The 54783-nt window shown below is 63.7% G+C and carries 57 protein-coding genes and 4 tRNA genes (2 of these 61 cut by a window edge); 37 read left to right on the top strand and 24 right to left on the bottom strand.

Features of this window, described 5'->3' with window-relative positions:
* Positions 1-507: the beginning of a mechanosensitive ion channel family protein gene (locus MXB53_RS08025; RefSeq protein WP_248896857.1), read on the bottom strand. Its footprint begins 510 nt before the window's first position; only the first 507 of its 1017 coding nucleotides appear in the window; it begins with the start codon at positions 505-507; its stop codon lies beyond the left edge, outside the window.
* A 161-nt stretch (positions 508-668) separates the two neighbouring features.
* On the opposite strand from MXB53_RS08025, the gene priS reads away from it, so the two are divergent.
* The 3 genes from priS to MXB53_RS08010 all read left to right on the top strand — a co-directional run bounded on the left by priS (position 669) and on the right by MXB53_RS08010 (position 4315).
* The gene (gene priS, locus MXB53_RS08020) at positions 669-1829 is read left to right on the top strand and encodes a DNA primase small subunit PriS (protein WP_248896856.1); all 1161 of its coding nucleotides are present in this window, start codon (positions 669-671) and stop codon (positions 1827-1829) included.
* Positions 1826-2680, top strand: coding sequence for a hypothetical protein (locus MXB53_RS08015; protein WP_248896855.1), 855 nt, complete (start codon positions 1826-1828; stop codon positions 2678-2680). Before priS ends, MXB53_RS08015 begins: the two co-directional genes overlap by 4 nt.
* Before the next feature lie 84 nt (positions 2681-2764).
* Positions 2765-4315: a M61 metallopeptidase family protein gene (locus MXB53_RS08010; RefSeq protein ID WP_248896854.1), complete on the top strand. Its 1551-nt coding sequence runs from the start codon at positions 2765-2767 to the stop codon at positions 4313-4315.
* A gap of 82 nt (positions 4316-4397) precedes the next feature.
* Here the strand turns inward: MXB53_RS08010 and MXB53_RS08005 are convergent, their stop codons facing one another.
* Together MXB53_RS08005 and MXB53_RS08000 are read right to left on the bottom strand one after the other, a co-directional pair.
* Positions 4398-5828, bottom strand: a complete 1431-nt coding sequence (locus MXB53_RS08005; RefSeq protein WP_248896853.1) for a class II fumarate hydratase — start codon at positions 5826-5828, stop codon at positions 4398-4400.
* 37 nt (positions 5829-5865) lie between these two features.
* On the bottom strand, positions 5866-6135 hold the full coding sequence (locus MXB53_RS08000; RefSeq protein ID WP_248896852.1) for a BolA family protein: 270 nt from the start codon (positions 6133-6135) through the stop codon (positions 5866-5868).
* Positions 6136-6224: 89 nt separating this feature from the next.
* Between MXB53_RS08000 and MXB53_RS07995 the strand changes: the two genes are divergently transcribed.
* A complete protein-coding gene (locus tag MXB53_RS07995; protein WP_248896851.1) occupies positions 6225-6878 on the top strand; it encodes an ArsR family transcriptional regulator in 654 nt (217 codons plus the stop codon).
* Here the strand turns inward: MXB53_RS07995 and MXB53_RS07990 are convergent, their stop codons facing one another.
* A complete protein-coding gene (locus MXB53_RS07990) occupies positions 6879-7250 on the bottom strand; it encodes a hypothetical protein (protein WP_248896850.1) in 372 nt (123 codons plus the stop codon).
* Between the two features lie 83 nt (positions 7251-7333).
* Between MXB53_RS07990 and gatD the strand changes: the two genes are divergently transcribed.
* Positions 7334-8578, top strand: a complete 1245-nt coding sequence (gene gatD, locus MXB53_RS07985) for a Glu-tRNA(Gln) amidotransferase subunit GatD (RefSeq protein WP_248896849.1) — start codon at positions 7334-7336, stop codon at positions 8576-8578.
* A gap of 86 nt (positions 8579-8664) precedes the next feature.
* On the opposite strand, the gene MXB53_RS07980 is transcribed toward gatD, so the two are convergent.
* Positions 8665-9267, bottom strand: coding sequence for a DUF4352 domain-containing protein (locus MXB53_RS07980; protein WP_248896848.1), 603 nt, complete (start codon positions 9265-9267; stop codon positions 8665-8667).
* 114 nt (positions 9268-9381) lie between these two features.
* On the opposite strand from MXB53_RS07980, the gene MXB53_RS07975 reads away from it, so the two are divergent.
* The gene (locus MXB53_RS07975) at positions 9382-10692 is read left to right on the top strand and encodes an NAD(P)/FAD-dependent oxidoreductase (protein ID WP_248896847.1); all 1311 of its coding nucleotides are present in this window, start codon (positions 9382-9384) and stop codon (positions 10690-10692) included.
* Between the two features lie 3 nt (positions 10693-10695).
* Here the strand turns inward: MXB53_RS07975 and MXB53_RS07970 are convergent, their stop codons facing one another.
* Complete coding sequence (locus MXB53_RS07970; protein WP_248896846.1) at positions 10696-11271, bottom strand: DUF6149 family protein; 576 nt, start codon at positions 11269-11271, stop codon at positions 10696-10698.
* Positions 11272-11381: 110 nt separating this feature from the next.
* Between MXB53_RS07970 and MXB53_RS07965 the strand changes: the two genes are divergently transcribed.
* The 7 genes from MXB53_RS07965 (at position 11382) to mptA (ending at position 17547) form a co-directional block, all read left to right on the top strand.
* On the top strand, positions 11382-12620 hold the full coding sequence (locus MXB53_RS07965) for an NAD(P)/FAD-dependent oxidoreductase (RefSeq protein ID WP_248896845.1): 1239 nt from the start codon (positions 11382-11384) through the stop codon (positions 12618-12620).
* Between the two features lie 249 nt (positions 12621-12869).
* Entirely contained in the window at positions 12870-14048 is a 1179-nt protein-coding gene (locus MXB53_RS07960) for a Re/Si-specific NAD(P)(+) transhydrogenase subunit alpha (protein WP_248896844.1), read from the top strand.
* Positions 14049-14054: 6 nt separating this feature from the next.
* Positions 14055-14336, top strand: coding sequence for an NAD(P) transhydrogenase subunit alpha part 2 (locus tag MXB53_RS07955; protein ID WP_248896843.1), 282 nt, complete (start codon positions 14055-14057; stop codon positions 14334-14336).
* Position 14337: 1 nt separating this feature from the next.
* On the top strand, positions 14338-15777 hold the full coding sequence (locus MXB53_RS07950) for an NAD(P)(+) transhydrogenase (Re/Si-specific) subunit beta (protein ID WP_248896842.1): 1440 nt from the start codon (positions 14338-14340) through the stop codon (positions 15775-15777).
* Positions 15778-15893: 116 nt separating this feature from the next.
* Complete coding sequence (locus tag MXB53_RS07945; protein ID WP_248896841.1) at positions 15894-16106, top strand: DUF7979 domain-containing protein; 213 nt, start codon at positions 15894-15896, stop codon at positions 16104-16106.
* A 56-nt stretch (positions 16107-16162) separates the two neighbouring features.
* On the top strand, positions 16163-16570 hold the full coding sequence (locus tag MXB53_RS07940; protein WP_248896840.1) for a DUF7124 domain-containing protein: 408 nt from the start codon (positions 16163-16165) through the stop codon (positions 16568-16570).
* Between the two features lie 44 nt (positions 16571-16614).
* Complete coding sequence (gene mptA, locus MXB53_RS07935) at positions 16615-17547, top strand: GTP cyclohydrolase MptA (protein ID WP_248896839.1); 933 nt, start codon at positions 16615-16617, stop codon at positions 17545-17547.
* Here mptA and MXB53_RS07930 read toward each other — a convergent pair.
* Both MXB53_RS07930 and MXB53_RS07925 read right to left on the bottom strand, forming a co-directional pair.
* Positions 17544-18350 (bottom strand): TrmB family transcriptional regulator, encoded by an 807-nt coding sequence (locus tag MXB53_RS07930; RefSeq protein ID WP_248896838.1) that lies wholly within the window; start codon positions 18348-18350, stop codon positions 17544-17546. The two genes, mptA and MXB53_RS07930, sit on opposite strands and share 4 nt — an antisense overlap.
* A gap of 41 nt (positions 18351-18391) precedes the next feature.
* Entirely contained in the window at positions 18392-19990 is a 1599-nt protein-coding gene (locus MXB53_RS07925) for a DUF255 domain-containing protein (RefSeq protein ID WP_248896837.1), read from the bottom strand.
* A 128-nt stretch (positions 19991-20118) separates the two neighbouring features.
* Here MXB53_RS07925 and MXB53_RS07920 point away from each other — a divergent pair, with 128 nt between their 5' ends.
* From MXB53_RS07920 to MXB53_RS07895, 6 genes are all read left to right on the top strand, one after another.
* The gene (locus tag MXB53_RS07920) at positions 20119-20604 is read left to right on the top strand and encodes an FxsA family protein (RefSeq protein ID WP_248896836.1); all 486 of its coding nucleotides are present in this window, start codon (positions 20119-20121) and stop codon (positions 20602-20604) included.
* Between the two features lie 57 nt (positions 20605-20661).
* Positions 20662-20735: transfer RNA gene (locus tag MXB53_RS07915), tRNA-Ile, on the top strand.
* 703 nt (positions 20736-21438) lie between these two features.
* Positions 21439-24936 (top strand): Eco57I restriction-modification methylase domain-containing protein, encoded by a 3498-nt coding sequence (locus MXB53_RS07910; RefSeq protein ID WP_248896835.1) that lies wholly within the window; start codon positions 21439-21441, stop codon positions 24934-24936.
* 10 nt (positions 24937-24946) lie between these two features.
* A complete protein-coding gene (locus MXB53_RS07905; RefSeq protein WP_248896834.1) occupies positions 24947-25480 on the top strand; it encodes a TATA-box-binding protein in 534 nt (177 codons plus the stop codon).
* 366 nt (positions 25481-25846) lie between these two features.
* Complete coding sequence (locus MXB53_RS07900; RefSeq protein WP_248896833.1) at positions 25847-26608, top strand: hypothetical protein; 762 nt, start codon at positions 25847-25849, stop codon at positions 26606-26608.
* Positions 26609-26642: 34 nt separating this feature from the next.
* A complete protein-coding gene (locus MXB53_RS07895; protein WP_248896832.1) occupies positions 26643-26786 on the top strand; it encodes a hypothetical protein in 144 nt (47 codons plus the stop codon).
* A gap of 29 nt (positions 26787-26815) precedes the next feature.
* Here the strand turns inward: MXB53_RS07895 and MXB53_RS07890 are convergent, their stop codons facing one another.
* The 3 genes from MXB53_RS07890 to MXB53_RS07880 form a co-directional block, all read right to left on the bottom strand.
* Positions 26816-27511 carry a type 1 glutamine amidotransferase domain-containing protein gene (locus tag MXB53_RS07890; RefSeq protein ID WP_248896831.1) on the bottom strand — a complete coding sequence of 232 codons (696 nt, stop codon included), beginning with the start codon at positions 27509-27511 and terminating at the stop codon, positions 26816-26818.
* A gap of 68 nt (positions 27512-27579) precedes the next feature.
* A tRNA-Met gene (locus MXB53_RS07885) sits at positions 27580-27654 on the bottom strand.
* A gap of 53 nt (positions 27655-27707) precedes the next feature.
* Positions 27708-29600, bottom strand: coding sequence for an ABC transporter ATP-binding protein (locus MXB53_RS07880; protein ID WP_248896830.1), 1893 nt, complete (start codon positions 29598-29600; stop codon positions 27708-27710).
* 84 nt (positions 29601-29684) lie between these two features.
* Between MXB53_RS07880 and MXB53_RS07875 the strand changes: the two genes are divergently transcribed.
* Positions 29685-29864 (top strand): DUF7836 family putative zinc-binding protein, encoded by a 180-nt coding sequence (locus MXB53_RS07875; protein ID WP_248896829.1) that lies wholly within the window; start codon positions 29685-29687, stop codon positions 29862-29864.
* Between the two features lie 154 nt (positions 29865-30018).
* Here MXB53_RS07875 and MXB53_RS15805 read toward each other — a convergent pair whose 3' ends face one another.
* Complete coding sequence (locus MXB53_RS15805; protein ID WP_345779699.1) at positions 30019-30174, bottom strand: rubrerythrin-like domain-containing protein; 156 nt, start codon at positions 30172-30174, stop codon at positions 30019-30021.
* Between the two features lie 124 nt (positions 30175-30298).
* On the opposite strand from MXB53_RS15805, the gene MXB53_RS07870 reads away from it, so the two are divergent.
* From MXB53_RS07870 to MXB53_RS07855, 4 genes are all read left to right on the top strand, one after another.
* A complete protein-coding gene (locus MXB53_RS07870) occupies positions 30299-31174 on the top strand; it encodes a universal stress protein (RefSeq protein ID WP_248896828.1) in 876 nt (291 codons plus the stop codon).
* Between the two features lie 77 nt (positions 31175-31251).
* Complete coding sequence (locus MXB53_RS07865) at positions 31252-32079, top strand: ZIP family metal transporter (RefSeq protein WP_248896827.1); 828 nt, start codon at positions 31252-31254, stop codon at positions 32077-32079.
* 70 nt (positions 32080-32149) lie between these two features.
* A complete protein-coding gene (locus MXB53_RS07860; protein WP_248896826.1) occupies positions 32150-32314 on the top strand; it encodes a DUF7560 family zinc ribbon protein in 165 nt (54 codons plus the stop codon).
* Between the two features lie 125 nt (positions 32315-32439).
* Positions 32440-32886: a pyridoxamine 5'-phosphate oxidase family protein gene (locus tag MXB53_RS07855; RefSeq protein ID WP_248896825.1), complete on the top strand. Its 447-nt coding sequence runs from the start codon at positions 32440-32442 to the stop codon at positions 32884-32886.
* A gap of 57 nt (positions 32887-32943) precedes the next feature.
* On the opposite strand, the gene MXB53_RS07850 is transcribed toward MXB53_RS07855, so the two are convergent.
* On the bottom strand, positions 32944-33600 hold the full coding sequence (locus MXB53_RS07850) for a helix-turn-helix domain-containing protein (protein ID WP_248896824.1): 657 nt from the start codon (positions 33598-33600) through the stop codon (positions 32944-32946).
* A 137-nt stretch (positions 33601-33737) separates the two neighbouring features.
* On the opposite strand from MXB53_RS07850, the gene MXB53_RS07845 reads away from it, so the two are divergent.
* Positions 33738-34139, top strand: a complete 402-nt coding sequence (locus MXB53_RS07845) for a winged helix-turn-helix domain-containing protein (protein WP_248896823.1) — start codon at positions 33738-33740, stop codon at positions 34137-34139.
* A gap of 63 nt (positions 34140-34202) precedes the next feature.
* Here MXB53_RS07845 and MXB53_RS07840 read toward each other — a convergent pair whose 3' ends face one another.
* Positions 34203-34391: a DUF6199 family natural product biosynthesis protein gene (locus MXB53_RS07840; protein ID WP_248896822.1), complete on the bottom strand. Its 189-nt coding sequence runs from the start codon at positions 34389-34391 to the stop codon at positions 34203-34205.
* Between the two features lie 61 nt (positions 34392-34452).
* A complete protein-coding gene (locus MXB53_RS07835; protein WP_248896821.1) occupies positions 34453-34890 on the bottom strand; it encodes a universal stress protein in 438 nt (145 codons plus the stop codon).
* 251 nt (positions 34891-35141) lie between these two features.
* Between MXB53_RS07835 and MXB53_RS07830 the strand changes: the two genes are divergently transcribed.
* Positions 35142-35519: a universal stress protein gene (locus MXB53_RS07830; RefSeq protein WP_248896820.1), complete on the top strand. Its 378-nt coding sequence runs from the start codon at positions 35142-35144 to the stop codon at positions 35517-35519.
* Between the two features lie 102 nt (positions 35520-35621).
* Here MXB53_RS07830 and MXB53_RS07825 read toward each other — a convergent pair whose 3' ends face one another.
* On the bottom strand, positions 35622-36017 hold the full coding sequence (locus tag MXB53_RS07825) for a high-potential iron-sulfur protein (RefSeq protein ID WP_248896819.1): 396 nt from the start codon (positions 36015-36017) through the stop codon (positions 35622-35624).
* Between the two features lie 100 nt (positions 36018-36117).
* On the opposite strand from MXB53_RS07825, the gene MXB53_RS07820 reads away from it, so the two are divergent.
* From MXB53_RS07820 to MXB53_RS07790, 7 genes are all read left to right on the top strand, one after another.
* Positions 36118-36190 (top strand) — tRNA-Arg (locus MXB53_RS07820).
* A gap of 273 nt (positions 36191-36463) precedes the next feature.
* Positions 36464-36634: a hypothetical protein gene (locus tag MXB53_RS07815; protein ID WP_248896818.1), complete on the top strand. Its 171-nt coding sequence runs from the start codon at positions 36464-36466 to the stop codon at positions 36632-36634.
* A 4-nt stretch (positions 36635-36638) separates the two neighbouring features.
* Positions 36639-40862, top strand: coding sequence for a BREX-5 system adenine-specific DNA-methyltransferase PglX (pglX, locus tag MXB53_RS07810; RefSeq protein ID WP_248896817.1), 4224 nt, complete (start codon positions 36639-36641; stop codon positions 40860-40862).
* 159 nt (positions 40863-41021) lie between these two features.
* Positions 41022-41093, top strand: a tRNA-Arg gene (locus MXB53_RS07805).
* A 552-nt stretch (positions 41094-41645) separates the two neighbouring features.
* Positions 41646-43544 (top strand): arginine--tRNA ligase, encoded by a 1899-nt coding sequence (locus tag MXB53_RS07800; RefSeq protein WP_248896816.1) that lies wholly within the window; start codon positions 41646-41648, stop codon positions 43542-43544.
* Between the two features lie 42 nt (positions 43545-43586).
* Positions 43587-44150, top strand: coding sequence for a thermonuclease family protein (locus MXB53_RS15800; RefSeq protein ID WP_248896815.1), 564 nt, complete (start codon positions 43587-43589; stop codon positions 44148-44150).
* A 137-nt stretch (positions 44151-44287) separates the two neighbouring features.
* Positions 44288-44917 (top strand): METTL5 family protein, encoded by a 630-nt coding sequence (locus MXB53_RS07790; RefSeq protein ID WP_248896814.1) that lies wholly within the window; start codon positions 44288-44290, stop codon positions 44915-44917.
* On the opposite strand, the gene MXB53_RS07785 is transcribed toward MXB53_RS07790, so the two are convergent.
* The 6 genes from MXB53_RS07785 to MXB53_RS07760 form a co-directional block, all read right to left on the bottom strand.
* Complete coding sequence (locus MXB53_RS07785) at positions 44908-46572, bottom strand: rhomboid family intramembrane serine protease (protein WP_248896813.1); 1665 nt, start codon at positions 46570-46572, stop codon at positions 44908-44910. The genes MXB53_RS07790 and MXB53_RS07785 overlap by 10 nt on opposite strands.
* A 192-nt stretch (positions 46573-46764) precedes the next feature.
* Entirely contained in the window at positions 46765-47121 is a 357-nt protein-coding gene (locus MXB53_RS07780; protein WP_248896812.1) for an RNA polymerase Rpb4 family protein, read from the bottom strand.
* A gap of 7 nt (positions 47122-47128) precedes the next feature.
* On the bottom strand, positions 47129-47419 hold the full coding sequence (locus MXB53_RS07775; RefSeq protein ID WP_248896811.1) for a 50S ribosomal protein L21e: 291 nt from the start codon (positions 47417-47419) through the stop codon (positions 47129-47131).
* Between the two features lie 53 nt (positions 47420-47472).
* Positions 47473-47739 carry an elongation factor 1-beta gene (locus tag MXB53_RS07770; protein ID WP_248896810.1) on the bottom strand — a complete coding sequence of 89 codons (267 nt, stop codon included), beginning with the start codon at positions 47737-47739 and terminating at the stop codon, positions 47473-47475.
* A 1-nt stretch (position 47740) separates the two neighbouring features.
* Positions 47741-47920, bottom strand: a complete 180-nt coding sequence (locus MXB53_RS07765) for an HVO_2753 family zinc finger protein (protein WP_157687919.1) — start codon at positions 47918-47920, stop codon at positions 47741-47743.
* A 68-nt stretch (positions 47921-47988) separates the two neighbouring features.
* Positions 47989-49131, bottom strand: coding sequence for a tripartite tricarboxylate transporter permease (locus MXB53_RS07760; RefSeq protein ID WP_248896809.1), 1143 nt, complete (start codon positions 49129-49131; stop codon positions 47989-47991).
* Positions 49132-49209: 78 nt separating this feature from the next.
* Between MXB53_RS07760 and MXB53_RS07755 the strand changes: the two genes are divergently transcribed.
* Positions 49210-50259, top strand: a complete 1050-nt coding sequence (locus tag MXB53_RS07755; protein WP_248896808.1) for a tyrosine-type recombinase/integrase — start codon at positions 49210-49212, stop codon at positions 50257-50259.
* A 208-nt stretch (positions 50260-50467) separates the two neighbouring features.
* On the opposite strand, the gene MXB53_RS07750 is transcribed toward MXB53_RS07755, so the two are convergent.
* Together MXB53_RS07750 and MXB53_RS07745 are read right to left on the bottom strand one after the other, a co-directional pair.
* Complete coding sequence (locus tag MXB53_RS07750) at positions 50468-51385, bottom strand: hypothetical protein (protein WP_248896807.1); 918 nt, start codon at positions 51383-51385, stop codon at positions 50468-50470.
* 354 nt (positions 51386-51739) lie between these two features.
* Positions 51740-52099 (bottom strand): hypothetical protein, encoded by a 360-nt coding sequence (locus MXB53_RS07745; protein WP_248896806.1) that lies wholly within the window; start codon positions 52097-52099, stop codon positions 51740-51742.
* A 710-nt stretch (positions 52100-52809) separates the two neighbouring features.
* Here MXB53_RS07745 and MXB53_RS07740 point away from each other — a divergent pair.
* The 3 genes from MXB53_RS07740 to MXB53_RS07730 form a co-directional block, all read left to right on the top strand.
* Positions 52810-53244: a hypothetical protein gene (locus MXB53_RS07740; RefSeq protein WP_248896805.1), complete on the top strand. Its 435-nt coding sequence runs from the start codon at positions 52810-52812 to the stop codon at positions 53242-53244.
* Positions 53244-53501 carry a hypothetical protein gene (locus MXB53_RS07735; RefSeq protein ID WP_248896804.1) on the top strand — a complete coding sequence of 86 codons (258 nt, stop codon included), beginning with the start codon at positions 53244-53246 and terminating at the stop codon, positions 53499-53501. Before MXB53_RS07740 ends, MXB53_RS07735 begins: the two co-directional genes overlap by 1 nt.
* A gap of 517 nt (positions 53502-54018) precedes the next feature.
* Positions 54019-54783, top strand: partial view of a hypothetical protein gene (locus MXB53_RS07730; protein WP_248896803.1) — the 5' portion only. The gene runs 531 nt beyond the window's last position; the window shows 765 of its 1296 coding nt (coding positions 1-765); its start codon is at positions 54019-54021; its stop codon lies beyond the right edge, outside the window.

Below are 54783 nucleotides of genomic sequence, written 5' to 3'. Positions count from 1 at the left end.
GTTGGGGATGACCAGGAAGGTGTTTTCGAGCGTGAAGATCTTCGTATAGCGGAGCGTGATGTCGTCGACGAAGCCCCGGCGACCGTCCTCCAGTTCGATCATGTCACCGATCTCGTAGGGGTTGTCGGCGAGGACGAACACGCCGTTGATGACGCTGCCGACGATAGGTGCGAGAACGAGACCGAGGACGGCAGAGAAGACCGTCACCGAGAGGACGATGTCGCCCAAGCCGAGGCCGACCATGCTCCCGCCGATGAGCGTGGCGATGACGACCGTGGAGACGCGAAGCAGACCGAGGACGGTCTGGGCGACGCTCTGGCGCTCGAATCGCCGAGCGACGGGGCGGCCGAGCAACCGGACGAGGAACTTCGAGAGGACGATGCCGAGGCCGACGATGCCCAAGGCCACGATGATGCGGACGGCGGTGAACGTCCAGAGCCACTGGAGTAACTCGGGCGTTCCCGCCGGTGGTGCCGGCGTCGTCTGCGCGGCCGCCCCGATGTCCATAGGTGTGTCTCTCCACCTCCGGAAAAAAGGGTTTCCACGCGAGCTTTGGGGTTCGTCCCTGTCGAGAGATCGTCGCCGGACTGTGCCGGCGAGGACCCCTGCAGCCTTCCGATACTCCGTATCACAAGCTACTATAGCGTCGCCGCCGACGGCGTAGACGAATGGACCGACGGACGCGCGAGTATCTCACGGGGCGGTTCGGCGACTACTACCGGAGCGCGGACCCGTCGCTCCCCCCTGCCGCATCGGCGCGGGAGTGGGGGCACATTCCGTGGACGAGCGGCGAGGCGACCACGATGGTCCGCCACCAGTCCATCTACGATCTCGGCGACGTGGGCGACTTCCTCCAGCGCGAGGCGCCCAGACACGTCTACTTCTCCGCGGCGCAGTACGACGATCCGGGTGCGGCGTCGATGGACGACAAGGGGTGGCAGGGCGCCGACCTCGTGTTCGATCTGGACGCCGATCACCTCCCGGCTATCGACCCCGAGACGGCCACGTACGCGGAAATGCTCGCGGCGTGTAAGGACGCCCTCCGTCGGTTGCTGGATCTCCTCGAGACCGACTTCGGCTTCGACGACGTGACCGTGGTGTTCTCCGGGGGCCGCGGCTACCACGTCCACGTCCGCGACGAGGGGGTGGCCGACCTGGATTCGGCGGCCCGCCGCGAAATCGTCGACTACGTCCGCGCGGTCGACCTCGACGTCGAGGGACTGGTGCGGACCCGCGCGGTCGGCGGGACGACGCGGCGCGAACTCCGCACGCGCGGTGGGTGGGGACGACGCACCCACCGTCGCCTGCAGACGTTCGTCGACGACCTGCAGTCGCTGGACGAGGCGGCGGCGAAAGAACGGCTCATGGCGTTCGATGGCATCGGCGAGGGGCGGGCGGACACCCTGCTCGGCGCCTTCGTCGAGAACCCCGACGCGGTCGACCGGGGCAACGTCGAGGTCGGCGGTCCGGGCGCGCGCACCCTCGTCGAAGCGCTCGCCGAAGAGACGGTGGCGGCGGAGACGGCGCCCATCGACGAACCGGTGACGACGGACACGCATCGGCTGATCCGCCTGCCGGGGAGTCTCCACGGCGGGAGCGGGCTCGTCGTCCGCCGCCTCGACCGCGACGAGATCGACGACTTCGACCCGCTGGTCGACGCCGTCCCCGAACGGTTCACGCGACAGTCCGTTCGGATCGAGGTGACCGATCCCGGGACGGTCGCACTCGACGGCGACAGTTTTACACTGGACGCCGGTGAGCACTCAGTACCGGAGTGCGTCGGCGTCTTCCTGATGACGCGCGACCGGGCCCGAAAAGTCAAAGAATGAACGTCGAGGAACTGCGCTCCGTCCAGCGCACCGAACGGCAGAAAGACAGCCTCCAGCACCTGCGGGACTCGTTCTACCAGGACGTGGCTGAGTATATCGCCGAGCGCAAGGCGGAACGCGAACAGGCTGCCAAAGAGGCGGACGATCCCTTCTCCTCGCCGGAAGTCACGCGGCTCACGGACGAGATCGAGACGGCCGAGGGCGTCGTCGAGAGCATCTACGAGCGCCGGGTGGGAAAAATCGTCAAGCGTGCGACGTTCGCCGCCGCGGGCATGGCTACCGAAGACGAGGGCCTCACCGACGAGGAGCGCGAACTGTTCGAGGATCTGGTCGCCCGCATCGAGGACAACCGCGAGATGGTGATCGGTTCTCTCGTCGGCGATGCCGACGCCGATTCGGCCGCGACGGACGACGCGGGCGACGACGCGACACCCGATGCCGACCCGGACCCCGCGTCGACCGACCCGTCCCCGGAACCATCGGACGAGCCGTCGCCGCCGGATCCGGACGACCTCCTCGCGGAGGCGATGGGCGGCGGCACGGAGACGTCTGCCGAGGCCGGTCCCACAACCACGACCCCTTCGAGCGAGGACGATACGGCCCCCACCGGGCACGGCGACGCGGACTCTTCGCCTGCCTCGGTCGACGGCGGCGGATCGCCCACGCCCGACGGGGGCGACACCCCGGACGCCGACCGCACGACTCTCCGCATCACTCGCGACGTGGGCGAGATCTTCGGCGTCGACGAGCGCGAGTACGACCTCGCGAGCGAGGACGTGGTGACGCTGCCGACGCCGAACGCCGAACCGCTGCTGGCTCGCGACGCCGCCGAGCGACTCGACGCGGAGTAGGATCGGTGTTTTTCGCGCCCCGAGCGACGCCGCGTACTGCGCGAGGGGCCACAGATACTTGCCACCCCACTCCCAAGGCGGGCCATGCTCGACCGTCGGGTGGGAACGCTGGTTCTCGTGGTACTGCTCGTCGCCGCTGGGTCGGCGCCAGCCGTCGCCGGCGGAACTGAGACGGCGGCCGAGGCGACGGCGACGTGGACGCCGGCCGTCGACGCGGCGGCGATGCCGATCGCTCCACAGCAGGACCGGCCGGTCATCCACCAGCGCGCCATCGCCTCGCGGAATCCGGAACCGGGGAGCGTGACGATCACGTTCGACTACCGGATCCCGCCGTCGGTGACGGGACTCCGGGTCGGCATACCGAGCACGTCGGCCGACGGCGTCTCGGTCGCATCGACCGACGGGTTCGAGCGCTCGAGTGGGTGGTTCCGCTGGGACGGTGAGACCGAACGCCCGAGCGTCTCGGTGCGACTCGCGGTCGGCGAGTCGCTCGCCGACGGCGTACGCGGCGTCGAGCGCGAAGATTGGGGGCTGGTCTCGGAGCCGAACACCCGGGTCCAGGCCCGGACTGACCAGCGACCGGTCAGAACCACCGCCTTCGGCGTCGCGAGCGATGAACCCGGGTACGCGGCCAGCCACCTGGCGTATCTCGGGGCGCACGACCGCCGGAACGTGACGGTCGCCGACGAGCGAGCGACGTTCGTCCTCGGGGGCGAGGACGTCGACACGTCGCGGGCAGCAGACTTCCTCCGCACCGCGAACGAACACTTTGACTTCGGCGTCCAGCGGGACGCAGTGACCGTATTCGTTCTCCCGTTGAACGCCTCGGAGACCGAGGGCATCGAGGCAGCGACCGTCGACGACGCGTTCTGGGTGAGCGAGGCGGCGCTCCAGTTCGCCGACACGGGGACCGTCTTCGCCCACGAATACGTCCACACGCGCCTCGGACCGGTCGGGGCCGGGGATGCGGCGTGGCTGACGGAGGCGGCGGCGGAGTATTACGGCCGCGTCTTCGCGCTCAACGACGGCGTCGGCACCTACGACGAGTTCCTCGACGGACTCCGCGCGCCCGAGTACGCTCCCGACCGGCAGTCGGTGATCCTCTCGCAACCGTGGACCTGGCGGGGGACGACCGCCCATTACGACAAGGGCGCACACGTCCTCGCGGCGCTCGACGCACGGATCCAGCGCCGGACCGGCGGTGAGCGGGACCTCCGTGATGTCTTCGAGGGGCGATCCGAGTCGTTCCGGGACTACCGCGCCTTCCGCGCGGCGGTGATCGGCGTGACCGGCGACGAGTCGATCGGATCGTGGCTGGACCGCTACGTCGTCGGCGACGCCCTGCCGCCGCTCCCCGAGAACCCCCGATATTACGTCGCCGCGGAGTCGCTCGATCCGGACGGCGACGGGGCGGCGAGCGGGGCCGAACTGGACCGCGGCGACCACCCGTTCGTCGAGGGAGCGGACGGCGGCGTCGATCCGATGCCGGCGGCGGAGGGCGCCACGGCGACAGCCGGCGGCGAGACGACGGGGACGACCCCCGCAGCGACCGGAACCAGCGGCGGGGCACCCGGGTTCGACGTCGTCGTGGCTGTGGTCGCCGTCGTACTCGCGACGCTCCGCCTCCGGGAATGAGATTCGCTCCCGAGGCGCCGCCGCTGACGCGTCGCCTCAGTCTCGGACGGCTCGTTTTACTGGTGGTTCACGCCGATCCGCCTCACTCGTCGTCGGCGCTGAGGATGCCGCGGTGGGTCATCCGCTCGGGGTCGAGTACGTCGTCGGCCTCGTCCTCGGTCAGGTACCCCTTCTCGACGGCCACCTCGCGCACGGTCTTGTCCTCCTTGAGCGCCGTCTTCGCCACTTCGGAGGCCTTGTCGTAGCCGATGGCGGGGTTGAGCGCCGTCGCGAGCGCCATCGACCGCTCGACGGCCGCCTCGCAGTGGGCCTCGTTCGCTTCCAGTTTGGCGACGAACTTCTCGGCGAACGCCTCCGCAGCGTTCGCGAGGACGTCGGTGGATTGGAGGAAATTGTGAGCGACGACGGGCTTGTAGAGGTTGAGGTCGAGTTGCCCGCCGGCCGCACCGGCGGAGACTGCGGCGTCGTTGCCGACGACCTGGGTGTGGACCTGATTGACCGCCTCGGCGACGACGGGGTTGATCTTCCCGGGCATGATGGAGGACCCGGGCTGATTTTCGGGCTGTTCGATCTCGCCCAGACCGTTGCGTGGGCCGGACGCGAGCAGGCGAAGATCGTTGGCGATTTTGTTGAGCGAGCCAGCGACCGTCCGGAGCGCGCCGTGGGCCTCGCTCATGGCGTCGTGGGCGGCCTGTGCCTCGAAGTGATCGTCGGCCTCGCGGAAGGGGAGCCCCGTCTCGGCAGCGATGTACTCCGCGGCGCGTTCGGGGAACTCCGGATGCGTGTTCAATCCCGTTCCCGTGGCCGTTCCGCCGAGGGCGAGTTCGGCCAGCCGTGGCGTGACCGACTCACAGCGGTCGATCCCCTTCTCGACCTGGGTTCGGTAGCCGCCGAACTCCTGGCCGAGGCGGACGGGCGTGGCGTCCTGCAGGTGGGTGCGGCCGGTCTTGACCACGCCGTCGAACGCCTCCGCTTTGGCGTCGAGTTCGGCCGCCAGCGTCTCCAAGGCGGGAACCAGATCGTTCTGGACCGCCTCCAGGGCGGCGACGTGCATCGCCGTCGGAATCACGTCGTTCGAGGACTGCCCGAAGTTGACGTGGTCGTTCGGATGGACGACTCGGTCGCCCACCTCGTGGCCGAGCCGTTCGGCCGCCCGGTTGGCGATAACCTCGTTGGCGTTCATGTTCGAGGAGGTGCCCGACCCCGTTTGGAAGACATCGACCGGGAACTGGTCGTCGTGCTCGCCGGCGATGACCTCGTCGGCGGCGGCGACGATGGCGTCGGCCACCTCGTCGTCGAGGAGACCCAAGTCGCGGTTGGCCCGCGCTGCGGACTTCTTGACGATGCCGAGCGCGCGGACGAACCGCCGACCGAATGTTTCGTCGCTGATGGGGAAGTTCTGGACGGCGCGCTGGGTCTGGGCGCCCCAGTACGCGTCGGCGGGCACGCGAATCTCGCCGAGGCTGTCCCGTTCGGTCCGGACGTCGCCGTCGGTCTCGGAGTCGTCGCTCATGCGGAGACCGACGGGAGCCGCGTCGTAAAAGTTACCGCTACGCCTCGGGGCCGTGTTCCTCGTACGCCTCGGGCGTGTAAGTCTTCATCTCCAGGGCGTGGATGTCGGTCGTCATGTAGCCGTCGAGCGCGTCGTAGACGAGTTCGTGTTGCTGGACGAGCGACAGGTCCTCGAAGGCCGGCGAGACGACGACGGCGGCGAAGTGGGCGTCCTCGTGGTCCTCGTCGGGCACGCGGGGCTTGGTGACCGTCGCGTCGGCGTCCTCGATGCCCTCCTCGATGAGTCGTTCGACCTCGGCAGTGTCCATACCCCGACTCGGGCGGTCACGGCGGAAAAGCTGACGGATCGGGGGGCAGCATGCGGAGCCTTTTTACCTACCGCCGCTAACCTCACGTTATGGACTCGGCGGTACTACTCGATCTCCTCGGCAACGAGAACCGCCGGCGGATCCTTCGACTGCTGTCTCGAAAGCCCTGTTATGTCACCGAGATCAGCGAGTATCTCGGCGTGAGTCCGAAGGCGGTCATCGACCATCTCCGGAAACTGGAGGAGGCGGGACTGGTCGAGAGTCACACCGACGATCAGCGTCGGAAATACTTCCATATCTCGCGCAACCTTCGCCTCGAGGTGAGCGTCTCGCCGTACGGGTTCGGCGTCAAGAGCGCCTATCCGGCGAATCCGAGTCTCGACATGAACGGCCGCTGTCGACACCTCTCGCTCGACACGCCGGCCCAGGCCGACGACGACGTCGGCGAACTCGCGGCGGCGTTCGACCAGTTGCAGACGCTGGAGAACGAACTCTCCCTGGCCCAGCGGTGGGTGTACGGCCGGGTCACGGAGATCCTCGACCGCCTCGACGACCACCTCGGCGTCGACGCCGACAGCCGGTTCCACGCGGAGGTGCTCGCCGCGGTTGCGACGGCCTCCGGCACGACGGCGGAGATCGTCGACGCCGTCGAGGCGCCGACCGACGCCGTCCGAGGGGCGCTGAACACGCTCGCCGACCGCGGGTTGATCGAGCGCGAGGGCGACGAGTGGCGACTCGCCTGATCAGAGGTCCCGCGTCAGTCCCGCCCGGAGATCGCGACCGAAGTAATGCCCGAGCAGCGCCGCGACCAGTCCGGCGGTGACCCCGACGCCCGCGATGCGGAGGCCGTAGTCGGCGGCTATGGGTGCGAACGCGGAGGTGAACGCCGACAGCACGAACCCCGCGCCGGCGGCGAGAGCGCCCGCGAGACCCGCTTCGACGTACCGGCGCTCGGAGTCGACGAACGCGAGACAGAAGCCCGCGAGCGCGACGCCCAGAAACCGGCCGACGATGCCGACGACGGGGACGGCGCTCCCGGCGACGAGGCCGGCGATCGAGAGCGCGAGCGCCAGGAGGAACTGTCGCGGCGCGAACACGCGGCGAAGGCGACCCATACCGTGACTGTGACGGCGACGGTCAAGTGCGTTGTGACGCGGGAACGAATGGATTCAAGTCCGCCCGGGCGATAGCCCGACGCATGAACCCAGGGGATCGCGTCCGCGTCGAGCGCGGGGGCGTCGAGAACGAGGGCGTCCTCATGCCCTCGACGACGGCCGACGACCTCGTCGTGAAGCTGAGCGGCGGCTACAACGTCGGCATCGACCGCGACGACGCCAGCGTCGAAGTGCTCGAACGCGACGTGTACGACATCGAGAGCGCAACCGAGGGCGACGGCTCGTCGACCATCGAGTTCGACGACGACCTGCCGACGATTTCGCTCATCTCGACCGGCGGCACCATCGCCTCAACGGTCGACTACCGCACCGGCGCCGTGACCGCCCAGTTCGACGCCGAGGACGTGCTCCGCGCAGTGCCGGATCTCGCGGGGCGGGCCAACTACCGCGGCCGCGTCGTCGCCAACATCCTCTCGGAGAACATGACGCCCGCGGTGTGGCAGGACCTCGCCGCGGCCGTCGCCGAGGAGATCGAAGCCGGTGCCGACGGCGTCGTCGTCATGCACGGCACCGACACGATGCAGTACAGCGCGTCGGCGCTCGCGTTCATGCTCGACACGCCGGTGCCGGTCGTCTTCACCGGAAGCCAGCGCTCGGCGGACCGCCCCTCCAGCGACAACGTGATGAACGCCGTCTGTGCGGTCGAGGCCGCAAAGAGCGACCGCGCGGACGTGCTGGTCTGTATGCACGAGTCGTCGAGCGACGACGCCTGTGCCCTTCATCGCGGCACGCGCGTCCGCAAGAACCACACCTCGCGGCGCGACGCCTTCGAGACGGTGGGCGCGAAGCCGGTCGGCCGCGTCGACTACGACACGGAGGCGGTCACGTTCCGTCGCAGCGGCCCCGAGCGCGGCGAGACCGACCTCGACCTGTCGGCGGACCTGGAGACGGGCGTCGAACTCGTGAAGTTCACGCCGGGGATGGACCCCGCGGCTCTCGACTACCTCGACGGCGCGGCCGGCGTCGTCATCGAAGGGACGGGACTGGGCCACGTCAGCACGAACTGGATCGATCGCATCGAGGACCTGGTCGACGACGGCACCGTCGTCGCCATGACCAGCCAGTGTCTCGAGGGCCGCGTCTGTGACCGCGTGTACGACACGGGGCGCGACCTCCTGGAGGCGGGCGTCGTCGAGGCGGGCGACACCCTGCCGGAGACGGCGACGGCGAAACTGATGTGGGTGCTGGCGAACCGATCGGACCCTACCGACGCGATGCGGCGATCGCTAGCGGGCGAACTGCAGTCGCGGTCCGTCCCCTGGACCTGAAGCGGATCGATGGAACTGTATTCCGTGGTTCGCCGAGACGGTCCGCCGAACCCCCGGTCCTGACTTCCAGTAAAACCGTACGACAGCTACGGCTCCGGGACGGTTCCAAGCGCCACGTAGTGCGGAACCGCGTCCGAGAAGATTCCTGCCGGCGACACCTTGAACGCGTACGACTCCTCGGAGACGATGTCGAACGCGACCGCTCTGGTCTGTCGGAGCCCTGGCTGGAGCTGTTCGAACGTGATGCCTTCCGTCCCGAACCGCGCGTCCTGGCTGAGATACGTGGTCGCCTCGTCGTCGGCGTCGAACGTCCGGCCCTGACTGTCGACCACCTGGAGGTGCCGGGACGTGATGTCGATGGATTCGTCGCCCACGTTCTCCATCGTGAGACCGACGACGAGAAACAGCCCGTCCGCGGTGGTCGTGAACGATTCGGTGCCGATCCGTTCGGCCACACTGACGGTCTCGACGACGTAGCGGATCGACCGCACGCCCGTCCCGACGGTGAACGGGTCGCCGAGGTCGTGTTGCGGGCGCGCGCTGGCGCCGACCGGCGTCTCTGACATCTCGTCCGGGGTGGGCTCCCCGCCGCCGTCGTCGGCCGATGTCGAGTCACCCGTACAGCCCGCGAGCGGAAGGACGCTGCTCGCCGCAAGCCCGGTGAGAACCCCCCGCCGATCCATCTCCATGCGCATGGATCAGCATCGGTCCATATACCAGTTCGTAACCAGTTATCAGGCGTAGTAACCTGCGACCGGCTGCCGATCCACAATCCACTTACCCGTACCCGTCGGAGAACGCGTATGATTCACGTCGTCGGCGGGGGCATCGCGGGCCTGGCCGCCGCCTACCGACTCCAGCAGCACGGCTACGAAGCGACGGTGCTGGAGGCGAGCGACGACCTCGGCGGTCTGGCGGCCACCTACGCCACGGCCGGCGACGACGTCGAGAAGTTCTACCACCACCTCTCGAAGTCCGAGGAGACCATCGTCGACCTCGCGACGGACCTCGGCCTCGGCGACCGGGTGGAGTGGTTGGTCGGCAAGAACGCCTACTACGTCGACGGCGTCGTCCATCCACTGGACACTCTGCCACAGATCGCGGCCTACCCGCATCTCAGCCTCTACGACACCCTCCGCCTCGGACTGTTGACCCTCGAAATCGACGTTCGGGGCGGGGTTCCGCGGTTCGACACCTACGACGACCTGGCGGACTTCGAGGGCGTCCCGATCAAACAGTTCCTGCTCGAACACACCACGCGCGGCGTCTACGAGAACTTCTTCGAACCCCTGCTGGACGCCAAGTTCGGCGACCGCAAGGACGACGTGAGCGCGGCGTGGCTGCTCGGGCGCATCAAGTTCCGCGGCGAACGCGACCTGCGGCGGGGCGAGATCCTCGGCTACTTCGAGGGCGGGTTCGCGGTCCTGATCGACGCCCTCGTCGACGCGGTGGGTCGCGAGAACATCGTCACCGGCGCGCGGGCGACGGACATCGCGACGGCCGACGGACAGGTCGAATCGGTCACCGTCGAGACGGACGAGCGGGCCGAGATCCAGTCGACCGACGGCGTCGTCGTCGCGACGATGCCGAACGTGCTCGAATCCCTGACGGGCTACGCCTGCGACATCGACTTCCAGGGCGCGGTGTGTGCCGTCGTGACGATGGACGAGTCGCTCACCGACACGTACTGGCTCAACATCGCCCACGACGCGCCCTTCGGCGCGCTCATCGAGCACACGAACTTCGTCCCGACCGAGCGCTACGGCGGCGACCACCTGCTCTACATCGCCAGTTACGTCCAGGACGAGTCCGAGGCCGTCTGGCAGATGGACGACGAGGAACTGCGAGAGACGTGGCTCGGCCACGTCGAAGAGATGTTCCCGGACTTCGCTCGGGCGAGCGTCAGCGAGTTCCGCGTCGCGCGAAATCCGCGTGCGGCACCCGTCTACGAACGGGGGTATCTCGACCTGATCGTGCCGTACGACCTGGGCGAAGCCGTCGCCGACGGCGTCTACTACGCGGGGATGGCGAGTCGCGCGCAGTACCCCGAGCGGAGCCTCAACGGCGGCGTCGTCGCGGGATTCGAGTGTGCGGACCGCATCGCCGACGAGTAACCGTCACTTCTCGTCGACGCCGGGCGCGGCCGTCACGTCGACATCGGCGGGTTCGTCCGCGCCGCCGACGACGAGGTTGCCCTCGCCGTCCTCGACGTAGACGTCATCGGCGAACCCGCCCTCGGCGTGTGGGTGTTCGGGGTCGTCGAGGCGTTCGGGCGTCGACGGCGCCTCGGGCAGGTCCCCGCCGTACTCGCCGAGGGGGTCGGCGATGGTGATGCCGTGGCGCTCGAAGAAGTCGCTGTAGCGGTCGTAGTGGGCCTGTAGTTCGTCGGCCGGGAACTCCATCATCTCGGTCCAGCCGTGGTTGTAGAACTCGAAGTTGCCCTGGATATGCGTGATTTCGCGGGCCTCGGCCTCGGAGTAGCCCGCGTCGAGGGCGTCCACGTAGGTGTCGAAGGTACGGTCGAAGAAGGCCTCGAGGTGGGCTTCCCGCTCTTCCCGATGGCCCTCGGCGGCTTTCTCGCCGAAGACATCGACGTGTAGGTCGACGAGTTTCTCGCGCACCATGTCGCCGACGACGGGCATCGTGAGCGCCTGTTTGGCGGCGAAGTGTCGGACGTTCTGGCGGAGTTTCATCGGCGTGGGTTGGGGTCGTTGGGCCTTCAACCCAGCGGCTCTCCGACTCCGATTGAGGCGAATTTCGCGGATAGCAATCGACATTAACCCGTCCCCCCAAACGTCGGCGTATGACCAAGTCGTATGTAATCATCGGCGACGGGATCGCCGGGAGCTCCGCCGCCGAGACGTTGCGCGACGAGTCGCCGGACGCCGAGATCACCGTCATCACGGACGAGGGGGAAGCGCTCTATAACCGCATCCTCATCAAGGAGTTTGCCAAGGGGAAACTCCCCGAGATGCCGGTGTCCATCCACGAGCCGTCGTGGTACGAGGACCGTGACATCGATCTGCGACTCAACACGCTGATTACGGATATCGACCCCGACGCCCACCGCCTCCGGACCCACGAGGGCGACACCATCGACTACGACAACCTCCTCATCGCCACGGGCGGGACGCCGACACAGCTGCCGGTCGACAACAGCGACGCCGACGGCATCCACCACTTCTGGACGTTTCAGGACGCCCGAGCGATCCGCGAACACGCCGAAGAGGCGGAGACGGGAATCGTCGTCGGCGCGGGCCTGCTGGGCATCGACCTCGCGGCCATCTGTGGCGAGCAGGACGTTGACGCCCACTACCTGATGCGTGGCGACTGCTGGTGGCGCTACGCGCTCTCGACGGAGGGCGCCGAAATCCTCCACGACGCCATGCGCGAACGCGGCGTCGAACCCGTCTTCCAGAGTGGCGTCGACCACTTCGAAACCGACGACGGCGGCCACGTCACTGCGGCCGTCGACCCCAACGGCGACCGCTACGACGGCGACTTCGTCGGCATCGCCATCGGCCTGACGTACAACACCGAGTTCCTCCAGGGGACGGGCGTCGAACGCGACGGCGGCATCTTCGTCGACGAGTACATGCGGACGAACGTCGACGACATCTACGCGGCGGGCGACATCACCCGCTACTACGACACCATCATCGGCGAACGGACCCAGAACGGGTCGTGGGACAGCGCCAAGGCCCAGGGCACCATCGCGGCGAAGAACATGCTCGAAGACGAGTCCGAGGCCTTCCGCTTCGTCTCCTCGTACTCCATCACCCACTTCGACTTCCCCTTCCTCTCCTTTGGCCACCCGACCCTCGGCGACGACGAATGCGAACGCAAGTACTCGGACACCGAGTGGCGGCGGCTGGCGTTCAAGGACGGCAAAATCGTCGGTGGCGTCCTCATCGGCGATCTGTCGCCCCAGAGCGCCTACAAGCAACTGATGGAACAGGAACGCGTCGTCGCGGATCAGAAGGACGTGCTCCTCGAGAAATCCGTCGACCTCGACGAACTCGCGCCGACCCAGGAACAGTAAGGACCGCCCGTCGTTTTTTCCGCTTTGCTCGCCGCGCAGGTACGTCTCTCCGCGTTTCGCTGCTGCCCGCTGCGTGCGGACATGATCCGCTCCCGAACTGTCCAGTGAATTTATATAATCTGTCCGGAATGCGTACGTAGTGTGGCACCGCTACACACGGAGGCGTGCGACGATGCAATGTAACCGAACGCGGACGGACAGTGAGACGGCACTCGGGGCACGAGGGATCGCGAGTCGGGAGGCACGGCGATGATCGTCGGTGTCCCCGGCGAGACGGCGGCAGACGAGACGCGGGTCTCGCTCACGCCGCCAGTCACGGAACGACTCGTCGACGACGGACTCGACGTCTGTGTCGCCAGCGGCGCGGGCGAGGGATCGGACTGGGCCGACGCGGCGTACCGCGAGGCCGGGTGCGAGGTGGTCACGGACCGGGACGAGGTGTTCGAACGCGCCGATGTCGTCTGCCAGGTTCGGGGCCTGGCGGCGAACGCCGACGAACCGATGGATCCGTACCGGGAGGGACAGGTCGTCGTCGGCACCCTCGGTCCCTACGACCTCGACGACGAGACGTACGACGAACTCGCCGATCGGCGAGTCAGCGCGTTCGCGCTCGAGTTCATGCCGCGCATCAGCCGCGCACAGAGCATGGACGTGCTGTCGTCGATGGCCAGCGTCGGCGGCTACAAGGCGACGCTGGTCGCGGCGGAACGGCTCCCCAAACTGTTCCCGCTCGAAATGACCGCCGCCGGCACGGTTCAGCCGGCGGAGGTGTTCGTCATCGGGGCGGGCGTCGCGGGACTCAAGGCGATTTCGACCGCCGAGCGCCTCGGCGCGTCGGTGCGGGGCTACGACATCCGTCTGGAAGTCAAACAGGAGGTGGAGAGCCTCGGCGCGGATTTCGTCGAACTCGACCTGGAGACCGAAGGGTCGGGCGACGACGAGGGGTACGCCAGGGAGATGGACGAGGAGTTCTACCGCCAGCAGCGCAAGGAGTTGGGGCGGGTCGTCCCGGAGTCGGACGTCGTCATCACGACGGCGGCCATCCCGGGCGCGCCCGCGCCCGAACTCGTCAGCGAGGAGATGATCGCCGAGATGGACGACGGATCGGTCATCGTCGACCTGGCGGCTGCGGACGGCGGCAACTGCGACCCGACGGTGGCCGACGAAACCGTCGAGTTCGAGGGCGTCACCGTCTTCGGCCCGACGAACCTCCCGGCGACCGTCCCCGGCACGGCGAGCCAACTGTTCGCCAACAACCTGCGCAACTTCCTGACGCATCTGCTCGACGACGGCGAACTCGTCATCGACACGGACGACGAGATCATCGATTCGACCCTACTCACACACGATGGCACGATACGACGACCCCACGAGGACAGTGACGACGGCAACGAGACCGACGACGGAGGCGAGACCGATGCGGAGTGATCGCCGATGACGTTCGTCCAGAACCTGACGCTGTTCGTGCTCTCGGCGTTCGTCGGCTACGAGATCATCACGAAGATCCCGACGAACCTCCACACGCCGCTGATGTCGGGGGCGAACGCCATCTCCGGGATCACGCTCCTCGGGTCGGTCGTCGTCGCCGGTTCCGGATCGACGACGCTCGCGACGGCGCTCGGCTTCCTGGCGGTCGTCATGGCCACCATCAACGTCGTCGGCGGCTATCTCGTGAGCCACTTCATGCTCGACCAGTTCAGTCAGCGGGGGCGCTAAGATGGCCGGCGTCCTCGGGGGGCTCCCGGACTCGGTGCTGCAGTTCGCCTACCTCGTCGCCGGGGTGTTGTTCATCCAGGGCCTGCGCGATATGACCCATCCGCGGACCGCGACCCGCGGGAACCAGATCTCGTCGCTGGGGATGGCGCTCGCCGTCGTCAGCACCATTCTCTGGTTCGAAATCCTGTCGCCGCTGGTTCTCGGCGCGGCGCTGCTCGTCGGCGGCGCCATCGGCGTCTGGCTGGCAGTAACGGTGGAGACGACCGAGATGCCACAGCTCGTCGGGCTGTTCAACGGCTTCGGGGGCGGCGCCTCCGCGCTCGTCGCCGGGGCGGAGCTGGTCGACATCAGCGCGACAGGGGGCGGTCTCCCGCTCGGTCTGACGACGACGGCGGCCCTCGCGGGCCTCATCGGCTCGGTGACGTTCTGGGGCAGCCTCGTCGCCGCCGGCAAGCTTCACGGACTGGTCGGCGGCTCGCCCGTGAGCCGCAACGTCGGCCACGGGATCAAGGTCGTCTGCCTGCTGGCGGCGCTCGCGGGTGGCGCCGCACTCGTTGCGCAGCCGGCCGCAATCAGCGAGTCGGGCCTCGCGTCGGTGGTGCCGTCCTACTGGTTCCTGGTCGCGGCCGCGTCGATACTCGGGGTGTTTCTGGTCGTCCCCATCGGTGGGGCGGATATGCCGGTCGTCATCGCCCTGCTCAACTCCTACTCGGGGTTGGCGGCGGCGACGACGGGGTTCGTGCTGAACAACACCGTCCTCATCATCGCCGGGACGCTGGTCGGCGCCTCGGGACTGATCCTGACGATCATCATGTGCGAGTCGATGAATCGGTCGCTGGTCAACGTGCTCTTCGGCGGCCTCGGCGAGGACAGCGACACCGAGGACATGCCCGACATCTACGAAGGCAATATCACGGAAACCTCGCCCGAAGAGGTCGAGATGCTGCTGGACGTGGCCCAGCGCGTGGTCATCGTCCCCGGGTACGGGATGGCGGTGGCCCAGGCCCAGCACGCGGTGGCCGAACTGGCCGAACTGCTCGAAGCGGACGGCGTCGACGTCGAGTTCGGCATTCATCCCGTGGCCGGCCGAATGCCGGGGCACATGAACGCCCTGCTGGCCGAGGCCGACGTACCATACGAGAAGATGCGGGAACTGGAGGACGTGAACCCCACGTTCTCACAGACCGACGTGGTGATCGTGACGGGCGCCAACGATGTGGTCAACCCGATGGCGAACACCGACGACTCCAGCCCCATCGCGGGGATGCCGGTTCTCAACGTCGGCGATGCCCGCACCGTCGTCGTCAATAAGCGAAGCCTCAGCCCCGGTTTCTCCGGGATCCCCAACCCGCTGTTCGCCCAGGACAACACGAACATGCTCTTCGGTGACGCCAAGGAGTCGATGCAGGAACTGGTGAACGCCTACAAGGAGAACCGCTGAGACGTACTGCCGTGTTTTTTCGGCAGTTGCTGCCGGAGCCGACCGACGACAGTCCGTCTGAGACGGGTCCCTCGCTGGACGAAACGTTTATGATCGTTAGTGTTGTATGTTATCGCATGACACGGGCTATCGACTCGGAGAAGAGCGTCCGCCGGACGGAGACGGTGCCCGAAACCGCCCGAGTGCGCGATTTCGACGAACTCGACGACGCGGCCCAGGAGTTTTTCGTCGGCGTCGCCGAGGGCGTGTCGCCGCGCGATCCGGCGACGCTTCCGGGGCTCAGCGAGGGCGACATCGTCGTGTTCACGGACTACTACCACATCCAGTAGCGTCGTGGCCCGGTCGTATCGAAGCCGTTTTGCCCGCCGACGGCGGTATGTCGAGTATGGAAAGCGGCGGGACGATGACGCTCGCGTTCGAACTCGAGGCACTCAAGGCGCTCGCCGACCCGAACGCGGTGTTCGACGACGCCCGACAGTGGACCGAGTACGTGGGCGTCCTCAGCGACCAACCGACGTACGTCGTCACTAACTTCACGCGCAAGCGACGCCTCCGGCAGGACTTCTTCTCGGGGCCGCGTGGCGTGCGCGAGAGCCTCGACAACGTGGCCGACCAGTTCGACACCGACCGCCACGTCTTCATCGGGACGACCGAGGAGGATCGGGAAGTCGCCGAGGAGATGAGCTGGGAGTATCTTTCCATCGAGGAGGCGGCGGAGTTCGCGGCGTGGGATCTGGGCGACGAGACGGCGGACGACCCCTTCGAGGCGGAGACGCGCGACGACTGGCCATAGCCGGACCGAAAGCCATAATCGCAGCGCGTCCGTGCAGATAGGCGATGAGTCACCAGTTGCCTGACGTACAGGCAAGCCAGCCCGACGTGACCGTCGGGCTCAGTCAGGTCGGAGTCACCGGGGTCGAGAAACTCCTCAAACTCGACCGGAACGGGAAGCGACCGATCGTTCTGATGGCGGAGTTCGAAGTGTTCGTCGACCTGCCCAGCGGGCGGAAGGGCATCGACATGAGCCGAAACATGCAGGTGATCGACGAGACGCTGGAGACGGCCGTTTCCGAACCCTCCTACCGGGTCGAGGAGGTCTGTGGCGACGTGGCCGAACGACTGCTCGAGAAACACGACTACACCTCCACGGCGGAGGTGCGGATGGAAGCCGACTACGTGACCCGAGAGGAGACGCCGGCCTCGGGGCTCGCGACACAGAACACCGCGACTATCATCGCGGGTGCGGTCGCCACCGAGGAGGGAACGAAAGAGGAGATCGGCGCCCGCGTCACCGGCATGACCGTCTGTCCGTGTTCGCAGGGCATGTCCGAATCCCGGGCCCGCGAGACGCTCGACAGCCTTGGTGTCGACGAGGAGACGGTCGACGCCTTCCTCGACGAAGTGCCCCAGCCGGGTCACTCCCAGCGTGGCCACGCCACGCTCACGCTCACGAGCGAGGGCGCGTCCGACATCGACCTCCGGGACATCATCGACGTCGCCCGCGACGCCATGAGCGCGCGCATCTACAATCTCGCGAAGCGGCCGGACGAGGACCACATGACCTACCACGCCCACGCGAACGCCAAGTTCGTCGAGGACTGCGTGCGGTCGCTGGCCGAGTCCGTCGTCGAGGAGTTCGACCACCTCGACGACGAGACGGTCGTCCACATGAAGCAGTCGAACGACGAATCCATCCACCAGCACAACGCCCACGCGGAGCGGGAACTCACCCTGCAGGCACTGCGCGAAGAAGTCGGCGCCCAGTCTTAGAGACGCTCTGGCGGCGTCGACGCCGTCCACTGTTCGTCGAAGACGGTCCGTACATCGTCGGCGAAGGCGGCGTCCTTGAAATCGATCATGGCGAACGCCTCGCCGGAGTCGAGCGGGTTCGGCACCTCGATACACACTTCCTCGCCGTCGATGAGCGTGAAGGTGCCGTCGATGGCCGTCGACGTGCGGATCTCGTAGTTCTCGTCGTCGCCGAGGCGGTCGGCGTACGCCGCGCGAAGGTCGTCCGACACGGTGTCGACGAGGCCAGGGTGGATGAGGATCGACACCGACACGCCCCGTGAGAGCGCCGCTTCGAAGGCCTCCAGAACGCGCTGGCCCACCGCACCGATGTCGACCTGTGCGGACGGGAGGCCGGCGACGTGATGGATCCGCTCGTCGGCCGCCGCGACGCGTTCGATGAGCAGGTCGACCGTCTCGTCCGGGCCGACAGCCGCGGTCCAGAACTGCCCCTCGATGGGTCCCGCGGCGTCGAGTTCGTCGCTCAACTCGTCGGCAACCGCCTCGTACCGTTCGGCCTGCTGTTCGAGTTCCCGCTTTCGGGCCTCCACGAGCCGTTCCAGCGCGGTGTCGGGTTCGACCGCGATGTACTTCTTCGGGCGACTGGCCGCCTGACTCCGCACCAGACCGTTCCCCTCCAGTCCGTTCAACACGTCGTATATCCGCCCCATCGGTACGTCACTCCCGGACGACAACTCCTTGGCGGTTGCCGGTCCGGTATCGAGGAGTCCACGGTACGCCCGAGATTCATACTCCGAGAGGCCGAGATCGCGCAACGTCGCCATGTCCGGACCTGGACACCGACGCACAAAAACGGAGCGGTCGTTTATTCGGCGAGTTCGGCGACGCGATCCGCGAGTTCCGCCGGCGTCGACGCCGTCCGCGACCGATCCCCGATCCGGACGACGGCAGTTCCGGGGTCCGGATCGGCGGCCGCCGGGCGAACGACTTTCTCGTGGTCGGCGACGCGGAGGGCGGCGCGGTGGAGGTCGGTCCCGGCGTCGGTCGCCACGTCGATCACCAGCGGGTCGCCACAGAGACGGGCGGCCACGGCGCCGTAGCCCGCGACCTGCACGCCGAATCGGTCCCACGCCCCGGCGAAGGCGCCGATGGCGTCGTGTGCGACCGCGCGATAGCGACTCTCGTCCGTCAGGACGGCCAGGTCGAGCAGGGCGTCCGCGATCTCGACGTTGCCATCGAGCGGATAGAGCGGGCGGTCGAGTAGTCCCGTTCCCTCGGTCGGTCCATCGCGGAACGCACCGCCATCGGACAGCGTCTCGATCGTCCGATCGGCGACGCGGCGGGCGTCGTCGAGGGCGTCGTCGTCGCCAAGGACCTGGACGGCGCGGACGCCGGCCGCGACGGTGCGGGCCTGGTCGGCCAGAAGCAGCGTCGGGGCATCGTCGGCCGCGTGGTGGCGGACGGTGCCGTCGTCGTCGATCAACGTCGACTGCAGGGTCGCGAACGCTCGCTGTGCGTACTCCCGGGGCCGCTCGGCGTCGGTGTAGGCCGCGAGAACGAGCAGCGCGTCGACCGCGAGGGCGTTCGCCCCGGCAAAGGCCGTCAGATCGGTCCGTGGGCCGATGTCCCCGTCGGCGCCGTCGCCCGGTCCCTGGCTGCCGCCGAACGCCGACCCGTTCCAGAGATCGTCGACGAGATACGCGACGGTCCGGTCGGCTGGCCGGCGGTACGCCTCCTCGCCCGTGTAGCAGTAGGCGTTGGCGAACGCCCGGACCAGCGCCGCGTTGTCCGCGAGGAGTTTCGCCCGGTCCGGATCGCTCCAGTCCCGCGAGCGGGCGTAGCGGTAGAAGCCGCCGTCGTCCTCGTCGAACAGCCCTCGCGTGATGGCGTCGAGGGTCTGGCGGGCCTTGGCGCGGTCGCGTTTCAGCGCGAACTCGACCGTTCGCGGCAGGGGGAACTTCGGCGCGTCGCCCCAGCCGCCGAACTTCGCGTCGAAGGCGGTGTCGATCTGTCCCGCGATGTGTTCCTCGATGCGGTCGATGACCGGGCCGTCGGGCGGGTGATCGCCGGCGAGCGACCGGGGCACGCGGCCCGCCTCGACGCCGCTTGCGTCCCAGCGCTCGCGCACTCGGTCGATCACCTGTCGCATGCCGTCGGGGCCGAGAAAGCCCGCGCCGGCGATTCGCTCGCCGTCGGGCGTGCAGAACACGGTCGACGGAAAGCCACCGACGTTGTACCGCTCGCGGACGCGGGGATGCCGGTCCACGTCGACCCGGACCGGGACGAACCCGTCGTTCAAGTTCGCCGCGATCCGTGGCTCGCCGTACGTTCGGGCGTCCATCTCGTGACAGTCTCCACACCAGGTCGCCGTCAGCGCGAGCAACACGGGGGCGCCCCGCTCGCGGGCCTCGGCGAACGCCTCGTCGCCCCACGGTCGCCACTCGACGCGCGTCCCATCAGTCATACCCCCTTTCCGCGGTGGGCGGGCCTAAGGGCTTCGTCGTCGCCGTGCGGAACCGGTCGGTGGCTCCCCGCCGCTCGACGCCACGCGCGGGTCAAAAGGGCTATGCGTCGCCACGAGAGAGATGGGGTATGCGCCTGCGCTGGGTGTTCGCACTCCTGTTGCTCATCCCGCTCGCCGACGCGCTCTTGCTGGTCTTCGTCGCCGACGCCGTCGGCGCACCGGTCACCGTCGCGCTCGTCGTCCTCACCGGACTCATCGGCATGTTGCTGGTGCGCGCCGAGGGGCGACACACGATCCAGAGCCTCCAGCGGCGTCTCGCGACCGGCGAGGTGCCGACGAAGGAGCTCATGGACGGCGGCCTGCTCATCGCGGCCGGCGCCTTCCTGCTCACACCGGGGCTCGTCACCGACGCCATCGGGTTCCTCCTCGGCATCCCGCTGACGCGGGCACCGATCCGGGCCGTGCTCAGTCGGTTCGTCGTCGGCCCATACATCGACGCCAAAAGCGATGGCTTCGTCACCGGCCGCGTCTACACCGGCGGATTCCCCAACGAGGACACTGACGACGACGTGTACGACGTCGACGGCGGGTCCTATCGCGTCGATGATGAGTAACGGGCCGAACGGAAACGCTTAAACAACCGACCACGCAAGCATTTGATGCGCTCACCTGGGCCAATAGCTCAGTCAGGTTGAGCGCTCGGCTGATAACCGGGAGGTCCACGGTTCAAATCCGTGTTGGCCCATCCACAGCGCTCACGGTTTCTTGCCGTGGCGCATTAGGGGCTGAGAACTCCCCAGCCACCTAACTTCGTTCGGAAGTATCCTGAATAGAGGCGAGTGTCGCGGTTGAATTGAACTTATTATGTCGAAAAGAGGGGCGATGAGATATCGTTTGCCCATATCTTTATTATACCTCTCGAAATCCATCTCCTGACCGGGGTAAAACGATCATTCTTATCTCACCTAACCGTTCGTTAGTGCTAACCACCCTCCGTGGGATTTCGTTTATCACACTATCCTGAGAAATGCCGTATGGAAGGCGCTAACGGCCCAAGCAGCAGGAAGCGCTGCCAATCAAAATATGCCAGCCAACGACTCCTCGGGGAGTGGCGACACTAACCAACGCTTGACTCGCGTATGCAAGTTAGCTACGATTATCTCATGTATTGCCACCTCTGCCGCTTCGATAGCGACTGTGATTACCTCCTCTACTTCTCAAACAATCCTATTCATCTCTACGTCTGTTATCATGGTTGAGCTGCTCCATCTACTGAGCACACAAGTAACGTGGTAGAATGGACTCTGTTGTGATTTGTCGATGCCTACGGTGAGTAACTCGTTTCAAAACTGCCGGGACAAAAACACGATACAAGTACGGGGTATACGGCTTCGATGACTCCTTCCGGTGGATGAATCTTTATATCATGCTGAACAGAATCCGTATCCATGTCCGATGCGTCCCTCCGTGACCTTCATCAAGCAATTACAGCGATCCACGACGAGATTCGTCAAGAGGGAAGCGAATTCGACTTCCGATATTCGCTGGTAGATCACCTGTTTACCGACGCGCTGGATTGGTCTCGGACAGAAGGCGAGGGACACATCAACTTCGAGGACGACCGAAAAGACCTGCTGTTCTACGACGACAGCGAACCGCCATTCCCTGTCATCGTTTGCGAGACGAAACGCCCCTCCCACAACCTCGACCTCGATGACGTAGAACAGTTAGAGACGTACATGAACGGCGTCGGAAGCGCGAAATACGGAATTCTCACAAACGGACACGACCTCCGACTCTACGAGTACATCTCCGAAGACAGCACGATTAGCAGTATCGGCGGGTTCGACGTAGATACAGTAGCAACGGCTGACTTCGAGAACCTATCTACGGGACAGCAAAACGCCCTCAACCAACTCGAACACCTCCATCGCAGTCGGTACGTGGACTTCGATGACGCCGAGTACTTCCGTGAGACGCACCAAGAGGTGCCCGTTCAGTACCAACCGGGCACAGATGACGAAGGGTACGAACTATTCTTGGATGCTATCAAGGACTCGCTTGACGAACTTACCAGCGTTCTCAAAGAATTCTTCGAGGATTACCGGAACCGCGAGGATGACTCATATCCGAAGGAATTCTTAGAATCCACGTTCCCCGATTGGAAAGAGTGGCGAGAGTACACCGGACGGAGCGACAATGCGAAAGAGGTGTTCTGTCGAGAAACCGCATACATCATCCTGAATCGATCGCTGTTTGCCCGAATTGCCGAAGACAAGGAAATCGTAGACCATACTCGGCTCTCCTCTCGGGGGATGGCAGATGAACTGGAACGTGACAAAGCTCGCCCGTATCTCGACGCACTCGTGGATACCTACGACCGCATTGACGACCACTATCCCGACCTCTACGAACTCGGTATCTTCGACTGGTGGTGGGTCGCCAAGGACAAGCGTGGGCAGTTCTCGAAAACTGAGAGGCGAAAACAGCGTGATCTCGAGGACGATCTTAACTACTCGCTGAGGCAAGTCCTCAAGCGACTCAACCGTTTCAACTTCGAGTACGTCAATCGGGATATTCTCGGTCACGTCTACGAGGACTACCTTCCAAAGCAGGAACGCAAGGAACTGGGGGAGTACTACACCCCGCTCGAAGTCGTACAGTTCATGCTCGATTCGATAGACTACCGTCCAAATGAAGGAATCGGACGGAAGAAGGTTCTTGACCCGGCCTGCGGGAGTGGAACTTTCCTCACGGAAGTCACCGAGCGCCTTATCCAGCATTTTCTTCGGAAGTTCAACAAGACTAGCGTCCATGGATTGGATGCCGATGAAGCTCGCACTATTCTCGAACGAATAGAAGAGAACGTCTATGGTATTGACATCAATCCCTTCGCGGCACACATTACGCAAATCAATCTGCTGTTCCGGACTATCGACCTCTACGACAAAGTCACCGAGAAAGACCCGTACTACACGATGGATGGGTTTGAGGTTCACGTTGCGGACACGCTCACACCGACCCTCCGAGAGCAGAAGTCGGGGAGTTCCGATGCGAATACGATGCAGTCGGGTCTTGAACAATTCGCGGACTACAACGGTCGTGCGAAAGCCTTCATTGAAGACCGAAACGCCGTAGACCGAATTAAGGACGATGTGGAGTTTGACGTAGTGGTAGCAAACCCGCCATACGTCCGGATCCAAAACCTTAGCGGTATGAAGGAAACCTATTCTACCCACTATGCGAGCGCCATCAAAAATTTCGACATTTATGTTCCGTTCATTGAGCGAGGGGTTGATTGGCTAACCGATGACGGGAAGCTGGCGTACATCTGTCCCGATCGGTTGGTAATGGCAGATTACGCCAAGGAAATTCGAGACCAGCTGGTTGAAGAGCCGATCACCAACCTAATTGATTTCAAGGAAGCAGATATCTTCGATGTTCCAACTCCCTATCCGTGTATCTTCACCATTGACCGGGAGGGAACGGTAGAAGACAACTCTGTTCGGTGTGCCCGGTTTTCCGACAAGAACGACGATGTCTTGGAAGATATCCGGCATCTAGATAGGTGGAGAACACCTGAAAATGCAGAAGACTATGAGTTATTTGAATACTCACAATCCCAGTTAGCCAAAGACAACGAAGGTACTCCGGCGATCTGGAAGCCGATGCCGGCGGACGAAAGGGAAGTCTTCGATAAAATAGAACGAGCGGCAGATTTGCGTCTGAATGATGTGTCGAAGGACATCTTTGTCGGAATGCAAACAAGCGCTGACAGCGTCTACATCGGGACAGTCCGGGAAGCCGAGGAGGAGGGTATTGTAGAGTTCAAACCCGGCGGATCAGATGAATTCAGAAAAATCGAGAAAGGGATTCTTCGACGAGTGCTGAAAGGTGATGAGATTCATCGATGGAAGTTTGATTGGCAGAATCTCTGGGTGGTATTCCCCTACGAAATTCATGGCGAAGAAGCTGAATTGCTACCAAAGGAGACCCTTCGGGATGAATTCCCTCTGGCATGGAAGTTCTTCTCAGACCACGAAGATAGGCTCAAAGAGCGAGACGGAGGTAGTTGGCGAAATGTAGAGCAATGGTGGGCCTTCGGTCGGAAACAGAATATTGAGAAATTCGAATCCGACAAAATCATGCTCGGTGTCCTCCGTCAAGAACCGTCGTTCGTCCCAGATACCGATGGGACCTATTATTTCGTCGGGGGCGGCACAGCGGGTGGGTACGGTCTTCGTCTACGTGATGAGTATGCACCAGCAGCTTCCGATACGCTGTATTTCGGAGGACTTCTGAACTCGCGTGTTACCGAATTCTATCATAAGCATATCAGCTTTATTTTCAACAGCAAGTTCTACTCGTATGGGAAGACGTTCTTGGAACCGCTCCCCGTTGTTCTTCCGAAAGATGAGGAGCGGATTTCAACGCTTGCGAAGGACATTCGGAACACCATAGAGGCGATAACAGAACTGCAGGTGAAGATAGAAGACATTTTCAACTATCTACCATCCTACGAGCGAGAGTGGACTATCCTTAACCTCGCTAAATCTGTTGACCTCTCGGATGACGACTACCGTCAAGATCCAATTCGGACTAACGATAAGATGGAGGTGAACTCTGAGAGAATCTATCAGGTCGTGATGAAGCGTGGGCACACGATAAACTTCGGAGACGAACAGGTTCGAGACTTCGTATTCAAGCTCCTCAAAGCGCAGGACAAGCGTCTCGGTCGTCCCGAGGTTATGAATATGGCAGTGCCTACAAAAGAAGATGTTCTGGCTCTGATGACCGAATATGAATCCGATGAAGAGCGTATTGGAAGACTTGAGGAGGAAGCCGAAAACTTGCAGTCAGAGTTGGATGAAGCGGTCTTGCAGGATGTGTATGATCTTAACGAACAAGATGTCTCTGTCCTAAATGACTTCTTAGAAACGTGGTGAACGACGTAGGATGGAGATAGTCAATATCGTGGCAACAGGCGAGTTGAATTTTGACGAACTCGATATAGAACAACTCCATCACGATCTCGGAACGGATATTTGCCAATTAAAACCCGGTCAATTAGATTTACGCTTTGATTCTGAGACCCCACTTATAATGGTCTATCCGGCTGGAAGTTACACTATTCCGGGTGCAACCTCCTTCGACCAGCTATATCGTGTTCGTGAAAAATTCACGGACTATTTGTCTGAGGTTTCGAACGGCGCTCTCTCAGAACACTCCTTTTCGGTCAAATATATGGTGTTTATGTCTGATTTTGAGAGTCATATTGATTTACAGACTCTTGCAGTTGAACTTGGATTGGAGAATGTAGAGTATGAACCAGAACAGTTTCCCGGATTAATTTACCGAACTGAGGGATCTAACGGTGTGATCCTCATTTTTTCAAGCGGTAAGGTACTATTTACTGGATTTGAGAACGAAAGTGATGCGAAAGAGGAGGAATCACAACTGTTGGTGAAAAGTAAGACATTAGAAAGCTGATTGCTGCGTTACCCCCTGCTTGATTCTCACAATTATACACTATCTGCGCTCAGACTGATTCCTCATGATGCCGACGTGGCGCTCGCCCTTCTCTTTCTTCTTCAACGGAGTGCCCGTCTCGGGACGGCGGTAGAGTTCCAAGCGGACGAGATTCATCCAAATCAAGATCCGATCCGGCCGCAACTTTCTTGGTGTGTGACACCATACCATAATGTGAGGTGATGACGGAGTCTATCGTCCACACACAACCAGCGACATGCCGAATCGCACCCGAAGCAGCTTCCCGGTGATCCGTTTCCCGCGCCGCTCCGTTTCTCGCGTCAGAACTCCAAACCGTTAACCCCGTCCGCTCGAACCGACGTGACGATGGGCGTAGTCCTGACGAGTATCGTCGCCGACATACAGTACGACCTGCGGCGACTTCACGGTCTCTGGATGGCGCTTGCGTTCCCCAAACTCCGCGAGTCACACCCGGTCATGAACCGGTGGCAGCCCCAAACGACCGGCGAGCGACTGGCGTACCGCGCGTGGGCCATCCTCGGCGTTCTGGGGCTTCTCGTCGGCTATCCGCTGGCCGTGTTAGGTCTCCTGATCCGGTTCCACGTCCGGCGTGTCGACCGCACGACGACGCGACTCGGTGCGCTTGGCACCGTCCTCCTGGCCATCGTCGCCTGGGGGGCGCTGACGGTACTCGCGCGGGTCCGATTCTCGCCGGAGGGCTTTCTCGCCGTCGCCGCCGCGGGATCGGTTGCGGTTCTCGCGACGGTGCTCGCCCTCCTCTTCGGACGGATCGGCGGGCGCGGCACTACCGTCTTCGTCGCCTACCCGTTCGCCGTCATCGCCGTGTTCCTCCCGCCGGTGGTCGCCGCGCTCTACTCACCGACGCTCGCGAGCGTCGTCTTCCCCCGGAGCGAGACGCTCGCAGTCTGGTTGCTGGATTCGATCCTCGCCTACGGCGGGCTGAACACCCTGTTGCGGCAGCGGTTCGAACTCGTCGGCTTCGCGTACGTCGCCATGTGGGGTGGGCTGGCCGTGCCGGTGGGGTGGGGGTTCGGCATTCTCGTAACGCTCGCCAACCTCGTGCGGCCGTCGGCCGACGATGCCGAGGCGGACGGCGATTCGGGATAGACACCTCCAAAAGGACGGAGCGACTGGCTCGGATGTGGTCGTCATCGTGACCTGTGAGGAGTGTGGCCGTGGCTACTCACACACGCAGTTTCTCGGCGAACGGGATCAGTACGGTGCGCGGCCGGTCCAGTGTCCGAACTGCTATGCCTACCTCGGACGGACCGAACAGGAGTCCTGAGCGTCGGCGTCGCCGCTCCGACGGGACAGTTACGCCTCGGGTGTCTCGACACCGAGTTCCGCCAGTAACGTTCGCGCAGCCGCGGACGACGACGCCGGCCCGCGGGCAGTGATGAGGTCGCCGTCAACCGTGACCGACACGTCGGCGCCGAGTTCGGCGTCCCAGTTGGCGCCCGCAGCAATCACCTCGTCTTCGACCCAGTACGGCAGTTTTCGTCCGTCTGGCATCAGATCCTGCTCGTCGACGATCCCTTCTTCCCAGGCGTTCGGGAACCCCGTGACGCTCCGACCGGCGACGAGGAAGCCGCCGTCCGAATCGCGGGTGAACGCCAGGATGCCGACGGCGTGACAGACGACGAGCGCCTTCGTGTCCTCGCGCTCGACGGCGTCGCGGAGGAGCGCCCGCGCGTGACGGTCCTGGTTGATGTCCCACTCGGTCCCGTGGCCGCCCGGGAACACGACCGCGTCGTGGTCGGCGGCGTCGACCTCGGTCAGTAGCTCGGGGTCGGCGAGTCGCGGATCGGTCTCGTGGACCTCCTCGACCTGGGTGGCGAGTTCCTCGCCGACGTTCGCCGGATCGATCGACCGCTCGTCGATGACTGGTTTCCCGCCCGTGGGCGTCGCGACGGTGACGTCCACGTCGACCGCATCGAGCGTCGTGAGCGGCTCGATACACTCCTCTCCCCAGTACCCTTCCTCGCTGACGACGAACAGTGCGGATGGCATGCACCACGTTACGGGAGGGAGAAGTAAAGGGGTTCCTGACGCGTGTGGGGTAGTGGGTGTGGGAACAGTAGCGGGAGGTAGATTTGAACTACCGATCTCCGGGTTATGAGCCCGGCGGAATCTCCTGGCTATCCCATCCCGCTACCAGCCACTATTCGGGAGACGGCGTTAAGGGTTTTGACATCGGGACGCCGGGTCAGTCGTCGGGAGTCGCCGCGCGCTCGACGAACCGTTCGGGCAGGTCGTCTACGTCGCCGACCTGCACCGCCCAGAGGTCGGCGTAGAGACCGTCCATCGCGAGCAGTTCCTCGTGGGTCCCCTGTTCGACGAGCTGACCGTCGTCGAGGACGAGGATGGTGTCGGCGTCGCGGACGGTCGAAAGCCGATGGGCGATGGCGAAGGTGGTGCGGTCGGCGGTTAGCTCCGCGAGTTGCTGCCGGATGACCGTCTCCGTCTCGTTGTCGACGTGGCTGGTCGCCTCGTCGAGGACGAACAGTTCCGGATCGGTCAGCAGCGCGCGGGCGATGGCGACGCGTTGGCGCTGGCCGCCCGAGAGCTTCACGCCGCGTTCGCCGACGACCGTCTCGTAGCCGTCGGGGAGGTCACGGATGAACTCGTGGGCGCCCGCGCGGCGTGCCGCCGCGACGACCGCGTCTCTGTCGGCGTCCTCGCGGCCGTATCTGACGTTTTCTTCGACGGTGCCCTGGAACAGGTACGGCTCCTGACTCACGTACCCGATGGCGTCGCGGAGACTGGTGCGCGTCAGGTCGCGCACGTCGTGTCCGTCGACTGCGACACGCCCCGAGTCGACGTCGTAGAACCGGAGGAGGAGTTTCAGGAGCGTCGTCTTCCCGGCTCCCGTGGGACCGACGACGCCGACGAACTCGCCCGGCTCGGCGGTGAAACTCACGCCGTCGAGCACGGAATCGTCCTCGTCGGGGTAGCGAAAGCTGACGTTTCGGTACGTGACCCGTCCCTCGGGGTCGACGAGGTCAATCGCATCCTCGGCTTCCGGCAGTCGCGCGCGGCGGTCCTGCACGCTGACGATGCGGGCCGCGGCGGCGCGGGCGTACTGGTAGTCGTTGAGCACCTCGCCGAAGCGCCGCATCGGATACCGGAAGCGCCGACTGTAGAGGAGGAAGGTGACCAGCACGCCCGCCGAAAGCGGGAGCGTGAAGACCGAGGGTGGGCCAAAGAGGACCCACCAGCCACCGAGCAGGAACGTCGCCGCATACCCCGTCGCGGTGAGAACGCGAAGCGTCGGGAAAAAGGCGATGCGGGTAGCGATGGCCTCCCACTGTCGGTCGAGATAGCCGCGTGACGCCCGTGCGACGCGGTCGTTCTCGAAGTCCTCGTTCGTGTACGCTTTCACCGTCTCGATGCCGCCGAGGTTGTTCTCCAGACGCGCGTTGAGCGTTCCGACCTGCTCGCGGACCTCGCCGTATTTGGGTTGGATGCGCCGGACGAACGCCACCGAAACGGCGGTGAGCGCGGGAACGACCAGCAGCGCCACGATAGCGAGTTGCCAGTTCAGCCACAGCATGATGGCGCCGATGACGACGACGCGAGTGCCGATTCGCATCGCGTTGTGGAGACTGGTCGTCAGGAACTCCTCGAGCTGGTTGGTGTCGTTGTTGAGGACGCTCATCACTTCGCCCGTCTGTGTCCCCTCAAAGAAGTCGAGTTCGAGGTTCTGAATCGTCCGGTAGGTGGCCGTCCGCACCTCGTGTTGGAGATGCTGGGCGAAGTGGTTCCACGCCCAACTGTTGACCCAGGCGAGGGCTGCAGAGACGAGATAGAGACCGAAGACGAGGCCGGTGAGCAGGACGAACTGTGAGCGAACGTCGGACGGCAGCCACGCCGTCGGAATCAGCGGCAGCGAGAACGGCCGCTCGTTCATGAAGAACACGTCGATGGCGACGCCGAGGAGATAGGAGGGAAGCAGTTCGAGGCCGATAGAGAGGGCGCTGGCGACGCCACCGAGGACGAACACGGGGAGGTGCGTGCGTCCGTGTGTCACCAGCACCCGGCGGAGGGGTGCTCCGTCGCCGTCGCCATGTGCCACGTCCAGAACGTCTTCGTCGCGCACGCATCGACGAACGGAACGGGTGACCAAAACGTCTCGGTCCGGCTCCGCCGAACATTTAATGCGGAGTCGCGAGACAAGGAGCGTATGGTCGAAGCGTTCGTCAGACTGCAGTGTCCCGAATGTGGCAAAGACTGGGAAGAGACCCCGACCGACCTTCCCGGTCACCGGAAGAACTTCAGTTGTCCCTCCTGTCACGCGACACGACGGCTCGCGGAGTTCATGCGGACCGAACGCGACCTAGAACTGGTCCAGCAGTTCGAGTGAGACTGTCGGCTGGCCGTCGATGCGAACCGAAACCGCTCCTGCAACCGATCCAACCGACGGTTCGCGTTATCGCCGGCAGCGTCCCGGCGCTGTGACTGCCTGAACGGAAGAGACATCACTGCCGCAAGTGTGACGAACGCCGTTCTCGGCGGTGCTACTGCGGCCGCGGGGTACTGAGGTTCTGCAGGACGCCGTCGCACTCCGGGCAGCCCGTCGGCGTATCCGCGGTACAGAGCCGGTGACCACACGCCGTGCATTCGTACAACTTTTCGTCCGGATCACACGGGGCAGGGTCCGTGACGGTCGGCATGATGCCACCGTCTTGGCACCGATACGTGTTAACTCTTGTCTACCATTCTGGCCGGTCACCAGTACGACGGCGCCGACCCGGCTGGCCGCCCCTGTTTTTGGTGCTGGCCCGTGAACGCCGACACGTGTTCGATACACTCCTCTTCCCGACTGACGGAAGCGAGGGGGCGACGGCCGTCTTCGATCACGTCCTCGATATGGCAGCCGCGACCGGGGCGACGGTCCACGTCATCAACGTCGCGGACACGACCCGGGACAGCGTCACGCAGATCCGTGGCGAAGTGGTGGACACCCTCGAACAGGAGGGACGACGGATCGCCCAGGAGGCGGCCGACCGCGCCGCCGACCGCGGGGTCGAGACCGTCACCGATGTCCTCCAGGGCGAACCGCACCGCACTATCGTCGACTACGCCGAGAGCCGAGACGTCGACCTCGTGGTCATGCCGACCCACGGGCGGCGCGGACTCGAACGCGTCCTCCTCGGCAGCACGACCGAACGCGTCGTCAGACGATCCGAAGCGCCCGTACTCACGATCCGCCCCGACGACGCGACCGTCCGCTACCCGTATCGGAACGTGCTCGTGCCGACCGACGGGAGCGACTGCGCGGCGGATGCGCTCTCCCTGGCGCTCGATATCGTGACGAAGGAGGACGCGACATCGCTCCACATCCTCTCCGTCGTCGACGTGACGACCCTCGGCGTCGACGTTCGCGCCGACGTACTGGCGGACACGCTCGAAGAAGACGCGACCGAAATCGTCGAGGAAGCGGCGTCGACGGCGGCCGACGCTGGCGTCGACGCGACGACCGATGTCGAGTTCGGAACGTCGGTCGCTCGCACCGTCCGGTCGTACGTCGACGACCACGACATCGACCTCGTGGTGACCGGTACCCACGGCCGCACTGGCCTGGACCGGTACGTCCTCGGCAGCGTGGCGGATCGGCTCATCCGTACGTCGCCGGTCCCCGTCCTGACCGTGCGTTCGGCGGCGGAGTCCTGACAGGCGTAGCTTCAATACCCCCGCCGAACAACGCGACCCAACGTGCCGCTACGCGACCTCACTGAGGATGTGCCACTGTGATCATCGACACCTTCACGCAACTGTTCGGGACCGATCCCATCATCCATGGCCTGGTGGGCGGCGTTGTCATCGCGGTGCTCAACCTCTTCGGGGCGGCGCTGGTGTTCGTCTGGCGTGACCCCTCCGAACGAGCGATGGACGGCGCGCTCGGCTTCGCTGCGGGCGTGATGCTGGCGGCGAGCTTTACCAGTCTGATCGTGCCCGGCATCGAGACGTACTCCGGGGGGAATCCGATTCCCGTCCTAGTGGGCGTGGCCCTCGGCGCGCTCTTTCTCGACCGGTCCGACGTGTTGGTGCCACACGCTCACTATCTCGTCACTGGACGGCAGCGGAGCGACGCCGCCAGTCGGGACGGCGCCCTCCCCATCGAGAACGACCGGTTGGCGGGGGTCGTTCTGTTCGTCCTCGCGATCACCATCCACAACATCCCGGAGGGGCTCGCCGTCGGCGTCGGATTCGGGAGCGGCGACCTCGAAACCGCGATACCGCTGATGCTCGCCATCGGGATCCAGAACATCCCGGAGGGATTCGCCGTGTCGGTGGCGGCGGTCAACGCCGGTCTGAGCCGACGCTTCTACGCGGTGATCGCTGGCATCCGCTCCGGCGTGGTCGAGATTCCGATAGCGATTCTGGGCGCGTACGCTGTCCAGTCGATGACGGCGCTGTTGCCCTACGCGATGGGCTTTGCGGCCGGGGCCATGCTCTTCGTCATCAGCGACGAAATCGTTCCGGAGACCCACGCCAGAGGCTACGAGCGCATCGCGACCCTCGGGACGATCCTCGGGGTCATCGTGATGCTCTATCTCGATATCGCGCTCGGCTGATCGGCCGTCATTTTCATCGCGCTGGAAAGAGGGAGGTTCATATATCGTCGGCCCTCCTATCGTGTCAGTGATGAACGGGGGAACGGAGCTGACGTTTCACTGCCCGGAGTGCGAGGAGCGCATGGCGGTGAATCCGCCGATGCGGGAGGCGCTCCTCGAGCACGGCTGTGTCGTCTGTGGAACGTCGCTCTCGCCGGCCGCGTTCTCCCCCGACACTGCGGATGACAGTGACTGATAGGGGTATCGGAGCGTCTCGCCGGGATGGCCCGCCGAGACACCGTGTCACCGACCCGTCCGACTCGCGCCGCGAGGTGCATAAATATAAACGGCCCCCTCCCTTTTCTCGGCCCGACAACACGCATGACCGTGGAGCAAGAGACCGTGATGACGGGGGACGAAACCGACGCCCTGCTGGAGCGACGTGAGACGGGCGTCCTCGCCCTCGCTCGGTCGGACGATCCGTACGCGATTCCGATTTCGTACGGCTACGACGCCGAGAGCTGTCAGTTCTGTATGCGACTCGTCTCGACACCCGACGCCGAGAAGCGTCGCTTTCTCTCCGACTCGCCGCGCGTTCGATTCGTCGTCTACGAGGAAGGCGAAGCGACCTATCGGAGTGCCATCGCCAAGGGGCGGCTAGAAGCCGTCCCAAAGGACGAACTCACGCCCGACCACATCGAGCGGTACGGCGCCGCAAAGCGCCCGCTGTTCGAAATCTGGTCCGAGCCGAAAGCGGACCTAGACATCGACCTGTACGAGCTCGATCCGGACGAACTGACCGGGCGCCGGATCGATGTCAACCGCTAAGCAACGGATCGTCGCGTCTGGGTATCGGTCGCCCGAACTACCGTGCGGCGGTCCGCCTCAGTCTTCGAGGATGGCGTCGAGGAGCTTCGACTGTGCCGCCGACAGGTGTTCCGCGAACGTCGACGGCGAGATACCGAGTTCGTCGGCGACATCGCCCGCGTTCGCGCCTTTCGGGCGTTCGAAATAGCCCATCCGGTGGGCCGTCTCCAGCACCTCCCGCTGTCGGTCGGTGAGATGGCCTCGGTCGACGAACACCAGGTCGTGGTCGGCGCTGTCGCCACGCGACCGAAGCAGACGCTGGATGTCGACCGACGAATACTGCTCGCGAAGCGACGTGATGACGCCCTGGAGTTCGGCCATGTCCGCGGCGTGAAAGACGAGATACAGCAGTCCGTCCCGGGTGTGGACGTCGACGACGGGGCAGTCGAACTGTTCGATACAGTCACAGGGGCAGGACTGCCCTCGTGGCCGACTGAAGCGGTAGACGGTCTTCGAGCCGTACGTGAACACCGTCTCCAACTCCGTGTCGACCTCGGGAGCCCCGTCGAGCGCCGCGTCTTCGAGCATGAACTCCTCGGTGATTTCGCCCGACCCGCTGGGATCGGTGCTTCGAGAGACCGAAAACGTCGGTGACCCGGCAGACGCCGCAGCCTGGGTGACGGGGCACGTCCCGTCGGCGTCGACTTTTAGTTCCGCGCGGATGCCGGAGCCCATTACCACCATCTTTGCCGTCGATCATCCTAAGCCTGTCTCTCCGGGCTGACCCGGGGACGGACGGCAGGAGCTTATAAACCACCGCGATATCGTGGGTGCCCGCTGGTGGGAATGGAGGCCATTGGAGAACGTGTACGATGGCTACCGCAACCCCTTTCCCGCGGACGTGTGCGACCGAGGAGACGATCGTCGATACCGACGAGGTTCAGGCGATGCTCGACGTGCTCCAGGATGCGGACTGTCGGGCCGTCCTGGACGCCACGAGCGAGCGACCGAAGTCCGCGAGCGAACTCTCCGACTGCTGTGATCTCCCGCTCTCGACGACGTACCGGAAACTCGACGCGCTCACCGACCTCGGACTGCTCCACGAACGGACCCGGATCTCACGGGACGGCAAGCATGCAAGCGAGTATATCCGCATCATCGACGACATCCACCTCTCCGCCGAGGCGGATGTCGACGGTGGCTTCGAACTCACCGTCACTCGGTGTGAGGACGCCGAACCGAACGCGCCCCTGATCGCGGCCGGGCGGAACTGACTGCCAGAGCGCGGTCGGCGGACGACCGTCACGACGTAATCGTCATCGCTGATCCCGCCGCCGTCAGTCTGCCCGCCACCGCCGCACGGTCCACAGGACGATGAGAACCCCCTCGATCCGGGCCGCGGTGTACACCCACCGTCGAGGCTCACCGTCGTCATCGAGCGCGAGAGATAGCCAGAAGTCGACGACGCGGTGGGGGTAGATCGCCTCGAGGACGCCGATCACGAGCAGCAGGGCACCACGGAGCATATCGGGCCTATGGCGCTCGACGAGCATAATTCTTGGCGGGAGGACAACTAGTTGGGGCAGATCAGCGGACCAGGGTCACAGGCACGCCCACGCGGCGAGCGACGACGGTCGCGACGCTACCGAGGGGTGCCACCTCCCCGGTCGGCCCGCCGTGCGCACCGACGACGTGATCGATCCCGGTCTCGTCGGCGGAGTCGACGATGACCCGTTTCGGATCACCGATGTCCGACGCCGTGTCGATGTCGCGGTCGTACGTCGCGGCCAGTTCCCGGGCGTCGTCGAGCACCCGTTCCGTGAGCGTCTCGGCCCGGTCGTACCACGCTTCGGATCCGATCATGGGTTCGTACGTGGTGTCGGCCAGGTCGCCGTCGCCGGGATCGAAGAGGTCGACGACGTGCAAAGCGGTGACCGTCGCGTCCGGAAACATCGTCAGTGCGTGCCGAAGCGCCGTCGACGCGAGCGGCGATCCGTCGACCGGAACGAGGACAGAGTCCGTCATCGTGGTCGTCCCCGCTGCGTCGGGGTGGTCAACGTTTCCGCGATCCGATCCAGGGTCCGTCGCTGCCTGTGTGCTACGCGTAGACGACGCTATCGCCGCGAGTTCCGGACGTTTGACACGTACTCGGTGGAACGGTATTCATCAGTAGCGGAGTGTTTCTCGGTCGCAACGGTCGTTTTACCGGGGGCATACCTCCACGCCTGTGTGTGACACAAACATTTATTTGAATCCCGATAGGACAACAGAACGCCATGTCAATTCTGGCTGCAGTCGACGACGAGGACAGTACCAAGGTGGTGCAGCAGGGGTATGAACTAGCCCAGGCGTTCGACGAGGAACTGGTCGTATTCCACGTGCTGCCCGAGACAGAGACCATCGACGATGCCGAAGAGATCGCCTCGGATGCGGTCCGTCTGGCACTGGACGATCCGGAGAACGTCAGCGTGGCCGGCGCGCTCGGTGATCCGTCCTCCCGAATCCTCCACGAGAGCGAGGAGCGCGGATCCCGGTACATCGTCCTCGGTCCACGGAAGAAAACGCCCATCGGGAAGGCGTTGATGGGGAGCGTCTCACAACTCGTCTTGCTGAACGCCGACTGCAACGTCGTGTTCGTGTCGGAAGAGGAGTAGTCGGCGCTCGACGAGGCACCGATATCGGCGTGGCGCCGTGGCTCCAACACGCGGTGGCGACGCCGAACCGTCGGTCGCTTGTATCCGAGACACCACTGCCGGTTAGCCCTGGTACTCCGCGTAGCTCACGCAGTACCCCTCGGGATCGATGGTGCCCGCGACGATGGCGCACGCACCCATCCCGTCGCCGTTCTTGTCCTCGATGTAAAACCGGCAGTCGGAACACTGCTGGCCGTCGCTCGGTTCCGCCTGGTAGTTCACTGCATCCTTCGAGGAGAGCGCGTCGGGATCGCGCTGAGTGCCGTCCAGACTCGTCGCCGTCTCGTAGGCCGCCGGGACACCTCCGTCGCTGGCCGTCGGCGTCGCAGTGGCGGTTGCCGTCGATGTCGCCGTCGCGCCGCCACCACCTCCGCCACAGCCAGCCAGTCCGGTCGCGAGGCCGCTACCAACCAGTGCGAGGAGTCGGCGTCGTTCAGTCTCCGCCAGCTTATCGCTCATGTACGTCCCTTATGATTTCCAGTTGAATAAAAACACGGCCACACCGTCTCCGAATCGCTATACCGACCTTTTTGTCTCCGACCCCTCTACGATCGCCACAGGGCGTGTGGCCTAGCGGACAGGGCGAGAGGTTCCTAACCTCTCGATCGCGGGTTCGAATCCCGCCACGCCCGTCTCACTACGTTCGTTCGACGCGCGTGGCTTAGTCCCCCTCGCTCACTTCGTTCGCTCGCGGGACTCCCGCCACGCCCGTTTTCCGACCGAGCGAAGCGAGTCTCGGTCCGGTTCGAATCGCACCGCACCGCCACACCCGTATGTCCCCGCCCGGAATCGCCTGATCGTCGTACGGCCGTTCCCGCGGCAACCGACAAGCCTGCAATAGAGACCGCTCGGAGAGCGCACACCGATGACGAACAGTAAAGTAGATCGGTAGACTCCCCCGTCGTATGATCGCCAACTCGGACGGCAAGAGCCGCCGACTACCCACCCGCGACGACACGGACAACAGCGTCTCGGCCGAGTCGGTCCCGCGGGTTCGGTCTCGGCGGCGGCCGACCGCTCGGTGCTTTCAGGGGAGAGCCAACGTCGAGACGTTCACCGCGATGACACGGACCTAACTCGATGACGGGATCGTCCTCCCCGCGAAAGGTGCAGCTCGGCGAGTCGGAACGCGAACATCTCGAAGACGTCGTCACGGAGATGCGAGAGCGTGTCGAGGCCAACGTCACTTATCAGCTCTCGCAGTTAGGGCTGGACGACGAACCGGCCGAACTGTCGGCCGTCGACGACGACGCACAGCAGGTGGTCGACGCCATCGAACTCGAAGCCGTCGATGGGGCAGACTGGGACGAGGCGGTCGCACAGTACGTCGCCGGCGTCGGCTACACGGTCGTCAACCGCCTGGCTGCGCTCCGGTGTATGGAGGTCCGTGGCTTCGTCGACGAGGAGGTGACGGTGTTCCGAGACGACGGACTGACGCCGGCCGCCGAGACGCTCGTCACCGAGGAGTTCATGCTGGAAGGGGAGGCTGTCCTCGAAGCCTACCGAAACGCGTGCGACGACCTCGCCGAGGAACTGGAGTTGCTCTTCGACCGCGCCACGGCCTACAGCCTGATCGACCCCGACGAGGATACGTTCGAAGCGCTCTGCAGGCTGCTGGACGAGGTCCCCGACCCCGTGTGGCGTGCCGACGACGTCCTCGGCTGGGTCTACGAATACTACAACCTCGACGTCCTCGGGAGCGTCCGCGAGCGAACGCGATCCGGGGGGATCCGAACGAGCGACCTCGGCGTCGCGAACCAGTTTTACACGCCCCACTGGGTCGTGCGCATGCTCACCGACAACGCCCTCGGCAAACTCTATCTCGAAGGAAAAGGGGAGGTCGAAGATGTCGTCGCAACCCAGGCGGAGCTGTCGGCACGCGAGCGGCGAACCCGTCCGGCGTCGATGGATGACGCGCCCGAGATAGCCGATTTCTGCACCTACCTGGTCCCGTCAGAGGAGACGGGCGACCCGACGGCGTTCGACCATCCCTCGGAGCTCCGGGTCATCGATCCGGCCTGTGGCAGCGGGCATTTCCTGCTCTACGCCTTCGACGTGCTCGAACGCATCTGGCGCCGCGAGACGGATCTCGATCCCGCGACGATCCCCCGCCGGATCCTGGAGCAGAACCTCTACGGTGTCGATCTCGATATGCGCGCGTGCCAACTCGCCACGTTCAATCTCTACCTCAAGGCGCGGTCCAGAGCGCGCGCTGCCGGCGGCGAGGACTTCGAACTCCCGTCGCCAGGGATCGTCTGTGCCGACGCACGGATCGCCGACTTGGACGGCGTCGACGCCGTGTTCGAGGAAGTCAGCGACGGCCGAGACGACGTGGCGGAGACGCTCGCGGACGTTCTCAGTGCGTTCGAGGAGGTCCACGGCCTCGGGAGCTTGCTCGACGTTCGAGGCACGCTCGACGAACTGTTCGACGGCGATGACGGGACGCAGTTGACGTTCGCCGAAGACTTCACCGCTGACCGCTCGCTGCAGAGCGTGCTCCACAGCCTTCGCGACGCGATTTCGGCGCACCGAGACGAGGACTCCTTCCTGGCGAAGGACCTGCGGAGTTTCGTTCGCTTGCTCGACGTGTTGGCACAGGACTACGACGTGGCGCTGATGAACCCGCCCTACGGGAGCGGCAAGCGGATGCCCGAGACCATCCGCCAGTATCTCGAAGAGCGATACCGGTACTACCCCGAGTTCTACATCGCCTTCTTCGAGGCGTGTGACGCGCTCGTGAAAGAGAACGGCCGCATCGGGATGCTGGTGCCGTGGACCTTGCTGTTCAAACGCTCGTTTCAGGAGTTCCGCGAGGATTTCGTCGGCTCGAAGGGTGGTTTCGACTTCCTCGCCGAATACGGGTACGGCATCCTCGACAACGCGACAGTCGGAACCGTCGGGACGGTGGTGCGAACGTCGGCGGAGACGACGTCGCCGGACATGCGCGGCGAGTTCATCCGTCTGCACGACGTGGACCGCGGACAGAAAGAGTCCGTCTTTGCGAGCGTCGTGGCCGGCGCGGAGTGTGCGGTACAGCGATACTACACCGTCGAACTGGACGAGTTCGCGACCGTCCCCGGCACGCCGCTCACCTACTCGACGCCACCGGAGATTCGATCCCTCCACGAGAGCGCGCTAAAACTCGGCCCGGACATCGCGGACATCGACGGGGAGCGGGTCGCAGAAATCAAAACGGGGCTCCAGACGGGGAACAACCGCCGATTCGTTCGCGCACACTGGGAGTCCCGGGGCGAGGCGTTCCAGCCGTTCGCGAAGGGCGGCACGGATGCCTGGATGCTCCCCGAACAGACGACAACCATCGACTGGTCGGAAGACGGGAAACGGCTCGCTCGCTACCCCAACTCCGTCATCCGGAACGACGAGTTCTACATGCGGGACGGCCTCACCTGGTCGTACATCAAGCGAACGGGCCGTCGGTTCGGCTACGTCCCCGGTGCCGTGTTCGACGTGACGGGGTCGATGCTGTTCCCGACCGAGGGGTACTCGCCCTGGCTGTTGCTGTGCGTGCTCAATTCGACCGTGTACCACGGACTCTTTCTCTCGCTCACGCCGGAGCGCGACTGGCAGATCGAAGTCGTCGGGCGCATCCCGTGGCACGACGCGTTGACCGAGAGAGACGACCTCGAAGCGATCGCGAAACAGCAGTACGCGCTCGTCGCGAGCGAGAAGGCGAGCGATCCGCGGTATCCAGGCTACGTCGGCCCGGCGCTCGTTCCGAACCCGGCCGCGGATCAGTTCTACGACGATTCTGGCGGTCGGACACCGGTCGAAATCCCCGACGTGGACAGAGCGGACATCGACCCGGCGTGGTCGATCAGCGAGGCTGCACGAGCGGTCGAACGCCGCCGCCGCGAGCAGACCCGGGAACTCGAACGGCTGTCCGACCACGCCGATTCGATCGTCGCGGACGCGCTCGGGCTACCGGACGGGATCAACGACCGCGTGAAGGCCGAAATCTTCCTCCGGACCGCGGAGGACCCGGCCGACCGAACGGTGCCGGATCCGGACGACGTTCCCGAACCACCGGCGACGCTCGACTCCGACGTGAAACGCCTCGTCCATCACTTCGCGATGGCTGCCGTCCGTGCTGCGGACGACGGTATCGTCCCCATTCAGGAGACGGCGACCGACCAGACGACGATCCTCGACCGCGTCGTCGACCGATTCCACGACGCCTACGGCGAGTTTGCGGACGAGCGCCTGATCGAAGTCGACGACATCCTCGGTGCCGAGTCCGCCACCGACGAGGCCTATCCGAACCTCCGGGCGTGGCTAGCCGAGGACTTCTTCCAGTACCACGTCGAGACGATGGAGAAGACGCCGATCGTCTGGCGTCTCACGACCGAACGGCTCGTCCCCGACGCCAAAGGCGTCGGATTCGCGTGTCTCGTCGACTACCACGGCCTCGACAGCGGACTGTTCGACCGCCTGACGAACCGGTATCTCGAACCGCGGAACGCGGCCCTTCGGGAGCGACGGTCGGCCGCGGACCGTCGCCGGCGCGACGAATCACTGAGCGCGAGCGAGCGGGGCGACGCCGCCGACGCCGCCGATCGCTACGCGAGTGCGCTCGAACAGATCGCGGTCTTCGAGGACGTACTACACGACCTCAGCGCGACGACGCCGCGCGATATCGACGCGGATCACCGCGCGCTCGCCGCCGACCTCGCGTCGATGGTCGCGTCGTTCCGAGACGCGACCGAGAAACGACTCGGCGTCCTCGACGACCTCCGCGACCGGCAGTCCGACGAGTGGTTCGCGGACAACTTCTCGCCGACGTTCTGGGAGCAGGTCGCGTCGGAACGGGCGGAATGGATCGACGCGCTCGTCGCCCTCGAACGCGCCTGTGAGGCGTACGCGAAGCCACCCGAGGAGCCCGTCGAAGCCCATCACTACGATCTCTTCGAGTACTACGACGACCTCGTCGGATCCACGCACTACGCGAGCAACGGGATCCTCTTCATGGCCTACTACTACGGGCGCGAGGGGACGGCGTTCCTGGACGCGGACGGCGATCCGATGGACGGCTTGCAGGACGGCGCGGCGACCCGACTCGCGGCGCTCGCGACCGGATTCGACGAGTACACCGCACTCGCGGAGGGGATCAGCGATCACTGCGAGACGCTCGCGTCGGCGCTCCCGTCGACGTGGCGTGATCGCGCGCTCGCCGAGATCACGACGCAAGGGTACCATCCGATCCCAAACCACGGCGTCGCGATCAACATCACGCCGCTGGCCGACGCCGAAATCGTGCCGAAACTCGTCGACGAGGACGTTCTCTGATACGGATTATTGTCACTGTGTGCCGGTGGTTCGCCGGACTGTTTCCGCGAACCACCGGCACTGACTCACAATACACCGTATGAACCGGCGACACTCGCACGCTGCCGAATCATTTGCGATCAATAGGTATATAGGTCGCTCAGGCGAATCTGGACCCGAGTCCCGATAGGGTAGTGGATATCCTCTTGGCTTCCGGAGCCAGGGACCGGAGTTCAAATCTCCGTCGGGACGCTCATTTCATTCACGCCCCGACGTGCTCCACGCTCGCTGACGCTCGCGTGGAACTCCGTCGGGATGTCGACGCAATGACGACGAGCGTAGCGAGTCGTCCGCATCGGCAAGAACGGAGACACGGAGATTTGAGCAGCGAACGAACGAAGCGAAGTGAGTGAGTTCAAATCTCCGTCGGGACGCTCATTTCATTCGCGCCCCGACGTGCTCCACGCTCGCTGACGCTCGCGTGGAACTCCGTCGGGACGTTTTGCTGACCAACGGCGACAGAGGGGACCTTCGGTCTCGCTCCGTTCACAATCTGACTTCTTCTTCAAGAGCTACGCTCCGCTCTAGTGCGCCCGTGCTCGTGAAACTCGCACGGACTCCGTCAGGACGCTCATTTTATTCGCGATCTGACGTGCCTCACGCTCGCTAACGCTCGCGTGAGACTCCGTCGGGACGCCGACGCAACGACGACGAGCGCCGCGACTCGGTCACCCGACGTGGACGCCGTTCTCACGGCCAGGTAGTGAGATTTATGCGGGCGTAGGGGTGAGCAATCCCCAACGAATGCTTCGCTCTATTAGACAGGAGTTGGTCGACGGCCTCCGCGCGGCGGTCGCCGAGGAAGGGTACGACCGCGACGTCGACGCGTCCGCCCTCGAACTCGAAGACTTCGACGACGAGGAGAAAGGGGAGTTCTCGTCGGCCATCTCGTTTGCCATCGCGGCCGACGAGGGCGTGAACCCGATGGCCGTCGCCGACGACATCGCCGCGGCCCACCGGAACCACGGCCTGCCCGACAGCGTCCGCGCGGTCACCGTCGAAAACGGCCACATCAACTACCACCTCGACGTCGAGCGCATGGCTCGCCGGACGCTCACTCAGATCGATTCGGAAGCGTCGGGCTATGGCGCACAGGAAGTGGCCGATCCCGACCGGATCCTCGCGGATGTCTCCTCGCCGAACATCGCCAAGCCGCTCCACGTCGGCCACCTGCGCAACACCATCCTCAGCGACGCGCTGATGAACATCTTGGAGGAGCGCGGCCACGACGTGACCCGCGACAACCACCTCGGGGACTGGGGCGTCCAGTTCGGCAACCTGCTCCACGAATACGTCGAGTACGGCGACGAGGACGCCTTCGAATCCGATCCTATTTCACACCTGCTCGAACTGTACCAGCAGTTCGAACAGCGGGATTCGATGCTCGAAGACGTCGAGGAGTTCGGCGCGCTCACCGACGAGTTCGAACAAGCCGTCGACGACGAGCGAACCTACCACACCGAGGCGGGCAAGGAGTGGTTCGCCCGCCTCGAGCAGGGCGACGAGACGGCCGTCGAGCGCTGGGAGCGGTTCCGCGAGGCGAGCATCGAGCGCTTCGAGTCCATCTACGCCGAACTCGGCGTCGACTTCGACCTCTGGATCGGCGAGAGTTTCTACGCCCGGGAGGGGTGGAACGACGTGGTCATCGAGACGGCGCTGGAGAACGACGTGGCGATGCGCGGCCCGGACGACTCGGTGTTCATTCCGATCTATCCGGACGACATCGAGGGCGCCGGCGATCCCGAGGAAGCCAATGTCGACCCGTCGCTCGATCGTGCTCGTGAGATGCTTGAGGAGGCCGAGAGCATCGAGGACGCCGGCTTCGACCCGTTCTACATCGTCAAATCCGACGGGTCTACCATCTACGGCACTCGCGACCTCGCGACCATCGAATACCGCATCCAGGAGTTCGACGCCGACCAGTCGGTGTACGTCGTCGCGAGCGAGCAGGACCGCTACTTCCGGCAGTTGTTCGTCGCCGCGCGGAAGATGGGCTACATGGACATTCGCCTGAAACACATCAACTACGGGATGATCAGCCTCCCCGAGGGGAGCATGTCGACGCGGGGCGGGCAGATCATCACCGTTCGCGAAGTGATCGACCAGGCCCGCGAGCGCGCCCGCGACATCGTCGAGGAGAAGGGGCGGAACGTCGACGAGGGGGAAGTCGAGGCCATCGCGCGCAAGATCGCGCTCGCGACGGTCAAATACGGGATGGTAGCCTCGAATCGCGGGAAGGACATCACGTTCGATATCGACGAAGCCGTCTCGCTCGAAGGCGATACGGGACCGTACGTCCAGTACGCGACGACCCGAGCGTACAGCATCCTCGATTCGGCGCCGGGAATCCCGGACGTAGAGACCATCGACCCCGCGGCATTCAACGCCACGGACCACGACCTGATCTACCATCTCGGTCGCTATCCGCTCGTCCTCGACCAGTGCGAGGAGCGGTACGACGCCGCACCGCTCGCGCGCTACCTCCTCGACCTAGCGCACGTGTTCAACTCCTTCTATCACAAGAACCGGGTGCTTGATTCGGAGTCGGCCGCCGACGAACGCCTCGTCCTCACAGAGGCCACGAAACAGGTGTTCGAGAACGGTCTCGGCCTCCTCGGCATCGACACGCTCGAGGAGATGTGAGTGCCCGCGGCGTTTATCCGCCACCGGACCGATGACGGAGACGTGCGCCGATGGGTCGCCCTCCTCTCGCTGTGCCTGCTGGTGACCGCCGGGTGTGGCGGCATCCCGGATTCGCCGCCCGCACCCGACGGCGCGCAGTCGACGGCGACCGCCAGCGAAACGACCGCTCGCGTGATAGACGTAGTCGACGGCGACACCGTCGACGTGCGCCTCGCGAACGGATCGACGGACACGATACGACTGCTCGGCGTCGACACCCCGGAGGTCCAGGCCGAGAACGCCCCCGCGGAGTTCGAAGGCGTCCCCGACACGGAAGCGGGACGCGACTGCCTGCGACGTCAGGGTGAGCGCGCGAGCGAGTTCGCCGTCGAGACGCTCGCCGGAGAGCAGGTCACGCTCCGATTCGACCCCCTCGCGGACCGACGCGGTGGCTACGGGCGACTGCTCGCGTACGTCGTCATCGACGGCGAGCAGTTCAACGCGGCGCTGCTCGAACGCGGCCACGCCCGCCTCTACGACTCGTCGTTCCAGGAGCGCGACCGCTACGCGTCGCTCGAACGCACGGCCCGAGCGAACGGGCGCGGCGTCTGGTCGTGTGCAGCGTGAGCCGAGTGATTACTGTTGAACATTCACAAAGACTTTAGTATAACCAAAGAATATGTCACGACGCATATGACACCCACACGGTCCTGCGACGAGGCGGCGCGTGGACGGACGCCGTGGGTCGAGGCGGTGAGTTGCTGATGGCGACCAAAGCCGGCCTCGCGGGGCAGTTGGCCGTCGTCGCCGGGTTCGAGAACCCACAGGCGGCCCTCGAACAGTATCCGACGCCGCCGGAGTTGGCGGCGCACGTCGTCCACGTCGCCGATCTGAACGGCGACATCGAGGGACGAACGGTCCTCGATCTCGGCGCCGGCACCGGCATGTTCGCCCTCGGGGCGGCTCTCCGAGGCCCCGATCGGGTCGTCGGCGTCGAAATCGACCGGAGCGCGCTCCGGATCGCCCGCGAGAACCAGCGACGGGTGGGCACCCGGACCCCGATCCACTGGGTCCAGGCCGACGCGACGCGTCTCCCGCTATGCCCCGACGGGCCGACGACGGTCGTGATGAACCCTCCATTCGGGGCACAGGCCGGCAACGAACACGCCGATCGCGCGTTTCTTGCGACGGCCGCCGACGTGGCCGACGTGTCGTACTCCGTGCACAACGCCGGGAGCCAGGAGTTCGTCGAGTCCTTCGCCGCCGACAACGACGGCGAGGTGACCCACGCCTTCGCCGCGGAGTTCGATCTCGAACGACAGTTCGATCACCACGCCGCCGATCGCCACGAGATCGACACCGAAGTGTACCGCATCGAGTGGGATCAGTCGTAACGTTCGGTCGTGGCGACCCGTACCCGTGTTCCCCCGTCGATGGCGTAGAGGGACCCCTCGACGTTGGTGATCTCCAGTCCGCCGACGGACACCGTCTGGTTGCGCTCGGGAACCGACACGGTGGCCGAACGGTTCGTCGTGGAGACGTTGACGCGGAACGCGTCGGACGTGGCTTCGAGGGAGATGTTCCGCCCGGCCACCACGGGATCGGCACGCGCGGGTGGTGAGGTGTACGCCGTCACCCGCTGGTCGCCGTACGAGAGCCGAACCCGGTATGCCGTGCCGCCGCCGACGGCGCTCCAGCCCTGTCGCTGGACGCGGACCGACTCCCGCCAGCCGACGCCGCCGACGCGGACGGTCGTCGATCCCGTGAAGGCGAGTCGGCCTTTCGACACCGCGGTCATCCAGATGCCCCGGTCGCGGTTCCGGACGATCACCCCCGAGGTGTTGACGCTGGTCGTCTCGCCGAACGCCTCGACATCGATGACCGACACCATGCCGTTCTCGACGTTCTCGGCGTAGGTCACCTCGTACCCCTGCACCGAAATCGGTCGTCCGTCGCCGGGCAGGTCGCCCTCGGCGGCCGTCATCAGGTTGACGGGCACGGCCGGGCCGCCGATGGCCGCCGTACAGAGGAGGAGCACCGTCGCGCCGACGCGCCACCGGGGGACCGACCGAAGGGACGCCACGGCGTCGTCGACGGGCATGAGCGGCCGATCCGACGCGGCGACAGTCGACGCGACGAGGACGGCGAGAGCCACCACCAGTGCGAGACCGCCCGCACGAAAGAGCACGTACGTCTCGCTCCCGCGATACCAGTAGACCGCCCACAGCGACTGCGCGATGCCGAACAGCGTCACGCCGACCGCGACCCGCACCGCGGAGGGGCGGTCGTCGCCGCGGACACGAGCGAGCCATACCCCGAGGAGGACGCCGGCGAGTAGGCCGATCGCGTGCCCCTGGATGGCGATGTCCGCCCACCACGGCGACGAGTACGAGGGGCCCGCGCTCGCGGAGACGATGGGTTGCCGGAGCGCGCCGTAGAGCGTCCGGAGCGCGTCGCTGACGGCGATGGCGATCACCGTCGCGATCGGATAGCGCACGAGGGCGAACCCGGCGAACGCGAAGACGACGCCCGAGAAGCCGATCACCGGCCCGATCGCGACCACCGCGGTGAACAGCCCGACGGCGAGCACGGCGGCGGGAAACGCCACGAACCCGCGAACGTAGGGGTTCGTCAGCGGCGAGGTGAACGTCTGGGTACCGCGCTCGCGGGGGAAATGTCCCCACGCGTACTCCGCCAGGGGCGCCAGCGCGAGCGTCCCGACGAGGTTTCCGACGAGATGCCCCGATCCGGAGTGAGCGAACGCCGCCGTCACCATCCCTAGCGGGGAGAAGTACGACCACGCCCGGAAGGGGATGGTCACCGGCGCGTTCCAGTGGTGCCACCCGCCCTGGACGAACAGGTACACGGCGAGGACGCCCCCGACGGAAACGAGCGTCCCCCAGGGTACGCCGAGGACGAACCGCGACCGCAACTGCGCACCCCACCGCCCGCGGGGACGGTCAAGGACGACGACGGCGACGGCCGCAGCAAGAACGGCGAGTGCCACCGCCAGCCGCGAGAGGGTGGCGGCGTCCGGGACAGCGATCATACCCTCCGTTCACGGGGCCACCGTAATGAGTGCCGCGGGTCCCGAAGCGTCGCTGGCGGCGTCGAGGCGGCCGACGAAAAAGTCGTGCGAGCCGTGTCGGGGGCCCGACTTATACGGATTATTGTAACCGCCTTCCGGTGAGTCGCCAAGACGGGTCGGCGATTCTCCGGTACTGACTGACAATAAACCGTACTACGCGTACTTCGCGACGACGTTCAGAATCTCGTCGAGTTCCTCGCCGTCGAGCGAGTAGCGACCGTGGGCGAACACCGTCCGGAGCTCGTCTCGGTCCTGTGGGAGCAGATCCGCGATCTTGAACGCGGCCTTCTCGTCGACCTGTTCGAGGTCGAGCAGGTCTTCGACTAACTCTCGGGACTCCTCGGCACCGAGCACGGCGAACGTGTTGGCGTGTTCGATGGCCCGCGCGAGTTCGTAGCGCATCTCGCGATCCGGGTCGGCCGCGCGTTCGGCCTCAACCTCTTCGAGGCGCTCTTTGACCTCGGAGACCGTGATGTACTCCTCGTCGAGTTTCTCCTTGAAGATAGTCATCGCGCGACTACTGCTGGGCCTTGAGGTGTGCCGGACGCACGATGAGGGTCTTGTCCTTGCCGCCGTCGTTGATCTCGACCTTGAAGGCACGACCCTGCTTCCCGACGACGGTTCCGGTGTGCCCGTTGAAGCGGGGGTGGAACCGACCCTCGGAGACGCTGGGGTCGAGTTTCAGATGCACTTTCTGGCCGTCGTCATACTCCTGAATCGCGCGCTGAGGCGGGGAAGCGCCGCGGTCTCGCGGGTTGTTCGAGAGTTTGCCGCGCGTCCCCTGCAGCGGCCCATTTGAACTCGGCATGATCGTACAGGCCTTACTGCGGTGGCGATTATAAAAGGTGCGTTCCGCGCCCGTCAGATACGGCCGACGTTCTCGACGGCGACGCTCTCGACGCCGCCGACGCCGGTGAACGCCTCTTCGACGGCCTCGGTACCGCCCGCGTCGTCGGGGACGATCACGGTCGGCAGGAGCGCCACCAGGCCGAACGCGACTTCGTCGCGCTCGAACCCGTTGATCTTGGCGCCCTCGGGGAGCGACGCTTCGAGTTTCTCCTGGAGATCATCGAGGTCGATATCGGGACTCTCGGGCATGACCTTCATCTTGGCAGCGACTTTCCCCATCTTACGGCCCCCTGAATCCGCAGTCCGGGCATTCGTAGAGGTTGCTCTGCTTGCGGCACTTGGCACAGCGGTAGATCTGTTGGCCGCAGTCCGGGCATTTGAACGATGCGGCACTCATCCCGGAGATGTTGATCCCACAGGAGACACACTGTCGCTCCTGCTTTCCTTCCGTCTGGCTCATACACTCACGAACCCGCTCGCGGGTTTTAATCGTTGTCTTTCGATGTTCGCGCCGGCGACGCGTCTCGTCTATCGGATCACCGCCGGCGCGAGGACGGCCATCAGGTGGACGCGCCGGACGCCGAGAACGGGCGGTCCGAGACCGATCAGGGCCGCCAGCGCGAAGATGGCGATTCCCACTCCGCCCGCGAAGAGGTACGCGAGGACGACCAGCAGACCGCCCGTGACGAGCGAGACGCGCGTGTAATCGAGACGGCCGACGGTTCGGAGATAACGGTCGCCGATAGTCACCACGAGCGCGAACCCGACCGCCGCCGCGAGACACACCGTCCCGACGAGCACGCCCGTCGCATCGGGCACACCCACCCGATCCATCGCGACCATCACCCCGGTTCGCGGCGTGCCGAGCGCCAGCAGCGCGAAGAGCGCGAAAACCGTATTGGCCGTGTTGGCGCCGCTCGAGGCGACGAGAAATCCGCGCGCGTCGGCCCGTCCCGGCACTGCCGGAAGCACGAGCACCGTCCCGACGGCGGCGGAGACGCCCGGGAGGTAGCCGACGAGTGCGCCCGCGCCGGCCCCCGCGCCCGCCGTCCCGAGCACCGTGCGTCGGTCCAACGTCACCGTCGGGTCGGCCTGTGGCGGAACGCCCTCCCCATCCAGGGCTTCGACGAGCACCGGCGCGCCGAACAGGCCGGCGAAAAGCGGCGCCAGGACGCCCCCCGCGGCCACGGGACCGGTCGGATCGAGGTCGAGCACCACCCAGCCGAAGCCAGCGGCGACCGCCAGCGTCGCCGCGGCCGCGATCCGTCGCCGCCAGGTCGGTTCGGTGGCCACCACGACGACGGCGACGGCGAGGAGAACGAGCGGCATCCGTCGGCGCAGCGTGGGGTAGACCGTCTCGATGACGCTCGTCATCGGCAGGGCGACGGCGAGGGCGACGACGACGGCGAGACCGCTTCCGAGCGCCGAGAGGCGGAGCGCCTCCCGTCCGCGGCCGTCGAGGACGAGGCGGTGACCTGGAAGCGTGACCGCCGCCGTCGCCGGGTCGGGGACGCCGAGCGTGAGCGCGGGCACGATATCGAGGAAGGTGTGGACGACGCCGGCGGCGAGCATCGCCGCGCCGAGCGCCAGCGTCGGCCCGGGCAGCGACGGCACGACGGACGCGAGCAACAGGGCGAAGTTGTTTGCGTGGAAGGATTGAGATTTCCCCAACTCAGGGAGAGTCCCTGTGAATGGGGAACCTCCGTGGATGGGGGATTCCCTCCCTCACAGGTGGGGTGTGCGTGCCAAATGTCCGTCATCACCGCCACAATGAGCGAACACGACTCGACCACCCCGACGGACGCAGTTGAACTGTACTTAGAAACTCGTGCGAACGAATTAGCCGATAGCACCTATCGGTCACAGAAATGTCGCCTTGAACGGTTCGCAGAGTGGTGTGATGAGAACGGCGTTGAGACGCTGGATCAATTAGGTGGGAAACATCTCCAGGAGTACCGTATCTTCCTACGCGATCACTATACACAGAAGGATGGTTCCAAGGGCGTGAGTCCGTTAACGATCCGTACTCGTCTCTGTACGGTTCGTGTTTTTCTTCGCTTTGCCGCCTCGATAGACGCCGTCGAACCAACCTTAGCAGAGCGGATGGTGCTTCCGACAGTCGACCGTGAGCAACGGTATAGAGAAGAAATCATCGACTCCGAAGATGCCAAGGACACCCTCGATGCACTCCGTGCAAACCGTTACGGGGAGAAAGCACACGTCGTCTTTGAATTGCTGTGGCAGACTGGGTGTCGTCTCGGAGGAGTTCATAGCCTCGATATCGATGACGTTGATGAAGATAACCAGTGGATCGAACTTCATCATCGCCCCGACGAAGGGACGACCTTGAAAAACGAAGAACGCGGGGAACGCTACATTGCGGTCACGGAACAGTTACTGGAGATTATCGACCAGTACATTCAGTTGCACCGCATCCCCGTCACCGACGAGTATGGCCGTGAGCCACTACTGACGACGGAACATGGACGCCCCGACAAGTCCACGCTACGTAACTGGGCGTATCTCGCACAGCTGCCGTGCTACCAACGGAACGTTTGTCCCCACGACGAGGACATTGCCAGTTGCGAAAAACGGCGCGTCTATGGACGTGATGAATGTCCCTCAACGACGATGCCTCACAATATTCGACGTGGACGGATCACAGACTTACTTTCCCAAGATGTCCCCAAGCGGGCAGTCTCCGACCGCGTCGATGTCGCGGGTGATATATTAGACACACATTATGACCAACGGAGTGAGGCAGGGAAAGCAGAGCAGCGGAGAAACTTCTTCACGTAGCGAACACCTGAGTGTAAGGATGAAATGGACAGTCGGTGCGGGGTCGGTTCTCGGCTATCGGTGGCCAAGGGCCACACGATAGCCTCCGCTGCCGACCCACGCACACGACATGTCCACCACCGCGATCTCGGGGGGGAGAGAACTTGGTAGATGGCGTGTATAAGGTGCCGTCGGATTGGCGTTGTGGCCCTGAATAACGATTTAAATACTAATTATTGAAATCCTCGTAACGGCTAATCAGGAAATAGAGGTACGCGCCGACTTGGTGGATTAGGAGAGTACAGTATGCACGGTCGTGATAAGCATGACGCTGTTTTCGATCATTACCGACCTTGCTGACCATCTTTTCAAGCGCCCCGAGTAATTCGTTCAATTCGGGCGCAGTAATACCATTAGCGTTGTACACGTCCTTCTCGTTCAGGATGCCAAGATAGTAGCCGTGGCTCCTGTCGCGGTCGTCTGTCCAATCCTCCAAGTCTACACAGATCGTCTGTAACACCTCCTCTATGCTGTTGTACAGCTTGGTGACTAACGTGTCGTCAAAGTCACCGTTTAGATACCGCTCGAAAGCGGCGTTATACCCTTCAAGTGCGTCCTCCCACGGCTCATTCTGTGAAAGGGCCTGAATCTTGGAATCCATATCTGCCATCGCCTCAGACGCCAGGGGAGTAAATTGAATCACACCTCCCTTATCTGCCCATTCTATTTCCCATAGTAACCCTTCTGTGACAAGAACCTGCCAAATCTCCTCGAAAACAGAATATTCAGACACAGGTCCTCTGTCAGACTGGATTGCATCTGCGGATTTTCTTTTGAATCGGTTATATGAGAGATACAGTTGTTCAATGTACGTGAGCACAGGGACTGTCTCTCCGTTGTAAATAAATTCACGATGGGACTTCGTCAGTCTCAATTGAGTACCTGTATTTCCTGAGAGACATTTGAGGACAGGCGTTCGTCCGATAAGTTTCATCGTCTCTTTGAAAGCGCGTTCTCTATCATCCTTATCACGGCTTTCAGTGATCTGTGCGAGCCGTTCTCGCGCAGGGCGTGTTAGCTCTTCATGAATCCGAGACTCAGGTTCTCTTTGTCGATCAATTAAGGGGGTATACCTATCGTCGCTCATTAGGGCCGAATTGCGGGTTGTGAATAATAAAATGTACCAGAGTTGGGTGAAAGTGAAAACCATCTTGAACCTCGCTATTGAGGTGCCCCCAATCTGAGACGACTGCGGTAGTCCCAGTAGCACAACTAAACAAATTTATCTCTGAGTGTGGTGCCAGATTTGGTCTGAATCCGCCCGTTTCGAGGATGCTTTTTATAAATGGAGGGTCGAACCTACCAGATTCTATACTGTTTCAGCGGCAGATTGCCTCAAAGCAGTAGCAGTTGCCCTACTAATTCCGCTCAATTCACTCCGTGGTAAGCAAGACTCTAACGGCGACGGTTGAAACAGTAGAATCAGGAAAACAGCCGTCAGTTAGTAGAGCGAAGCCTCGACGGTCATCGTCTCGACCGTCTCGGTCGGCTTCTCGAACCTGACGGAGAAACTAACCCACCCATCACCCTTGGGAAACTCGACTTCCTTCTGAAACTCCACCGTGACGATGGTGCTGTCAGAAAGCCCGTGGACATCCGCGACGACGGCGTCGAACAGCATCGAGGACATGGCAGCGTCCGACAGGTCGACCATGTCGTCCGTGTTGTCGATGACCCTATCGTCGTCATCCACGGGCAGGCACCGTGCTTTCTCGCGGATCAGTTGCTTACTGTCGTCGTCAATATCGCTGACCACAGTCGAAAGCTGTTCACCAGTCGTGTCCTGGCTTGCTTCGGACATTGCGATTGCACCGAGGACAGCCACACACTTAGTAGTCCGTTTACTGATACTTTTTCAAAGGGACAACCTGAACAGAGGGGTAGAGCCACTACATACCCCACCGTCACGATTAGAGACACATACGTTGTCTGGTACATAGGGGGAGGGGGTCCCCGTTGCGAGATTGACGCCAGGCGTTCCAGTATAGTAATGCAGCATCAGGCAGCCCACATCAAGGCTATTGAAAGAAATATCAGTCCCAGACCTCCCGCCATTGTGCGTTCAGACAAGGTAAAGAATGAGAGGAAGACTAAACAGAATCCACAGAACGCCAACCCTGCGACCAGTTGAACGAACATTATTGGAACCTTTGCTTAATATGATATTCAAATAACAATATAGATTGGGGTGTGGTCCCCCATATCACGATTGTAGAGGCTGAATCTACGTTCGAGGACGTGATCTAAGTGAGAATTTTCACCTATATTCACAGATATTTACGGTCAGATATAGTAGAAATATACCCAAAGTGTTCGATAGATTTATATGACAGCAGGACGTAACAATAGACGAGAATGGGAACTCGAAATAGGACGATTACGGTTTCAGAGGAAGAGCGGGAACGACTGAATCAGGTCGCAAAACAGGCATTTGGTACGGATGATGTGGCCTATGGCGCGACTATCTCAATGCTGACTAACAACTACCTGAGCGAAGATAATTAGAACGATATGTCTGAGACATTGGAGTTTGCATACACGGAGACGAATCGGCGCGGGGATACCAAGATTCGGGCCAACGCTGACTTCCCTGTCGATACGGGGAACCCACACGTAGACAGGGAATTAGGGGATTTCTTTGAGCGTCTTAGTACGAATCATCGTGATCCGTTCTACGGAGTCGCGTATCTGATTAGCGAGTACGGCGACGAGATTGTCGAGGAAGTCGAAGAAATAGGGAAAGAGGATCTGCGAGACTACGTCGTCGGAATCGAAGCTGCCCGAACCAGTGAGCGTGAACGGCAATCCAACGACCGACTAAGTGAGTTGCTGGAGGACGCTGACGCTGCTGAGGAGGAGAAAATCATCGAGGCAGCGGAAGCCGCAGCAGAAGGTGACATCAGCGACTTCCCGACCCACGAAGCAATGGTCCGAGGTGAGGAATAATGCGTCTTGTTATTCACTCCCACGAACTTCCTGATTCGGTGGTTGAAGGTGCTGCTGATGCAGGCGTTGATCCGATGGAGGCTTTCGAGGACCAATTGCAGACGCTCTCAGAGCAGTTTGAAGACGTTAATGACGGTGCCTACGGCGGAGCAATCGCTTATGCGGTTGCCGATGTCTATCAGCGTTCACACGCCGAATTTACGGATTCTGGAATGAGTGATGAGGGTCGCTACGATCTTCGGGAGCAGACAAAATAGGTGATTAACTGACTGGCACCGTGGGAGGGTGGGCGTGACGACTGGTTGGCCAGTGAGGTTGGTCGTGGGATCGGTGTTAGTCATGTTGAATCAGTCTACCTGTGCAAAACGGCGCGGGGGTATTCCTCGTGCCGTGGTCGTTCATTTCAATAACCCAATAAAATACACACTTCAATATGCGGACAAAAGACATGAATTCCCTTCGCGTTCCGAGTCGTATTGCCTCCACAGTCCGAGAGATTGGACGCCATATCGAGGATGAAGCCGATGAGGATATTCCGAACCCAGAGTCGGTTGTCGTTCGGATCCTTGCTTCTGAGTACGTCGAACAGCACAAGGATCTATTCGAGGAAGTTGCTGACCATCAATACCAATACGTCGGGGGACGGGAATGACGGACGACGAATTGATCGACCCTGATGATGTCTCCGAGGATTCAATCGTTCTCCAGTGTGGTCGAATCGTAGGGGATGACGGTAGCGTGATTGGACGCATCAATACGGAGGGTGGTGAATAGATGGTCGAATCACACGCCCCCGATACTCCAACAGATAGCCGCATCTACGTGAATGGGACACGACTCCCTGCGGGCAACGTCGATTGCCACCTCCGCAAAGAAGGGAATCTGGATTTCACCCGATACGTCGAAGGAGAATTTGCCTCACCGTTCCGTGGGGGAAACTATACTGATGCCTTCAATGGGTTAGCACCCGAGGACCAGGACGGCTTCGACGTTGTCCGTCTCGACGTTCGGGATTACGAGACGGAGCGTTACACCACCGTATTCCGCGGCTATGTAACAGGCGTTGGGAACAGTTCAAACGAGCCTGAACAACGGTGGCGATTCCGTGCCCAAGGGCCTGGACATCTTCTTGATAACATCCCTGCGAGCAAGCGATTTACTGACGCCACAATCACGGACGTAGCGACATATATCACAGAGAACCTCAACGAGAAACTTCCCTTCCCTGTTGTATTCCTTGAAACCTTGGAAGATGTCGTTCAGGAAGGTGACACCGTTCGTAACGTCGAATCTGCGAATGACGACGCGAGTCCGTCTGACTATGCGTTTCCAATAGCGCGGATATTCAGTGATCTCGTTGCTTCACTAACGGACAATATCCATACTCCCCACACATTCCAAGCGAACAGAGACACCTTGGCTGATGTCGCCTCATGGCTGAAAGACAAGAGTAACGTGGAAATATGGCTTACTCCAACCGATGAGGGAGTCGGACTCGTCGTTGCACGAGGGGCGAAACAACGCCACGAGGCTCACTAT

Source organism: Haloplanus sp. XH21, from assembly GCF_023276355.1.
Lineage (GTDB): Archaea > Halobacteriota > Halobacteria > Halobacteriales > Haloferacaceae > Haloplanus > Haloplanus halobius.
This window is presented reverse-complemented; position numbering and strand designations above follow the sequence as displayed.

What these genes read in the sequence shown, in the direction of transcription:
- priS (WP_248896856.1), top strand. Translation starts at nt 669, where the DNA reads ATGGACCGACGGACGCGCGAGTATCTCACGGGGCGGTTCGGCGACTAC.
- MXB53_RS08015 (WP_248896855.1), top strand. Translation starts at nt 1,826, where the DNA reads ATGAACGTCGAGGAACTGCGCTCCGTCCAGCGCACCGAACGGCAGAAA.
- MXB53_RS08010 (WP_248896854.1), top strand. Translation starts at nt 2,765, where the DNA reads ATGCTCGACCGTCGGGTGGGAACGCTGGTTCTCGTGGTACTGCTCGTC.
- MXB53_RS08005 (WP_248896853.1), bottom strand. Translation starts at nt 5,828, where the DNA reads ATGAGCGACGACTCCGAGACCGACGGCGACGTCCGGACCGAACGGGAC.
- MXB53_RS08000 (WP_248896852.1), bottom strand. Translation starts at nt 6,135, where the DNA reads ATGGACACTGCCGAGGTCGAACGACTCATCGAGGAGGGCATCGAGGAC.
- MXB53_RS07995 (WP_248896851.1), top strand. Translation starts at nt 6,225, where the DNA reads ATGGACTCGGCGGTACTACTCGATCTCCTCGGCAACGAGAACCGCCGG.
- MXB53_RS07990 (WP_248896850.1), bottom strand. Translation starts at nt 7,250, where the DNA reads ATGGGTCGCCTTCGCCGCGTGTTCGCGCCGCGACAGTTCCTCCTGGCG.
- gatD (WP_248896849.1), top strand. Translation starts at nt 7,334, where the DNA reads ATGAACCCAGGGGATCGCGTCCGCGTCGAGCGCGGGGGCGTCGAGAAC.
- MXB53_RS07980 (WP_248896848.1), bottom strand. Translation starts at nt 9,267, where the DNA reads ATGGAGATGGATCGGCGGGGGGTTCTCACCGGGCTTGCGGCGAGCAGC.
- MXB53_RS07975 (WP_248896847.1), top strand. Translation starts at nt 9,382, where the DNA reads ATGATTCACGTCGTCGGCGGGGGCATCGCGGGCCTGGCCGCCGCCTAC.
- MXB53_RS07970 (WP_248896846.1), bottom strand. Translation starts at nt 11,271, where the DNA reads ATGAAACTCCGCCAGAACGTCCGACACTTCGCCGCCAAACAGGCGCTC.
- MXB53_RS07965 (WP_248896845.1), top strand. Translation starts at nt 11,382, where the DNA reads ATGACCAAGTCGTATGTAATCATCGGCGACGGGATCGCCGGGAGCTCC.
- MXB53_RS07960 (WP_248896844.1), top strand. Translation starts at nt 12,870, where the DNA reads ATGATCGTCGGTGTCCCCGGCGAGACGGCGGCAGACGAGACGCGGGTC.
- MXB53_RS07955 (WP_248896843.1), top strand. Translation starts at nt 14,055, where the DNA reads ATGACGTTCGTCCAGAACCTGACGCTGTTCGTGCTCTCGGCGTTCGTC.
- MXB53_RS07950 (WP_248896842.1), top strand. Translation starts at nt 14,338, where the DNA reads ATGGCCGGCGTCCTCGGGGGGCTCCCGGACTCGGTGCTGCAGTTCGCC.
- MXB53_RS07945 (WP_248896841.1), top strand. Translation starts at nt 15,894, where the DNA reads ATGACACGGGCTATCGACTCGGAGAAGAGCGTCCGCCGGACGGAGACG.
- MXB53_RS07940 (WP_248896840.1), top strand. Translation starts at nt 16,163, where the DNA reads ATGGAAAGCGGCGGGACGATGACGCTCGCGTTCGAACTCGAGGCACTC.
- mptA (WP_248896839.1), top strand. Translation starts at nt 16,615, where the DNA reads ATGAGTCACCAGTTGCCTGACGTACAGGCAAGCCAGCCCGACGTGACC.
- MXB53_RS07930 (WP_248896838.1), bottom strand. Translation starts at nt 18,350, where the DNA reads ATGGCGACGTTGCGCGATCTCGGCCTCTCGGAGTATGAATCTCGGGCG.
- MXB53_RS07925 (WP_248896837.1), bottom strand. Translation starts at nt 19,990, where the DNA reads ATGACTGATGGGACGCGCGTCGAGTGGCGACCGTGGGGCGACGAGGCG.
- MXB53_RS07920 (WP_248896836.1), top strand. Translation starts at nt 20,119, where the DNA reads ATGCGCCTGCGCTGGGTGTTCGCACTCCTGTTGCTCATCCCGCTCGCC.
- MXB53_RS07910 (WP_248896835.1), top strand. Translation starts at nt 21,439, where the DNA reads ATGTCCGATGCGTCCCTCCGTGACCTTCATCAAGCAATTACAGCGATC.
- MXB53_RS07905 (WP_248896834.1), top strand. Translation starts at nt 24,947, where the DNA reads ATGGAGATAGTCAATATCGTGGCAACAGGCGAGTTGAATTTTGACGAA.
- MXB53_RS07900 (WP_248896833.1), top strand. Translation starts at nt 25,847, where the DNA reads ATGGGCGTAGTCCTGACGAGTATCGTCGCCGACATACAGTACGACCTG.
- MXB53_RS07890 (WP_248896831.1), bottom strand. Translation starts at nt 27,511, where the DNA reads ATGCCATCCGCACTGTTCGTCGTCAGCGAGGAAGGGTACTGGGGAGAG.
- MXB53_RS07875 (WP_248896829.1), top strand. Translation starts at nt 29,685, where the DNA reads ATGGTCGAAGCGTTCGTCAGACTGCAGTGTCCCGAATGTGGCAAAGAC.
- MXB53_RS15805 (WP_345779699.1), bottom strand. Translation starts at nt 30,174, where the DNA reads ATGCCGACCGTCACGGACCCTGCCCCGTGTGATCCGGACGAAAAGTTG.
- MXB53_RS07860 (WP_248896826.1), top strand. Translation starts at nt 32,150, where the DNA reads ATGAACGGGGGAACGGAGCTGACGTTTCACTGCCCGGAGTGCGAGGAG.
- MXB53_RS07855 (WP_248896825.1), top strand. Translation starts at nt 32,440, where the DNA reads ATGACCGTGGAGCAAGAGACCGTGATGACGGGGGACGAAACCGACGCC.
- MXB53_RS07850 (WP_248896824.1), bottom strand. Translation starts at nt 33,600, where the DNA reads ATGGGCTCCGGCATCCGCGCGGAACTAAAAGTCGACGCCGACGGGACG.
- MXB53_RS07845 (WP_248896823.1), top strand. Translation starts at nt 33,738, where the DNA reads ATGGCTACCGCAACCCCTTTCCCGCGGACGTGTGCGACCGAGGAGACG.
- MXB53_RS07840 (WP_248896822.1), bottom strand. Translation starts at nt 34,391, where the DNA reads ATGCTCCGTGGTGCCCTGCTGCTCGTGATCGGCGTCCTCGAGGCGATC.
- MXB53_RS07835 (WP_248896821.1), bottom strand. Translation starts at nt 34,890, where the DNA reads ATGACGGACTCTGTCCTCGTTCCGGTCGACGGATCGCCGCTCGCGTCG.
- MXB53_RS07830 (WP_248896820.1), top strand. Translation starts at nt 35,142, where the DNA reads ATGTCAATTCTGGCTGCAGTCGACGACGAGGACAGTACCAAGGTGGTG.
- MXB53_RS07825 (WP_248896819.1), bottom strand. Translation starts at nt 36,017, where the DNA reads ATGAGCGATAAGCTGGCGGAGACTGAACGACGCCGACTCCTCGCACTG.
- MXB53_RS07815 (WP_248896818.1), top strand. Translation starts at nt 36,464, where the DNA reads ATGATCGCCAACTCGGACGGCAAGAGCCGCCGACTACCCACCCGCGAC.
- pglX (WP_248896817.1), top strand. Translation starts at nt 36,639, where the DNA reads ATGACGGGATCGTCCTCCCCGCGAAAGGTGCAGCTCGGCGAGTCGGAA.
- MXB53_RS07800 (WP_248896816.1), top strand. Translation starts at nt 41,646, where the DNA reads ATGCTTCGCTCTATTAGACAGGAGTTGGTCGACGGCCTCCGCGCGGCG.
- MXB53_RS07790 (WP_248896814.1), top strand. Translation starts at nt 44,288, where the DNA reads ATGGCGACCAAAGCCGGCCTCGCGGGGCAGTTGGCCGTCGTCGCCGGG.
- MXB53_RS07785 (WP_248896813.1), bottom strand. Translation starts at nt 46,572, where the DNA reads ATGATCGCTGTCCCGGACGCCGCCACCCTCTCGCGGCTGGCGGTGGCA.
- MXB53_RS07780 (WP_248896812.1), bottom strand. Translation starts at nt 47,121, where the DNA reads ATGACTATCTTCAAGGAGAAACTCGACGAGGAGTACATCACGGTCTCC.
- MXB53_RS07775 (WP_248896811.1), bottom strand. Translation starts at nt 47,419, where the DNA reads ATGCCGAGTTCAAATGGGCCGCTGCAGGGGACGCGCGGCAAACTCTCG.
- MXB53_RS07770 (WP_248896810.1), bottom strand. Translation starts at nt 47,739, where the DNA reads ATGGGGAAAGTCGCTGCCAAGATGAAGGTCATGCCCGAGAGTCCCGAT.
- MXB53_RS07765 (WP_157687919.1), bottom strand. Translation starts at nt 47,920, where the DNA reads ATGAGCCAGACGGAAGGAAAGCAGGAGCGACAGTGTGTCTCCTGTGGG.
- MXB53_RS07755 (WP_248896808.1), top strand. Translation starts at nt 49,210, where the DNA reads ATGTCCGTCATCACCGCCACAATGAGCGAACACGACTCGACCACCCCG.
- MXB53_RS07750 (WP_248896807.1), bottom strand. Translation starts at nt 51,385, where the DNA reads ATGAGCGACGATAGGTATACCCCCTTAATTGATCGACAAAGAGAACCT.
- MXB53_RS07745 (WP_248896806.1), bottom strand. Translation starts at nt 52,099, where the DNA reads ATGTCCGAAGCAAGCCAGGACACGACTGGTGAACAGCTTTCGACTGTG.
- MXB53_RS07740 (WP_248896805.1), top strand. Translation starts at nt 52,810, where the DNA reads ATGTCTGAGACATTGGAGTTTGCATACACGGAGACGAATCGGCGCGGG.
- MXB53_RS07735 (WP_248896804.1), top strand. Translation starts at nt 53,244, where the DNA reads ATGCGTCTTGTTATTCACTCCCACGAACTTCCTGATTCGGTGGTTGAA.